The organism is Vibrio sp. 10N.286.48.C11, from assembly GCF_041469805.1.
In the GTDB taxonomy this organism is placed as follows: Bacteria; Pseudomonadota; Gammaproteobacteria; order Enterobacterales; family Vibrionaceae; genus Vibrio; species Vibrio crassostreae_C.
The window spans coordinates 1-56486 of sequence record NZ_JBFRLK010000003.1; the positions used below are offsets into that span (position 1 = coordinate 1).

Annotated in this window: 58 protein-coding genes and 1 pseudogene (1 of these 59 running past the window's edge); 32 read left to right on the top strand and 27 right to left on the bottom strand. The window is 45.4% G+C overall.

Annotated elements, in window-relative coordinates; all coding sequences use genetic code 11:
• Positions 1 to 147 precede the first annotated feature (147 nt).
• The 14 genes and pseudogenes from AB4209_RS00865 to rlmJ all read left to right on the top strand — a co-directional run.
• Positions 148 to 312 (top strand): annotated as a pseudogene (locus AB4209_RS00865) (LysR family transcriptional regulator); the annotation flags it as partial.
• Between the two features lie 12 nt (positions 313 to 324).
• Complete coding sequence (locus AB4209_RS00870; protein ID WP_017067010.1) at positions 325 to 1200, top strand: NAD(P)-dependent oxidoreductase; 876 nt, start codon at positions 325 to 327, stop codon at positions 1198 to 1200.
• A gap of 460 nt (positions 1201 to 1660) precedes the next feature.
• A complete protein-coding gene (locus tag AB4209_RS00875) occupies positions 1661 to 2341 on the top strand; it encodes a hypothetical protein (protein ID WP_017065104.1) in 681 nt (226 codons plus the stop codon).
• 46 nt (positions 2342 to 2387) lie between these two features.
• Positions 2388 to 3086 (top strand): ABC transporter ATP-binding protein, encoded by a 699-nt coding sequence (locus tag AB4209_RS00880; protein ID WP_372054483.1) that lies wholly within the window; start codon positions 2388 to 2390, stop codon positions 3084 to 3086.
• Positions 3074 to 4372 carry an ABC transporter permease gene (locus AB4209_RS00885; RefSeq protein ID WP_372054485.1) on the top strand — a complete coding sequence of 433 codons (1299 nt, stop codon included), beginning with the start codon at positions 3074 to 3076 and terminating at the stop codon, positions 4370 to 4372. The genes AB4209_RS00880 and AB4209_RS00885 overlap by 13 nt, the downstream gene beginning before the upstream one ends.
• Entirely contained in the window at positions 4365 to 5141 is a 777-nt protein-coding gene (locus AB4209_RS00890) for an outer membrane lipoprotein-sorting protein (protein WP_372054487.1), read from the top strand. The genes AB4209_RS00885 and AB4209_RS00890 overlap by 8 nt, the downstream gene beginning before the upstream one ends.
• Positions 5142 to 5150: 9 nt before the next feature.
• Positions 5151 to 6443: a hypothetical protein gene (locus AB4209_RS00895; protein WP_372054489.1), complete on the top strand. Its 1293-nt coding sequence runs from the start codon at positions 5151 to 5153 to the stop codon at positions 6441 to 6443.
• Positions 6443 to 7477: a sensor histidine kinase gene (locus tag AB4209_RS00900; protein ID WP_229647565.1), complete on the top strand. Its 1035-nt coding sequence runs from the start codon at positions 6443 to 6445 to the stop codon at positions 7475 to 7477. Before AB4209_RS00895 ends, AB4209_RS00900 begins: the two co-directional genes overlap by 1 nt.
• Before the next feature lie 72 nt (positions 7478 to 7549).
• Positions 7550 to 8398 carry a LytTR family DNA-binding domain-containing protein gene (locus tag AB4209_RS00905; protein ID WP_102397969.1) on the top strand — a complete coding sequence of 283 codons (849 nt, stop codon included), beginning with the start codon at positions 7550 to 7552 and terminating at the stop codon, positions 8396 to 8398.
• A 239-nt stretch (positions 8399 to 8637) separates the two neighbouring features.
• Entirely contained in the window at positions 8638 to 11412 is a 2775-nt protein-coding gene (locus AB4209_RS00910) for a M16 family metallopeptidase (RefSeq protein WP_372054491.1), read from the top strand.
• A 306-nt stretch (positions 11413 to 11718) separates the two neighbouring features.
• Positions 11719 to 12183 (top strand): hypothetical protein, encoded by a 465-nt coding sequence (locus AB4209_RS00915; RefSeq protein WP_017072340.1) that lies wholly within the window; start codon positions 11719 to 11721, stop codon positions 12181 to 12183.
• 276 nt (positions 12184 to 12459) lie between these two features.
• A complete protein-coding gene (gene secD, locus AB4209_RS00920; protein WP_372054493.1) occupies positions 12460 to 14259 on the top strand; it encodes a protein translocase subunit SecD in 1800 nt (599 codons plus the stop codon).
• Positions 14260 to 14261: 2 nt separating this feature from the next.
• On the top strand, positions 14262 to 15200 hold the full coding sequence (gene secF / locus AB4209_RS00925) for a protein translocase subunit SecF (RefSeq protein WP_372054495.1): 939 nt from the start codon (positions 14262 to 14264) through the stop codon (positions 15198 to 15200).
• Between the two features lie 198 nt (positions 15201 to 15398).
• Positions 15399 to 16265 (top strand): 23S rRNA (adenine(2030)-N(6))-methyltransferase RlmJ, encoded by an 867-nt coding sequence (rlmJ, locus tag AB4209_RS00930; RefSeq protein ID WP_372054497.1) that lies wholly within the window; start codon positions 15399 to 15401, stop codon positions 16263 to 16265.
• 297 nt (positions 16266 to 16562) lie between these two features.
• Here the strand turns inward: rlmJ and AB4209_RS00935 are convergent, their stop codons facing one another.
• The 3 genes from AB4209_RS00935 to AB4209_RS00945 form a co-directional block, all read right to left on the bottom strand.
• On the bottom strand, positions 16563 to 17651 hold the full coding sequence (locus AB4209_RS00935) for an alkene reductase (RefSeq protein WP_372054499.1): 1089 nt from the start codon (positions 17649 to 17651) through the stop codon (positions 16563 to 16565).
• Positions 17652 to 17710: 59 nt separating this feature from the next.
• Complete coding sequence (locus tag AB4209_RS00940; RefSeq protein ID WP_372054501.1) at positions 17711 to 18919, bottom strand: MFS transporter; 1209 nt, start codon at positions 18917 to 18919, stop codon at positions 17711 to 17713.
• 83 nt (positions 18920 to 19002) lie between these two features.
• A complete protein-coding gene (locus tag AB4209_RS00945; RefSeq protein WP_372054503.1) occupies positions 19003 to 19686 on the bottom strand; it encodes an SDR family oxidoreductase in 684 nt (227 codons plus the stop codon).
• 181 nt (positions 19687 to 19867) lie between these two features.
• On the opposite strand from AB4209_RS00945, the gene AB4209_RS00950 reads away from it, so the two are divergent.
• From AB4209_RS00950 to AB4209_RS00965, 4 genes are all read left to right on the top strand, one after another.
• Positions 19868 to 20797: a LysR family transcriptional regulator gene (locus AB4209_RS00950; RefSeq protein ID WP_102320399.1), complete on the top strand. Its 930-nt coding sequence runs from the start codon at positions 19868 to 19870 to the stop codon at positions 20795 to 20797.
• Positions 20798 to 20910: 113 nt separating this feature from the next.
• The gene (locus tag AB4209_RS00955; protein WP_017061270.1) at positions 20911 to 21303 is read left to right on the top strand and encodes a GFA family protein; all 393 of its coding nucleotides are present in this window, start codon (positions 20911 to 20913) and stop codon (positions 21301 to 21303) included.
• Between the two features lie 28 nt (positions 21304 to 21331).
• Positions 21332 to 21799: an OsmC family protein gene (locus AB4209_RS00960; RefSeq protein WP_017065091.1), complete on the top strand. Its 468-nt coding sequence runs from the start codon at positions 21332 to 21334 to the stop codon at positions 21797 to 21799.
• 169 nt (positions 21800 to 21968) lie between these two features.
• Positions 21969 to 22313 (top strand): ribosome recycling factor family protein, encoded by a 345-nt coding sequence (locus AB4209_RS00965; protein ID WP_017061272.1) that lies wholly within the window; start codon positions 21969 to 21971, stop codon positions 22311 to 22313.
• 144 nt (positions 22314 to 22457) lie between these two features.
• Here the strand turns inward: AB4209_RS00965 and AB4209_RS00970 are convergent, their stop codons facing one another.
• From AB4209_RS00970 to AB4209_RS01045, 16 genes are all read right to left on the bottom strand, one after another.
• A complete protein-coding gene (locus tag AB4209_RS00970) occupies positions 22458 to 22697 on the bottom strand; it encodes an RNA-binding protein (RefSeq protein WP_017061273.1) in 240 nt (79 codons plus the stop codon).
• 131 nt (positions 22698 to 22828) lie between these two features.
• Complete coding sequence (locus tag AB4209_RS00975; RefSeq protein ID WP_017065090.1) at positions 22829 to 23497, bottom strand: SDR family NAD(P)-dependent oxidoreductase; 669 nt, start codon at positions 23495 to 23497, stop codon at positions 22829 to 22831.
• A 271-nt stretch (positions 23498 to 23768) separates the two neighbouring features.
• Positions 23769 to 24032: a hypothetical protein gene (locus tag AB4209_RS00980; protein ID WP_017061275.1), complete on the bottom strand. Its 264-nt coding sequence runs from the start codon at positions 24030 to 24032 to the stop codon at positions 23769 to 23771.
• A 246-nt stretch (positions 24033 to 24278) separates the two neighbouring features.
• Positions 24279 to 24821, bottom strand: coding sequence for a DUF3833 domain-containing protein (locus tag AB4209_RS00985; protein WP_017061276.1), 543 nt, complete (start codon positions 24819 to 24821; stop codon positions 24279 to 24281).
• Positions 24818 to 25393, bottom strand: a complete 576-nt coding sequence (locus tag AB4209_RS00990; protein WP_372054505.1) for a chalcone isomerase family protein — start codon at positions 25391 to 25393, stop codon at positions 24818 to 24820. The genes AB4209_RS00985 and AB4209_RS00990 overlap by 4 nt, the downstream gene beginning before the upstream one ends.
• Positions 25394 to 25396: 3 nt before the next feature.
• On the bottom strand, positions 25397 to 25918 hold the full coding sequence (locus AB4209_RS00995; RefSeq protein ID WP_372054507.1) for a DUF2878 domain-containing protein: 522 nt from the start codon (positions 25916 to 25918) through the stop codon (positions 25397 to 25399).
• Positions 25896 to 27176 (bottom strand): cyclopropane-fatty-acyl-phospholipid synthase family protein, encoded by a 1281-nt coding sequence (locus AB4209_RS01000; protein WP_017070213.1) that lies wholly within the window; start codon positions 27174 to 27176, stop codon positions 25896 to 25898. The genes AB4209_RS00995 and AB4209_RS01000 overlap by 23 nt, the downstream gene beginning before the upstream one ends.
• A gap of 105 nt (positions 27177 to 27281) precedes the next feature.
• On the bottom strand, positions 27282 to 28088 hold the full coding sequence (locus AB4209_RS01005) for a DUF1365 domain-containing protein (RefSeq protein WP_372054509.1): 807 nt from the start codon (positions 28086 to 28088) through the stop codon (positions 27282 to 27284).
• On the bottom strand, positions 28085 to 29356 hold the full coding sequence (locus AB4209_RS01010) for an NAD(P)/FAD-dependent oxidoreductase (RefSeq protein WP_102428126.1): 1272 nt from the start codon (positions 29354 to 29356) through the stop codon (positions 28085 to 28087). Before AB4209_RS01010 ends, AB4209_RS01005 begins: the two co-directional genes overlap by 4 nt.
• A 2-nt stretch (positions 29357 to 29358) precedes the next feature.
• Positions 29359 to 30090, bottom strand: coding sequence for an SDR family NAD(P)-dependent oxidoreductase (locus AB4209_RS01015; protein WP_136974016.1), 732 nt, complete (start codon positions 30088 to 30090; stop codon positions 29359 to 29361).
• A complete protein-coding gene (locus AB4209_RS01020; protein WP_050647550.1) occupies positions 30090 to 30521 on the bottom strand; it encodes a nuclear transport factor 2 family protein in 432 nt (143 codons plus the stop codon). Before AB4209_RS01020 ends, AB4209_RS01015 begins: the two co-directional genes overlap by 1 nt.
• A gap of 14 nt (positions 30522 to 30535) precedes the next feature.
• Complete coding sequence (gene phrB, locus AB4209_RS01025; protein WP_372054511.1) at positions 30536 to 31951, bottom strand: deoxyribodipyrimidine photo-lyase; 1416 nt, start codon at positions 31949 to 31951, stop codon at positions 30536 to 30538.
• On the bottom strand, positions 31948 to 32895 hold the full coding sequence (locus AB4209_RS01030) for a YbgA family protein (RefSeq protein WP_372054513.1): 948 nt from the start codon (positions 32893 to 32895) through the stop codon (positions 31948 to 31950). The genes phrB and AB4209_RS01030 overlap by 4 nt, the downstream gene beginning before the upstream one ends.
• A 174-nt stretch (positions 32896 to 33069) precedes the next feature.
• Complete coding sequence (locus AB4209_RS01035) at positions 33070 to 33750, bottom strand: ChrR family anti-sigma-E factor (protein ID WP_017060966.1); 681 nt, start codon at positions 33748 to 33750, stop codon at positions 33070 to 33072.
• Positions 33743 to 34390, bottom strand: coding sequence for a sigma-70 family RNA polymerase sigma factor (locus tag AB4209_RS01040; protein WP_017060967.1), 648 nt, complete (start codon positions 34388 to 34390; stop codon positions 33743 to 33745). The genes AB4209_RS01035 and AB4209_RS01040 overlap by 8 nt, the downstream gene beginning before the upstream one ends.
• A gap of 110 nt (positions 34391 to 34500) precedes the next feature.
• Entirely contained in the window at positions 34501 to 35121 is a 621-nt protein-coding gene (locus tag AB4209_RS01045; RefSeq protein ID WP_017065084.1) for an LON peptidase substrate-binding domain-containing protein, read from the bottom strand.
• A gap of 252 nt (positions 35122 to 35373) precedes the next feature.
• Between AB4209_RS01045 and AB4209_RS01050 the strand changes: the two genes are divergently transcribed.
• Positions 35374 to 35760: a tautomerase family protein gene (locus AB4209_RS01050; protein WP_017072356.1), complete on the top strand. Its 387-nt coding sequence runs from the start codon at positions 35374 to 35376 to the stop codon at positions 35758 to 35760.
• A 134-nt stretch (positions 35761 to 35894) separates the two neighbouring features.
• Here AB4209_RS01050 and AB4209_RS01055 read toward each other — a convergent pair whose 3' ends face one another.
• Positions 35895 to 36692, bottom strand: a complete 798-nt coding sequence (locus AB4209_RS01055; protein ID WP_017060970.1) for a DUF4344 domain-containing metallopeptidase — start codon at positions 36690 to 36692, stop codon at positions 35895 to 35897.
• A gap of 326 nt (positions 36693 to 37018) precedes the next feature.
• Here AB4209_RS01055 and AB4209_RS01060 point away from each other — a divergent pair, with 326 nt between their 5' ends.
• A complete protein-coding gene (locus tag AB4209_RS01060) occupies positions 37019 to 37375 on the top strand; it encodes a YibL family ribosome-associated protein (RefSeq protein ID WP_017060971.1) in 357 nt (118 codons plus the stop codon).
• Between the two features lie 316 nt (positions 37376 to 37691).
• Positions 37692 to 38918 carry a sodium/glutamate symporter gene (gene gltS, locus AB4209_RS01065; RefSeq protein WP_372054515.1) on the top strand — a complete coding sequence of 409 codons (1227 nt, stop codon included), beginning with the start codon at positions 37692 to 37694 and terminating at the stop codon, positions 38916 to 38918.
• A gap of 437 nt (positions 38919 to 39355) precedes the next feature.
• Here the strand turns inward: gltS and AB4209_RS01070 are convergent, their stop codons facing one another.
• Both AB4209_RS01070 and AB4209_RS01075 read right to left on the bottom strand, forming a co-directional pair.
• Complete coding sequence (locus AB4209_RS01070; protein ID WP_102428129.1) at positions 39356 to 40012, bottom strand: NAD(P)H-dependent oxidoreductase; 657 nt, start codon at positions 40010 to 40012, stop codon at positions 39356 to 39358.
• 291 nt (positions 40013 to 40303) lie between these two features.
• The gene (locus AB4209_RS01075) at positions 40304 to 41170 is read right to left on the bottom strand and encodes a glycerol kinase (protein WP_372054517.1); all 867 of its coding nucleotides are present in this window, start codon (positions 41168 to 41170) and stop codon (positions 40304 to 40306) included.
• A 570-nt stretch (positions 41171 to 41740) separates the two neighbouring features.
• On the opposite strand from AB4209_RS01075, the gene AB4209_RS01080 reads away from it, so the two are divergent.
• From AB4209_RS01080 to AB4209_RS01090, 3 genes are all read left to right on the top strand, one after another.
• Positions 41741 to 43633 carry a PTS mannitol transporter subunit IICBA gene (locus AB4209_RS01080; protein ID WP_372054519.1) on the top strand — a complete coding sequence of 631 codons (1893 nt, stop codon included), beginning with the start codon at positions 41741 to 41743 and terminating at the stop codon, positions 43631 to 43633.
• A 183-nt stretch (positions 43634 to 43816) separates the two neighbouring features.
• Positions 43817 to 44965, top strand: coding sequence for a mannitol-1-phosphate 5-dehydrogenase (locus tag AB4209_RS01085; protein ID WP_009846102.1), 1149 nt, complete (start codon positions 43817 to 43819; stop codon positions 44963 to 44965).
• A 50-nt stretch (positions 44966 to 45015) separates the two neighbouring features.
• Complete coding sequence (locus AB4209_RS01090) at positions 45016 to 45552, top strand: MltR family transcriptional regulator (protein ID WP_198592367.1); 537 nt, start codon at positions 45016 to 45018, stop codon at positions 45550 to 45552.
• Positions 45553 to 45813: 261 nt separating this feature from the next.
• Here the strand turns inward: AB4209_RS01090 and nagB are convergent, their stop codons facing one another.
• On the bottom strand, positions 45814 to 46614 hold the full coding sequence (gene nagB / locus AB4209_RS01095; protein ID WP_372054521.1) for a glucosamine-6-phosphate deaminase: 801 nt from the start codon (positions 46612 to 46614) through the stop codon (positions 45814 to 45816).
• Between the two features lie 606 nt (positions 46615 to 47220).
• Positions 47221 to 47574: a DUF413 domain-containing protein gene (locus AB4209_RS01100; RefSeq protein ID WP_017061517.1), complete on the bottom strand. Its 354-nt coding sequence runs from the start codon at positions 47572 to 47574 to the stop codon at positions 47221 to 47223.
• A gap of 154 nt (positions 47575 to 47728) precedes the next feature.
• Between AB4209_RS01100 and AB4209_RS01105 the strand changes: the two genes are divergently transcribed.
• On the top strand, positions 47729 to 48619 hold the full coding sequence (locus AB4209_RS01105) for a LysR family transcriptional regulator (protein WP_017061518.1): 891 nt from the start codon (positions 47729 to 47731) through the stop codon (positions 48617 to 48619).
• A 183-nt stretch (positions 48620 to 48802) separates the two neighbouring features.
• Here the strand turns inward: AB4209_RS01105 and AB4209_RS01110 are convergent, their stop codons facing one another.
• Complete coding sequence (locus AB4209_RS01110) at positions 48803 to 49006, bottom strand: hypothetical protein (protein ID WP_372054523.1); 204 nt, start codon at positions 49004 to 49006, stop codon at positions 48803 to 48805.
• Positions 49007 to 49242: 236 nt separating this feature from the next.
• Here AB4209_RS01110 and AB4209_RS01115 point away from each other — a divergent pair, with 236 nt between their 5' ends.
• From AB4209_RS01115 to AB4209_RS01125, 3 genes are all read left to right on the top strand, one after another.
• Positions 49243 to 50619, top strand: a complete 1377-nt coding sequence (locus AB4209_RS01115) for an AlkA N-terminal domain-containing protein (protein ID WP_017061520.1) — start codon at positions 49243 to 49245, stop codon at positions 50617 to 50619.
• A gap of 25 nt (positions 50620 to 50644) precedes the next feature.
• Entirely contained in the window at positions 50645 to 51127 is a 483-nt protein-coding gene (locus tag AB4209_RS01120) for a methylated-DNA--[protein]-cysteine S-methyltransferase (RefSeq protein WP_017061521.1), read from the top strand.
• Between the two features lie 171 nt (positions 51128 to 51298).
• Complete coding sequence (locus AB4209_RS01125; RefSeq protein WP_017061522.1) at positions 51299 to 51685, top strand: hypothetical protein; 387 nt, start codon at positions 51299 to 51301, stop codon at positions 51683 to 51685.
• 14 nt (positions 51686 to 51699) lie between these two features.
• On the opposite strand, the gene nhaD is transcribed toward AB4209_RS01125, so the two are convergent.
• Both nhaD and AB4209_RS01135 read right to left on the bottom strand, forming a co-directional pair.
• Positions 51700 to 53139, bottom strand: a complete 1440-nt coding sequence (gene nhaD / locus AB4209_RS01130; protein ID WP_017061523.1) for a sodium:proton antiporter NhaD — start codon at positions 53137 to 53139, stop codon at positions 51700 to 51702.
• A 282-nt stretch (positions 53140 to 53421) separates the two neighbouring features.
• Positions 53422 to 53598, bottom strand: a complete 177-nt coding sequence (locus AB4209_RS01135; protein ID WP_017061524.1) for a hypothetical protein — start codon at positions 53596 to 53598, stop codon at positions 53422 to 53424.
• 525 nt (positions 53599 to 54123) lie between these two features.
• On the opposite strand from AB4209_RS01135, the gene AB4209_RS01140 reads away from it, so the two are divergent.
• The 4 genes from AB4209_RS01140 to AB4209_RS01155 form a co-directional block, all read left to right on the top strand.
• A complete protein-coding gene (locus AB4209_RS01140; RefSeq protein WP_017061525.1) occupies positions 54124 to 54861 on the top strand; it encodes a nucleoside recognition domain-containing protein in 738 nt (245 codons plus the stop codon).
• Positions 54861 to 55328 (top strand): YjiG family protein, encoded by a 468-nt coding sequence (locus AB4209_RS01145; protein ID WP_102393339.1) that lies wholly within the window; start codon positions 54861 to 54863, stop codon positions 55326 to 55328. The genes AB4209_RS01140 and AB4209_RS01145 overlap by 1 nt, the downstream gene beginning before the upstream one ends.
• 626 nt (positions 55329 to 55954) lie before the next feature.
• Positions 55955 to 56341 carry an MAPEG family protein gene (locus AB4209_RS01150; protein ID WP_017061526.1) on the top strand — a complete coding sequence of 129 codons (387 nt, stop codon included), beginning with the start codon at positions 55955 to 55957 and terminating at the stop codon, positions 56339 to 56341.
• A gap of 8 nt (positions 56342 to 56349) precedes the next feature.
• Positions 56350 to 56486 carry the beginning of a hypothetical protein gene (locus tag AB4209_RS01155; RefSeq protein WP_017067247.1) on the top strand. It continues 388 nt past the right edge of the window, so only the first 137 of its 525 coding nucleotides appear in the window; the start codon lies at positions 56350 to 56352; its stop codon lies off the right edge, out of view.

A 56486-nucleotide genomic window follows, 5' to 3' on the forward strand; every position in this document is an offset into this window, starting at 1 on the left:
TTAACTGATCGGCATTAGAGCCTAGTGCTCGGTTTTTTTATGCTTTGAGTATTGATCAAGCCTTGATCATCGTTCCATAATGTACGGCTGACAAAGCGTTCTCTGGTCGCGATTTATCGCTGAACTTCATTATATTGTTCGTCTTATCCCGACATGAATCTGATTTAAGTACTCCCTGAGTATCATCGGGGTGATCGCCAAGCGTATTTAGTGTACAAAGAAAGAAAATATCAGCCAAAGGCTTTGACCCTGCTTATTGATGCATTGATTGAGAGTGTTCGATCTTTTCATAGCGATGGTTTGGTCAAATAAAAGGAGAAAGAAATGAAAGTAAGTTTTATCGGGCTAGGCGTTATGGGTTTCCCAATGGCAGGCCATCTAGTCAAAGCCGGTTTTGAAGTAACGGTATTTAACCGCACTCACAGCAAAGCGCTAGGCTGGGCTGATAAACACCAAGGTAAAGCGGCTGAATCTGTGGCTGAGTGTGTAGCGGAAGCTGACGTGGTATTGGTTTGTGTGGGTAACGATGACGACGTACGCAGCATGACAACCAGCGAAACAGGCGTATTGGCAGCGATGAAGCCAAACGCGATTCTTGTCGATCACACTACAACGTCTGCAGTTCTGTCTGAAGAGCTTGAAGTGGCAGCGAAGCAAGCCGGTATTCGCTTTATGGATGCACCTGTATCTGGTGGCCAAGCGGGCGCAGAAAATGGCGTGCTAACCATCATGTGTGGTGGCGAACAAGCGCTTTTTAACGACCTTCAACCTGTGTTCGAAGCTTACGGTAAGTCGTCAGTTCTTATGGGTAAAGTCGGCCAAGGCCAACGCGCGAAAATGGTTAACCAGATCTGCATTGCAGGAGTGTTGAATGGCTTATCTGAAGGCTTAGTGCTTGCTGAAAAATCAGGTTTGGATATCCCAACTCTGGTTGATTGCCTTAAAAACGGCGCTGCTGGCTCATGGCAGATGGAAAACCGTGCTACCACAATGGCACAAGACAAGTTCGATTTTGGCTTTGCAATTGATTGGATGATCAAAGACTTAGGTTTCTGTCTAGATGAAGCTGAGCGCCAAGGCATCCAGCTTCCACTGACTGAAAAGACCAACAACGCCTACAAGGCACTGTCTGCCGAAGGACAAGGCCGCATGGATACATCAGTATTGATGAAAGCCGTGGTTGAAGAGACAAAGAAGTAGAAAGATCGAAGTAATAGGAACTTCGTTTAGATAACTAAAAATAGCCGCGGATTAGCGGCTATTTTTTTGGTTTGAGCTCTGCCGAGTGCGTTAATCCAAAATAAATCCCCTCCTAGCCTCCCCTTGATTCATATGTAGATCCCTTGCTGATCGTGGAGAGGGGAGGAATAGAACATCGATCGTTAAAAGTGTCGATGTATGTTCAGTGCTAAAGAAAGTTCTCCCCCTCTGCTAAAGATCTAGAGATATTGATGAACCCAGATTGAGGGGGAGTTAGAGGGGGAGGTAACTATGGCTAATTATGCGAATAGTGTTCGTCTAGTTCCTATAAGGTTGAGACCCCACTCACGCCCCAACTCAACCATTCACTCCTCATTATTACCATTCGTCGCATTGGTAAAACTGCACGACAAATTCTAGTTAACCTTTCAACGTCAACATTTGAAAGGGATTAGAAATCATGACTACTTCACACTCATTTAATTCAGGCTCTACAACTTCTGTGCTTAAGCGTTCATTGCTGATTGCTCTTGTTTCGTTTGCACCGTCGTTAGCTTTAGCGAACCCGAGTTCAGACGTGCTCGATATCTACAACCAAGCGGCGCAAGGCAATGAAGACTTGGTTGAGGTGGCTTATGAACGCCTTAATGACACGCTGCAACAAGACGGCGCTACGCCACTGACTTTAGTTTATTTAGGAAGCACAGAAACCCTGATGGGGCGTGATGCGTTCTTACCTTGGAACAAGATGAAGTATGTGGAGAGAGGCTTATCAACCATTGATAAATCACTGGTGCTGCTGAAAGACGAAGACCAACCAATTCATGAACAACCCCGTGTTCAAGGGCTGCCAGATTCTTACCTAACTCGCGCAATGGCCGCCGTTACTTACACCTCTCTGCCAGACATGTTTAATCATTTCGATCGTGGTTATGACCTGTTCCTCTCGCTATTGGCTGAAGATGCTTTCCAGCAACAGCATTTCGCTGTGACATCGTGGATTTACCGTTATGCGATTGAGGCATCGATTCGTGCTGAAGACCTAACGCAAGCACAAGCGTGGCTAGAGCAAATGGAAACGGCCGATGCCGACAACATCGAAACGATGACTGCGAAGGCCCTAATAGCGAAAGCGAAATAAAGGGCATGGAAGCTAAACAGTTGGTTAGTAATCAGAGGAAAACGGGATGATTGAATTTAAAGATATCGGCAAAGCATATGTCACAGGCGGTCAACGTGTTGATGCATTAAACGGGGTCGATGGCCATATCCAGCGCGGTGAAATGGTGGCGTTGTGTGGCCCGTCGGGTTCTGGAAAAAGCACACTTTTGAATATTCTTGGTTTGTTGGATATGAGCTATCGAGGACAGATCAATATTGATGGCCAACCGTATCCGACAGAGCAAATCGCCGCTGCACGCTTTCGCCGTCAGTCGTTGGGTTTTGTATTTCAGCGCTTCAATCTGGTTCCAGTGATGACGGCACTTGAGAACGTGGCCTACCCATTGATGTTGAACCAATGTTCGAAACAAGAACAGCAGACCAGAGCACAAGACATGTTAGAACGTGTTGGGCTGGGAGATTACATCCATCACCGACCAGACAATCTTTCAGGTGGCCAGCAACAACGTGTCGCGATAGCCAGAGCGCTGATCCACAACCCAAGCTTAGTGATTGCTGATGAGCCGACTGCAAGCCTAGACAGTCACACCGCCAACCTTGTGATCGACATTATGAAAGAGCTCGGCCATGAAATGGGCACCACCTTTATTGTCGCAACGCATGACCCAAGAATGGCGCAGCGTTGTGACCGAGTCATTGAACTTATCGATGGTCAACTGGCACTACAAGCCACAGCAATGGAGGCAATCTCATGGGCAAGTTAACACAAAGAATGAGCACTTTTTTGCTTCCTACCTCGGTGCGTTTGGCGTGGCTTAATTTATTGAGAAACGCTCGCCGTAGTCTGCTTTCGGTATTGATCATCGCAATTGCCGTATTTGCGCTGACCTCGGCTGGAGGTTGTGGGCTTTATACCTATGAATCTCTGCGTGAATCGACCGCGCGCGATACTGGTCATCTTACTTTGAGTACGCCGGGATATTTTGAGCAAGATGAAGACATGCCGCTGAGCAATGGTCTAGACAATGTTCAAGCCCTAACCAAGAGCATTATTGGCGACAGCGACGTGCGTGGTGTGCAGCCTAGGGTCTATTTTAGCGGCTTGGTTTCTAACGGCAGCAAGTCGACCATCTTTATGGGAACGGGTGTTAATGAGCGTGAGTTAGACATGAAAGGTCCATTCCTTGATGTGCGCAGTGGTCAAACTCTCTCAGATGTGAAATCTCCCAGATACGACAGCCAAGAGCCACAAGTGATGCTGGGAACTGACTTGGCTCGTAACCTCAAAGTTGTAGTTGGCGACTGGGTAACACTGCTCGCGACCACCAGTGACGGTGCTTTGAATGCCTTTGATTTTAAGGTGCAGGGCATCTACTCGACTGGGGTACCTGAGTTGGATAAGCGCCAGCTGTATGTACACATCACCACCGCGCAAGAGCTTTTGGCCTCAGACAAAGTCAGCACCCTATCGGTGTTCCTATTTGAAACAAGTAAGACCTCGACCGTTCAACAGCGTATCCAAACTGCTTTAGATCGAAATAGCGCTAGCCAAAGCGATCAAGGCACAGAGATCGAGATCACCCCGTGGCAAGATCGCGCGTTTTTCTACACCAAGGTGAAAGATCTTTACGACCGTATCTTCGGCATCATGGGCGCGGTGATGGCATTGGTAGTGTTTGTGTCGTTGTTTAACACCATGACCATGTCGGTGACCGAGCGTACTCGTGAAATTGGCACCTTGTCGGCACTAGGCAGTTACCCGTCTGAAATCGTCGCAGGTTTCTTAAAAGAGGCGGGCTTACTGGCGGTAATTGGCAGTGCGATAGGCGCACTAGTGAGCGGTTTAGTGTCGGTGTTATTGCTGGTGATTGATGTGCAAATGCCACCACCTCCGGGAAGAACCGAAGGTTACCCACTCAATATTTACTTCTCATTGGAATTGGTTGGTTACGCCACCTTGGGTGTACTGACGATCTGTTTGCTAGCCGCTTATTTCTCTGCTCGCAAAGGCGTAAATAAGCCAATCACGGAGGCGCTGGTTTATGTATAAATTTACTCGTTCACTCACTATTTTAGGTTCTGCGTTGGCTCTAGCATCGGCACCAAGCTGGGCTATCGATTCACAGCAAGTTACTGAGATGATTGCTAAGGCAGACAGCTACCGTTTGAACAGCGAACAGGCATCAAAAGTGGTATCTCTGGTCGCGCTATATCAAGACGAGCAACTAGACAAAACCCGCGAATACAACGTCTACACAAGACCAAACCGAGAGTCGCTGGTCGTGTTCAAGTCGGCGGTCGAGGCGGGTCAAAAGATGCTGATGATAGAGGACAACTATTGGTTACTGATGCCGAAATCGCGCCGACCTATCCGAATCACACCAATGCAGAAACTCTTGGGTGAAGCTTCGGTAGGGGACATTTCGACGCTCACTTGGAGCGAAGATTACCAAGGTAAGTGGGTTGCCGAGCAACAGGTTGAGAGGTCGACTGGCGAGACACTCGATACTTATCATCTAAAGCTAACGGCGAAAACCAAGGGGGCGAGTTACCAGTCGATTGATCTGTGGTTAACAGCAGACCGTGCATTCCCAGTTAAAGCGGATCTGTATCTGCGTTCTGGAAAACTGGCGAAACAAGCTTGGTTTACTGAAGGCGTGCGTGATGGATTACCAACAGTGGTGTCGATGACCTTGCTCGATAAGATTCAGCCGAGTAAGAAAACCGTGATTGAGTACCGCGAGGTGAGTGAACAAGCCTTGGCTGACAAATACTACAACCCTGCTTACTTATCGCGTAACAGCGTGTCTGGGCTGTAGGTGAGCGTCATGAAAGCTTCCAATTGCCGATTCCACATAAAGCCTTCAATCGCTACTTTGCTTGCTTTGTCTTGTGTGAGTAACACGATTCAAGCGGACGACCTGAGCTTGGCGTGGGATTGGCAACTCAGTGCAGAAGTGATTGAATCGAGAGAGTCACCATTTAGCCCTTTAGCGTCTGATAATCGTCAGTCTTTAAATGGCTTGCTGGATCTAGAGGTTGGATATAACAATTGGCTTGGTCTGTTCGCAGTTAAAGCCAACGATATTTTGAGCAACGATCCACAGGGGAATGAGGCGAGCTTTGAATCGGAATTCATTGTGCGCGAGCTGTTTTGGCAAGGTGGTGTTGAACTGTCTAATTCAGCGTTCGGTGACCACTATCTTGATGTCACGCTTGGCAAGGTTCGTTTGGATTGGGGCGTGGGCTATGGCTATCGACCGTTAGACATCATCAAACCTTATCGACAAAACCCAGTGGGCATTGTCGCAGAAGAGGGCGCAGGTGTTGCCTCGGCGTCACTGTTCGATATGACGGGCGAATGGACACTGCTTTACAGCGATTCGTCATGGACTTCCCAAGACGTAAATGAATTCGAAAAGCAGAATCAGCAACAAGGCTTTGGGATACGTCGTTACAATCTGGTTGGCGACCACGAATATCAATGGATCGCTTATTACGACGATGTACGCCACGGCTTGCTTGGAGCGAGCTTGGTGTCGGTATTAAATCTCGCGTGGGAGTTTCACGGTTCGATGGTTTATCAGCGACAAAGTTTGGGTTACAGCCAGCCTAACTCACTGCATAAACCGGTTTATCTAGAAGAGCAGGGCGAGGCTTACCAAGCCTTACTCGGACTGATATGGGTCAACGAGACGGGCCACAATGTGGTACTGGAATACTGGTTTGATAGCCGCGCTTGGAGTGACTCTGAGTGGCAAAGCGCTTTAGAGAATGCGGAATCTTTGTCTCTTAATCCCATGACAATATCGTTGGCGGGCTCTTACGCTCAAGGCTATCAACACGCCAATTTGGTTCAACACAACCTCATGTTTCACTGGTCTTTGGACTCGACACATGGCTGGCTTGAAGATATCACGCCAACATTTGATGTCATGCTGTCTCCACAAGACGGTGGCTTTATTGCTACGCAGTGGCTCAATTATCAGGCTTTCGATAATGGCGATTCATCGTTGGAATTGGAACTTGCTGCACGCTTTCTAGGCGGTAAAAGTGATTCTGCTTACGCCAACTTACCGGATAGTCATATGATTCTTTTAAATATCAAAGGACGATTTTAATGGACACTTCTTCAAACAGTCGCTTTTCATGGATTAAAAGCTTCGCGTTCACTACGCTATTTTGCGTTCTTATTGCAATTACAACCAATACGATTTGGGGAGGCGGGTTTACGCTTAACTTGGCCATCAGCTTCGGCTTTGGCTACAGCGCAGTTGGCTCTTCGTTTGTGTTGGTTGAACTATTCAAAAGGAAATCAAAGGCATTTGATGTAGGGGTATCAATGGTGATTGCAATGACCCTTGGTACCTTGAATGCACACTATTGGTTGAACGGCTTTTTCGGCTCTAACCTTTCCGATCTTAAGTCTGTGATTCTGCTTGGTGTGATCTTTTGTTCCGTTTGTTATTACTATTTCTACACAAGAGAGCAGCAGCTACGTGCCGATAATGAATTAGAGGTGGCGAAGCGTCGCCAATCTGATCAAGAAAAGGTCGTTGTACTTAGCCAGTTAAAACAGCTGCAAAGCCAAATTGAGCCGCACTTCCTGTTCAACACGCTTGCGACCATCAATGTATTGATTGAGAGTGACAGCGCGAAAGCCAAGTTGATGCTCGAAAAACTGACTGACTTATTGCGTGTAACTCTGAAAAACAGCCGCACTGAACAATCGACCATCGCACAAGAGGTCGACTTGTTAGACGCTTATCTTAATATCCAAAAGATACGCTTGGGTGAGCGCTTAACGTTCTCGATTGAAACACACGAGATTAGCGATTTGCAGGTGATTCCACCGTTCTTGATTCAACCTTTGGTCGAGAATGCACTCACGCACGGCATCGAGCCCAAAGCCGCTGGTGGCCAAGTGAATATTCGTATTACTCAACAAGCACAGCAGCTAAAAATTGAAGTGGCTGATAATGGCGCTGGGTTGAAAACGCCTTCTGCGAATACGGGTCACGGTGTTGGGTTAAGCAATATTCGTCAAAGAATCGAAACCCTGTATGGTGATAAGGCGAGCCTAACGATTACTGAACACGCTGAAGGCGGGGTAGTCTCGACGATCTTGTTACCGTTGACTGAGGCAGCCGCCTAGAATTACAGATCAGAAAACACCGAACAGTGACGCAAAATAGACGATTTACAGTGTGAATTTAAAGGACTAACCATGAACAACCCAACAGTACAGCCGAGCGTAACGGCGATAATCGCAGACGATGAAGCACTGTTAAGGCACCACTTAGACAAGAGCCTTGCTGAGGTTTGGCCGGAGTTAGAAATCGTCAGTAAAGCACAAAACGGTTTGGAGGCGATGCAGAGTATTCAGCAGCTTAAGCCCGACGTGGCTTTTCTCGATATTCGTATGCCGGAACTGGATGGTATCTCTCTGGCGAAACAACTCAACAAGTTAGATTCACCGCCATTGATTGTGTTTATCACGGCTTATGACGAATACGCGGTCAAAGCTTTTGATCACAATGCGATGGACTACCTGCTTAAGCCAATCAATGAAGAGCGTTTACTGGCCACATGTCAGAAAGTGCAAGCGCGTCTGTCGAGCAATCAAACACAAACAGGTACCACGCCAGAACAGCCCGATATCACGGCGTTAATGGCTCAGCTTCAACAACTATCCCAGTCGACGTCACAGCAAACGCAGCCTCCTTATCTATCGGAGAAAAAGTATCTCACATGGCTCAAAGCCAGTGTAGGGGAAGACATTCACCTAATCGCCGTCGATGATGTCGCTTACTTCAAAGCAGAAGACAAGTACGTGTCTATATTTAAGAAGGGTCAAGGGGGATCGCTAGAGGAGTATATTCTTCGCGTGTCACTAAAAGAGTTGATAGCGCAACTCAATCCTGATGAGTTTTGGCAAATCCACCGTTCAGTGGTAGTGAAAGTTTCCGCCATTGATAAGGTGAAGAAAGGGCTCTCAGGTCAGATGTCGGCGTATGTGTCAGGGGAAAAGCTACCGATCAGCCGTGCCTCGCAAGCGTTGTTTAAGGGTATGTAGAGAACTGGCTGAAATTTATGTAGCTTATTGATTTTAAATAGATGTAGTTAGCGAGTCTAAAATCGATTTAATAGGCTCTTATCTAAATGCCTATTTAAATGAGCACAGCGATCTTACATAACGATTGGTGATTTATAAAATAAAGATCCAGATCACAAAGATACTCATCAGGTTCAATATTAAATAATAATCGTTAGCTCAATCTGTATATTGTCGATGAATGACATTAAGAGGTTGTTATGAAAACATATTATTTAGCGATGGCTCTATGCCTCACCTTAGTTGGCTGTAGCTCAACATCAAAAACTACCGAAACGCCAATCCAGCCGGATCCGGCATGGACTTCAGGCCAACTAGAAAATGGCCTTACTTATCATGTTTATCCAGATCATGAAGAATCCGTATCTGTTCGTTTAGTCGTGCACGCCGGTTCGATTCAAGAGACTTCTCAACAAGAAGGCTACGCGCACTTCTTGGAACACATGGCATTCAATGGCAGTAAAAACTTCTCTCAGAACGATGTGATTCGTCTATTCGAAGACGCAGGCGCTAGCTTTGGTGCTGATATTAATGCCTACACCTCTTATGAAGAGACGGTCTACCAGTTAGATTTGCCAGATAACATCCAATTGCAGTCTGCTTTGACGTGGATGCGTGACATTGGTGATGGCCTGGATCTATCAAGTTCAGAAGTCGAAAAAGAAAAAGGCGTGGTTCTTGGTGAGTTCCGTATGGCTCGCCTCGATGATAAGTCATTCGGAGATATATATTATGATTACTTCGTTGAAGGCGGCCCGTACGAATCGCAAGATGCATTAGGGACTAAATCGTCGATCGTGAATGCTACTCCTCAAGGCATCACCAACTTTTATCAGACTTGGTATCAACCTCAAATAGTTGAGCTGGTCGTTTCTGGTGATGTGGACATCAAAACTGTGATTCCACTTATTGAAGAAAAGTTTTCTAGCTGGGAGCGTGGCGATACGCCGAGACCAGAGAAACAGAAAACGACCTCATTCAATGAAGATGATTATGTTGAGTACGCAGGAAGAGAAGCGCCAAGCATCACTCTGACGTTTAACCGCGGTTCAAATATAGTTGAAAATCATGCTCAGCAGAATCAACGCAGGTTAGATGAAACCGCTCAGCAATTGATTCAACGACGATTAGAAGCGGTGTTCAATGATGCCGCGTTCCCGATTCAATGGATTGCATCTGATAGTTATCGAATGGGCGCTTTTTACTATTCGTCAATAAGTGTTGGGTTTCCGGCTGGCGACCGTGAAGTTATCCAACAAGATCTGCTTTCTACATTGGCATCATTGCGTGATTTTGGTGTTTCGGAAACGGATATTGCTGGCGAACTGTACTACTACCAAGACTTGCTGGATAACATCGAGCATAACTGGGATAAAATGGACAGTGTTGAACACGCGAATTACAAAGTGAGTGCGTTAGTCAATGATCGAATAGTCCAATCACAGAAAGATTATCAAGCAAGCTTGGAAGCTTTCATCGCTAACTTGAGCCTTGAAGTGATTAACGACAACATCAAGAATCTACTTTCTGATGATTACTTTATTGTTATTGGGATGGATGACTCCGAAGACAGAACCGCGATCATCAACTCTCTCGATAGTTTAAAAGCCACGTATAGCGAGGCGGGAGTTCCGCCGCTTGCGATTGGAACAGCCAGCGCTTTTGCTGTACCTAGCTCGCAAGGCGAGGTTGTACTTGCTGAACAAATGTCTATTGACCCATACATCCAAAAGTGGACGTTAAGCAATGGCATCGACATGTGGTACCTGCGTGATTATGAGGCAGGTGATGATGTTGGGGTGATGTACATGAGCCTCGGCGGAAAAGCCGCTTTGGATCCGAGCTTGTACCCAGCTGTTGAGGTTGCGTTACCTACCTTCGCTCGAAGTGGTGTCGGTGAGTTTACGGGCTCTGAGCTTTTAGCGTACTTTGATCGTGAAAATATTAGCGCCGATTCTTTCATTGGTAATACTCGTCATGGTATTGAATTTAATATCAATAAAGACGGACTTAAAGATACGTTTGCTGCGCTTTATACCTTCATAACTGCGCCTAAAATTGTTCCCGAGCAGTTAGAGGCAGTGAAACAGGAGTTTGTACAAGGTCAAGAATCTTTCTTGAGCAGCCCTGTCGGTCAGTTTGAGCGCGCAAGAAACCAGAATATCTATCGTCAAGACAGTGGCCACCTCTTTGTTGATAAAGAACGTGTTGAAGCGGTTTCTGTGGAAGACGTCGCTAATCTTCATCAGCAATTGTTTGGTCAAATGAGGCATAACCAATTGGTGATCGTGGGTGACATCGACCCAAGTGAATTAAAGCCTTTGGTTGAGCAATACTTGGCTTCGATTCCATTAGAAAAAGCTGAGGTTCCTGAATTTAAGGTGGCTTACAAGCAGCCATCTGAATCACGCATTGATTTAGCGATCAACAATGTGAATAGTGCAGAGTACATCTTACGAGTCATCTCTGAACCTGAAGCCGAAACCGGCCAAGGCGTAACGGCAAAAGATATCTTCACGGAAAACTTGCTAGAACGACTGCTGGCGGCTCGTTTAGATGCTTATATTCGTGAAGAGTTGAGCTTAGATTACTCGCCATATACGTATTCATCATCCGCAGATAGTGAGCTGAGTGGTGAGTGGGTTATCGGGGCGATGGTAGCGCCGGAGAACGTTGACCAAGTCGAAGTGGCGATCGATAAAGTGATTGCAGACCTTTTACAAGGCGTCTCTGAAAAGGAAATGCACGCAGTCGTGAAACAGTTTGAAGCGGACTTCACGCCTCTCGAGACGAGCTCTATTGACCAAGCATGGTATCTGTCTCGTTATTTACTTCATGGTTACGATATCGAAGCTTTGTCTCAAGTTGAGCGAGTGGCGAGGTCGATTACTGCGGAAGACATGAATCAACTTGTCCAACGCATCTTTGGTGAAGATAGCCGTAAGGTTAAGAACATCATGCGTCCTAAAGCCTAAAGCCTAAAGCCTAAAGCCTAAAGCCTAAAGCTTGAAACCAACAGAAAGAGACAACTCAAAGCCAAGCGAGCACCGCTTGGCTTTCTTGTTTTCCCACCATTCATAACGTCTATGCCTCACCTGTTGTTAAGCCGTTTTAGATCTATGTAAATCTAAATTTTGAGATCGCTTAATCGGTTGCATCGTATCATTTTCTAAAAAAATGTTTTAAATCAAGACAGCGTTTCATTTGTATTGTAGATTGACGATCTACGAGAATGTTGTTTGGATATTAGATTGCTTAAACTGGGTACCCGATTAGTCTTAATGTTGTTTTTACTGAGCTTTGGCTTAGTGAATTCTAACGGCTATTCGTTTCCTTCTAAGCCATTTCAAATATACTCGGCTCAAGAGCAATCTTCACAGAATGATCTTTGTAAACAAGCTGATACGGATAATCCGTCGAGCTACTTAGAGTGCGATAAGGCTCAGTTTGGCACCGTGCCTTCTGGTGACAGTTCTAACTATCACGACACCGAATCAAGCCTTCAAGCAGCAAACTTCAGACGTATGCTCAGTAACGAGCAAGAAAGCGTGGCCGATCTTGAGCCTGCTTATCATCTACTGATTGACTTCTCTCCCCCCTCAATACTGGCTTCCCTGCTCTTCAACACGCCGTTGTTGGATTCCAAGCTGCACTGGACCAGTATTGTGAGTTCTCCGTCTTCCCGGCTTTCGGGGTGGAAAGAGGGCAACATCCAATACTCGCATTTCCGAGAACTTCTTAGCTAATCGTTTGACCCTAAATTGGTCGTATCGATGGTCGCCTAGTGCCCATTGAACTCGCCAGTTAACCAAGACAAACATAGCGACATCAGCTTTAGCATCACTATCTTTCAATCAGCTTGTTCTGGTCGTGATTAGCCATCGCTCGTGTTCGCAAAATATTAGACATACCAATCGTAGTAAATAACTGGTCACCCTAGCTGGTTAAAATGCTCGATCACTGCTTTTTTCTGGTGCTATTTTTGAGCACGTATTTACGGTGATTGGTAGAAAGAAGAGATCTTGACTGTGAAAAAACGCATTCAAAGAAAACAAATTAACCACTACTCAAAGTGGAAATACGCGGTGCTTATCGCCACCATTATCATCATGGTTCTGAGTGCTTTACCTTCTTGGTATGGCGAGAATGCATCGGTTCAAATCAGCAATCGCTCTGAACAGACAATCGATGCGACTCAAATTACTCAATACCTTGCGAGCGAAGGCATCCAAGCCAAATCTGCATTTCAAAAAGACCAACGTTTAGTCGTGATCTTAGAAGATGCTGAACAACAAGGGAAAGCCAAAGAGGTGCTGAATGAGCGCCTATTGGATAACGCGACAGTTGCGCTAGCGATGGAGCCAGCAGCACCAAAATGGTTGACTGACATGGGTTTTGCGCCGATTCAGTTAGGCCTTGATTTACGTGGTGGTGTGCAGTTCTTATTAGAAGTGGATATGGAGCCGGTTTATCACGCGCAAGCTCAAGCGATGGTCGACGAGATCACCAGCGAAGTGCGTTATGCACGCGGTAAAGTGGTCAACAACCAAGTTCAGTTTGATTTCCGTACCGACGCCGATTTCGAAAAAGCACAGAAGCTGATTCGTCAAGAATTCCCACAATGGCTACGTAACCGCTCAGACAAGTCGCTAACGTTAACTCAGTCTGAAGAAGAGCAAAGAACGCTACGTAACCTAACCGTTCAACAAAACCTGCAAATCATGCGTAGCCGTATTGAAGAATTAGGCATCACGGAAGCATCGATTCAACGTCAAGGTGAAAGCCGTATTCGTATTGAACTGCCGGGTGTACAAGACCCTGCAGCCGCGAAAGATGTGATTGGTGCTACGGCTTCATTAGCGTTCTACTCTGTGTACGACAACGCAACGCGCAATACTCAAACTCTGAAAGATTCAGATGGTAATCGTGTCGTGGTTGCTCGCAAAGCAGTGCTGAGCGGTGAACACATTATCGATGCACGCAGTGGCATTGGTGAGATGGGCAGTGCAGAAGTAAACATCACGTTGGATTCTTCTGGTGGTAAGAAAATGTCTGAGTTTTCTCGCCATAACATCGGCAAGCCAATGGCGACCGTTTACAGCGAATACAGCCGTGACAGAGCCGGTAACAGCGAAAAAACCAGCGAAGTAATCAGTGTGGCGAACATCCAATCTCAACTGGGTAGCCGTTTCAGAATCACAGGTGCAGGCAGCATGGCAGAAGCACAAGAGCTTGCTCTACTGCTACGTGCAGGTTCATTAACTGCGCCTGTTACCATCATTGAAGAGCGTACTATTGGCCCATCTCTGGGTGCTGAAAACGTAACGAATGGCTTTGCTGCTTTGGCTCTTGGCCTTGGTCTGACTCTCACGTTTATGGCGCTATGGTACCGCCGCCTTGGTTGGGTCGCGAACTGTGCATTGGTGGTTAACATGACCACGTTGTTTGGTTTGATTGCCTTGCTACCGGGTGCGGTGTTAACTCTGCCGGGTATTGCGGGCTTGGTACTGACCGTCGGTATGGCGGTAGACACTAACGTGCTTATCTTCGAGCGTATTCGAGACAAGATGAAAGAAGGGCGCAGCTTTGCTAGCTCTATCGATCGTGGTTTCGATAGCGCATTCTCGTCAATTTTCGATGCTAACGTCACTACCATGATCGTTGCTGTGGCTCTATACACCATTGGTAATGGACCGATTCAGGGCTTCGCTCTGACACTGGGCTTAGGTCTTCTAACCAGTATGTTTACGGGCATTTTTGCTTCACGAGCGATCATCAATTTGGTTTGGGGGCGTGACCAACGCCACGATGTAAGGATTTAAGGATGAGTACTTCAAAAATGACTATTTCAGACCGCTATTTTTCAAATAGCAACATGACTCGCCTTCGTAAGGTGATGTCTGTGATTTCTATTGCGCTGTTCATGAGCTCTGTGATGCTGGTGGCAGTGAAAGGTTTTAACTGGGGTTTGGACTTTACTGGCGGTGTGGTTGCCGAGGTTCAACTCTCTGATCAAGTAACCAAAGATGCGTTAAAAACCAAGCTCGACACGGCTTTCCAACAAGACGTTCAAGTGGTCGGTATGGCAGAACAGGATCGCTGGACTATTCGTTACAGCCAACTGACAGACGCCCCACAGCCAAACTTAGTGGATGCTTTGTCATCGGTAAGTGACCAAGTAAAAGTGCTTAACAGCAGCGTGGTTGGGCCTCAAGTGGGTCAAGACATGGTTGACCAAGGTGGCTTGGCGGTATTGGTGTGTTTCCTAATGATCATGCTGTACCTGAGTGTACGGTTTGAATGGCGTTTGGCACTCGGTGCGCTTGCCGCGATCATCTATGACGTGACGCTTATCTTGGGTCTATTCGCTTTTACTCAGTTTGAGTTCAACCTGACCGTATTGGCGGCCGTGCTAGCGATTCTCGGTTACTCATTGAATGACTCGATCATCATCGCCGACCGTGTACGCGAAATGCTGCGCGGCAACCCAAACGGTGATACTGATAACCTGCTTAACGAATCGGTTAAAGCGACCTTCTCACGCACCATGGTGACCTCAGGTACAACCCTAATCACCGTATCTGCGCTTTGGCTACTTGGTGGCGCTGCGCTGCAAGGTTTCGCGATTGCACTGGTTGTAGGTATTGTCAGTGGTACGTGGTCTTCAGTTTCAGTAGGTATCACACTGCCTAAGTTACTTGGCCTACAGCCTTGTCACTACCAAGTGAAAGCGCCGGTAGAAGTTGAGGGTGAGTACCCTTAGGCTCTCTATTGGTTAACAGTACGACTTAGTCAGTAACGTCAACAAAGCCCTTCGTTTATAACAAAACGAGGGGCTTTTTTTATAAGAGTCAAACAGTTACAGAAAAGAGAGTCTATTTCAAAAAACGATGGATTGAGCAGGCAAGCCCTCATGATATGAAGTATGTTTAGATGACGTTCGTAGAAATGAGGCAAGGGAATGGAATATCGACATCAATGTCACGTAGGCGACCACGGTGATGCACTGAAGCACCCTGTATTAAGTGCTCTGGTTCAGTCATTAATGCAGCAGCATTCGCGCCTCAATGTTATCGACACTCATTCAGGTACAGGGTGTTATGACCTCACTACCGCACCAAGTAATCACGCCGGTGAGTTTGCTGAAGGGGTCGGGTACTTGTGGCGCAATAAGGCTTATCTTCCTCCGGCATTCGCTTCTTTTATGTCGGTGCTGGAATACTACAATCCGAATCAGCTTATCTCTTTGTATCCCGGTTCTGCTGCCATTACCTATCAACAAGGCCGCAGCCAAGACAGTTTCTATTTTTCAGACATCCAGCAAGACGAAGCCGACCTATTACAAACCAACATTGAGAAGCTGCAACGCGATCTTGATGTCTCAAGTAAGCTAACTATCACCGCAGGCGACGGGCTCAAAGCGCTGCCTGATGATGTGGCCAAGCATGATAACCACCACCTGATCGTGATTGACCCACCTTACGAAACTGATTCTGAATATCTCGCAGTGATTGATGCCTTGGTTAAGGCTTATCAACAGTCTGAGAAAGTATCTGCCTTGATTTGGTATCCACTTTATACGGATGATAAGAGCTCACTGATTTTGAACCACTGCGTGACAGCGGTGAAAGATGGTTTGCTACCAAGTCCGATCAAGTCGGAACTTCGCCTTCGAGATCCCAAGGGTGATGATCGCCTGATCGGCAGTGGTTTGCTGTTGTTCAATCCACCACAAGGCATTGCGGGAACGGTCGCAGATACGCTCGATTATTTACACAGCCAACTCGCCACTAATGGTGAAGGCTACTGGCAAATGAGAAGCTTATAGATCTGATTTTTATGGGTTTTATGATGGTTTTCTAGACATCACTCACTAAACCACTGTTATCTATGTGGTTTAAATTGACCAAACGCTAACTTTTATCGATTGATTAATTGCAGTGAATCATTTAAAAATAGAATATCAATGCGCACAAGTGCATAATGGCTCATAAGTTAAATAATTACCCCTAATTAATATCAGATTGTGGTTTACCCCCTAAACTGCATAAGGCTCGCACTAGTCACGCGAGCCTTTCTTTTGCCTGAAGGAAAATCTAAGGCAGTTCTATCAATTTAAGATTCACTACAACACTGGATAATCGATGTAGCCTTTTTCGTTGCCGCCGAACAGAGTGGCGCCATCAAGTTCTGATAGTTCGCTGCCGTTTTGTAGGCGTGATACGAGATCTGGGTTGGCTACGAATGGGCGACCAAATGCCACGAGATCAGCATAGCCTTTGCTTAACACTTCTTCGGCGCGTTGTGGTGTGTAGTTGCCTGCGACGATGATAGTGTTGGAGAATTGCTCCCTTAGCTCTATTCGGAAGCTTTCAGGGATAACCGGTGCATCATCCCAGTCGGCTTCTGATAGGTGCAGGTAAGCGATGTCTCGATCTTGAAGTGCCTTCGATGCCTCTAAAATCGTTGGTACGATATCTGGGCAGTTCATGTCTTTGAAGGTGATGAACGGCGCCAAGCGCACACCTACTTTATCGGCACCTATCTCTTCAATCACAGCATCAACCACTTCAATCAGGAAGCGAAGGCGGTTCTCACGGCTTCCACCGTAGTTGTCGGTGCGTTTGTTTGAATTGGTTCTTAGGAACTGATCAATCAGGTAGCCATTGCCACCGTGTATTTCCACTCCGTTGAACCCTGCCTCGACTGCTTTTTTCGCTGAGTTAGCAAAATCTTGAACAACACGATCGATGTCTGCTTGGGTCATCTCTCTTGGTTGGATGCAATCCACCATGTTGCCGTTACCATTCTCATCAGAGATCCAAACCTGCGTTTCTATTGGAGCTAATGCAGAAGGTGCAATCGGTAACTCGCCTTTTTGAAAGGTAGGGTGTGATACTCGGCCTACATGCCATAGCTGGCAGAATATCGCGGCACCTTGTGCTTTTGCTGCTGTTGTTACTGACTTCCAACCTTCGATTTGTGCATCGGTATAAACGCCGGGTGTGAATGAGTAACCTTGAGAGTCATCAGAGATCTGCGTTGCTTCCGTGATGATCAGCCCTGCACTTGCGCGTTGTTGGTAATAGGTTGCCATCATGTCGTTTGGCACGTTTCCAGGTTGGCTAGTACGAGCGCGTGTCATGGGTGCCATAACCACGCGGTTTTGTAGTGCTAGGCCTTTCAGTTCTGATGCTTCGAATAATTTGTTCATGGTTTCTACCTTGTTTTAATGCTGTGATCTTTCTTTTTGTATTGGGGCTATAAGTCGCGTTATTTGCTTTCTGCTGGGCTGAAAATAGAGTTGCTCTGTGGCTTTTCAGCTCGGTTAGCTTTGGCGATAAGTAGCAAGCCAATGACAGGGACAACAACGGCTGCGAATGGAATCATTCCAGCGCCTAACTGGCTGTCGAGTACCATGCCACCAAGGAATCCACCGAAGGCATTCGCTAGGTTAAACGCTGAGATATTGGCGGTTGCTGCTAACTCTTGGCCTTCGCCACCGTGGTTCATCACTCGAAGTTGCATAGCGGGAACGTTCGCAAATGATGCAATACCAAAGACAAATGCAGCTGCAACGAATAGGATTTTGTTGTCTACCACTAGGCCTACCACAATCAGTGAAGCGATCATCGCGACTGCCCAATACATTGAAGCTTTGCCTAGATTTTTATCTGAAGAGCGACCGCCCAAGGTGTTACCGATAATTAAGCCGACACCCACAATCACTAAGATCCAAGTAACAGACTCTTGACCGTAGCCGGTGATGTGCATAGCGATTGGCGCAAGGTATCCGTAAAGCGTCATGAAGCCAGACCAAGCAAAAGCGGTGATTGCCAAGCTGATCAGCAGCATTGGGTTTTTGAACGCTAACAGCTGCGTTTTGATGTCTTTTGCTTCACTGTGGCCGGTCGATTTAATTGATGTCAGGATTGAAATCATTGCGATGGTGCCAAGCGCAGCAACAGTGAAGAAGGTGGTGTGCCAGCCGAATTGTAAGCTAACCCAAGTACCAGCTGGAACGCCAAGAACGTTAGCGAGCGTTAAGCCTGCGAACATTTGGCCAACGGCACGACCTGCCATTTTTTCAGACACTAAGTTGGTCGCAACAACCGCACCGATCCCATAGAAAGGACCTTGAACTAAGCCTGCGATAATACGACTTGCCAGCAGTAATGGGTAGCTTGGCGCTAAGGCCGACAACGCGTTACCGATGATGAACAGTGCCATTAGCCCAATCAGCACCATCTTCTTATTAAAGCGAGCAAGGTAGATGGTTAAGATTGGTCCACCGATAACGATAGCCAACGCGTAAGCACTGATAAGGTAGCCAGCTTGACCTTCTGTGATTGAAAGTGATGTGGCGATTTGTGGAAGAATGCCTGCGATAACAAACTCAGCGGTGCCAATTGCAAATGCTGCGAGTGTCAGTATCCAAACTTGGAATGGCATCTTTTCTTGTGTCATGGCTTCTGATTTCATGATGAGTTACCTATGTAAATTCTTATTTGTTAGGACGTTGAGATAAACACCCTCACGATTGTTCTTTATGTCTTTGCGGGGTGTTAGCCGAGTAGAGCGCCGCCGTCGATGTCGATGATTGACCCTGTTACGTATGGGTTGTTAATCGCGAATAGGTAACCCATAGCCACCTCTGAAGGCTCGCCAACCTTGCCTGCGGGTAGGTTATTTTTGGCGTTGTCGTACATGCTTGTACGAGCGGAATCGTCCATGTTTTTGTAGGCTTCCGTCATGGTTAAACCCGGGCTAACGGCATTGACTCGAATGGGTGATAGCTCTTTCGCCAGTATTTTAGTCACGCTTTCTAGCGCGGCGTTGATGGCGGTTTTTACGTAAGTGCCAGCCACTACTTTGCGAGACAACATGCCTGTCGTGAGCGTGATAGAGCCGTTTGGCGTCATGTAGCGTGAGGCATGTTTTGCTACGTTTAAGCTGCCCCAAAACTTAGTGTCAAAAGCTGTCTTAGCGTCTGCGGTTGCTACGTCTGTTACTTTTCCTGCGGGAGCGGATGAGCCAGCCGTTACGACTAAGTGGTCAAACACGCCAATCGATTCGAAGTATTCACAAATTGACTTTTCATTGCTGATATTAAGGCCTGTATGTCGGCTAGCGACGTGCACTGTGTTGTTTTCGTTTCTCAATTTCATCGCGAGTGCTTTACCGATGCCTGATGTGCCACCAATGATGACGAAAGTGCGTTGCTCTTGATTAGTCGATTCGTTAGTCATGCTCTGAATTCCTGCGTTGTTCTGTTGATGTTTGTCATTATATTTATTCGACTAAATTTGATAATTGGTTAAAATATAAATTCATTATTCGGTTAATCTGAATAGTGTCGCTGAATATTCAGATCGAGCATTAAGATCGAGAAGTAAGACGAAGAGACGAAGAGACGGAAGCGAGAATCGTATGGATAAGTTTTCAGATATGGCGATGTTCGTCAGTATTGTTAAGCATCACGGGTTAGCGGCGGCTGGGCGCGAACTGGGTTTATCACCTGCGACCATGACAGCAAGGCTTCAAGCGCTGGAAGAGCGATATGGTGTGAAGTTGTTGAATCGAAGTACGCGCCATGTGTCTTTAACCGACTCTGGCGAGCTGTATCACAAGGCGTGTCTGGAGATATTGGATAATGTCAGTGAGGCCGAAAACCTGATCCAAAATGGCGTCAAAGAGGTCAAAGGTCCACTCAAAATCGCCGCGCCGAAAGACATCGGAAAGCAGTACATTCTTCCGATTCTCTCTGAGTTCTGTCAGCAATATCCCGACGTGATCCCTTACCTCTACTTGAACGATAACCTCTCGAACATTGCTGAATCTGGCATGGATATCGTGGTCCGTTATGGTGAATTGGTCGACAGCAGTTTGATATCCAGACGCTTGTCACCAAGCCGACGTGTGCTGTGTGCTTCTCCTGAATATCTTGCCAAGCATGGAACACCGTTAACACCACAAGATTTGGTTGATCACGATTGTTTAGCCATGCTGCGCAGCAATGAAGAGCTCAAGACATGGCACTTCCAAGATCATGATATGAAGAAGTCGATTACTGTTGTTCCAAAGCGATTTTCAGACGATGGCGAAGTGATTCGCTACTGGGCATTAAAAGGCGAGGGCATTGCTCTTAAATCGGTACTGGATGTGCAAGGCGACATCAATAACCAGCGCCTTGTGACGCTGCTTAATGGCTACATGAAGAACTTCAACACCGCGATGTCGGTGTCGAGTGCCGATTTGAATGTGGTGTACATCAGCAAGAAATATCAGCCCAAGCGTATCCGGTTGTTTCTTGATTTCTTGTTTGAGCGGTTTGGCGATTTGGTTGAAAAGTCTAGTTAGATTAGCCGAGAAGCAGCGCATGACAGATCTCTCGAACTCAACACCCGGGTACGGACAGAGAACATTGAACTGGTTATGATACGACCAACATAAGGATGTGATTGGAGAGAAAAATGAAAGTCGTCGGAGATACGGTTATCCAACCTTTTCACAAGGCAACCTGCCATTGCGGTGCGGTTGAACTAGAGTTCAGCTTACCTAACGGGATAGAAAAACCACGCCGCTGTGATTGCTCTATCTGTCGTCGCAGGGGAGCGATTGTGGGCTCTGTTGCACTGGACGGCATCAAGATCCTCAAAGGTGCGGAGCATCTCAAGCTTTATCAATTCAATACCAACACCGCAAAGCATTATTTCTGCTCAAACTGCGGCATCTATACCCATCATCAACGCCGTTCTAGCCCAAATGAATACGGTTTTAACATCGGCTGTTTGGAAGGGGTAAACCCTTTTGATATTGGTGATGTGGTGACCAACGATGGTGTCAATCATCCAGCTGATCGTTAATTTATTGAGCATAAAAAAGGAAGGAATTATGTCTGAATACGGAGCGATCATTCGCTGGAAAAAAGCAGAAGATGAAGTCTTTAGCGACAATCAATACAGTCGAGGTCATACGTGGGAGTTCGATGGTGGTGTCACTGTGCCTGCTTCGTCCTCTCCACATGTTGTGCCACTGCCGTTTTCGGTGGAAGCGAATGTTGATCCAGAAGAAGCGTTTATCGCGGCACTTTCTAGCTGCCATATGCTGACGTTTTTGGGCATTGCCGCAAAGCAGAAGTACGTGATCGACTCCTATGTCGATGATGCGATTGGTGTGCTGGAAGAAGATGAATCTGGCCGCTCATCGGTCACTAAGGTGACTCTGCGCCCTAAAATTGTGTTTTTAGGTACCAAAAAGCCCACCGCCAAGCAGCTCGACAAACTGCACCACTTGGCGCACAAAAACTGCTTTATCGCGAACTCGGTAAAAACGGACATTGTGGTAGAAACTAAAGCGTAAACCACACACGTTAACATCCAAAAACCGCGAGGTTGCTTAGTGCATCACTGGCGGTTTTTTTGTGTCTGTGTAATCCTACGTACGGTTTTAATTGAGTGACAGTTAGAAAGTTTTGAGAGATAGGTAGAGAGCTCTTGAATGGTAGGAATAGATTGATTAGCAGAGAGTTATGTTTAGCGTCCCATTGAATAGTTTTGTACATCGTGTGAGTGATAAAAGCCAAGTGATGGTGAATGCTGCGGAATGTGGATGTCAGTTGAAACGAGTTCGTCGTTCGCGTAATTGGCTGTTGGTCGCTCAAGAGTATCAACTCGTTGAATTTAAAACGATGTTAACCCATGAAAAAGACGGTTGGATAGCAATTGCAATCGACAAAGTGCTGCCTAAACCCGTGGTGTGTTTGGCATCTCTGTTGGCCGCTACACCTTCAATGACTGTGGCTCAGCTGGTGATGGAATCTGGATGTTCAATGGCCGAAGCAAGACGTGCTATTGATGAACATGAAGGTCTGTAGGCGTATTCAAATCGTGTGAAAAGAGAATTGCGAGCAGCAAAAAGCCCGTAACGATATTGCGCTGGAAAACGTCATATCGTTACGGGCTTTATCATCTGTGCTGCTGTTAAGCTAAGCCATGCGGCTTATGAAGCATTGAATCGATTAAGAGTTCGCTACTTTTACACGAATCGTGTTTTTGCCAAGCTTTGACAAGTTCAGCTTGTTTAGTGCCGCTTTAGCTTCTTCTTGCTCTGGCATTTCAACAAAAGCGAAGCCTTTTGAGTCGCCAGTTTCTTGGTCTAAAACTAGGCTGCACTCTTTTACTGAGCCAAACTCAGAAAATAGCACACGGATGTCTTGCTCAGAGGTAGAGCGCGATAGGTTACGAACTAGAAGTTTCATAATAAACCTTGAATATGAATTTACGCCGAGCATTGTCGCACACTTTCATGCTCACCCTCACAAATAATTACTCTAATCATTTCTTTGGTAATGTGTCGCTCTATTTACCGATTAAGCGAGCTGTTTACCTGCTAGCCGCGGTTTATCGTGATATCTGACACGAATCCATGCTCTGTGCTGGTCAACGCCTGTTGTAGCATCTGAGCGGCTTCTTGCGCGGTCATAAAGCTCGAGGTATCCATGCCTTTACCGCTTGTATTCCAAAACTCGGTCGCCATTCCTCCAGGGTAAACCGCCACGATTTTCATCGGGTGACCTTTTAGCTCCAACCTCACCGATTCGATAAAGCCTTTCACGGCCCATTTTGCCGCGCAGTAGGTGGACTCTTCCGCTTTAGCACCTTGTGCCGCCGTCGACATCACCACAGCGATGGTGACCGATTGATCTTTGTAGCGCTGTACAAGCTCGCGAATCAAAAAGATCGAAGACTCAATATTGTTCTTCAGCATGTCGCTGATGATGGTTGGATCTTGCTGTTCTATCTTACCGAAGTACCCACTGCCAGCGCTGTGGATCACCAGCTTCGGCATTTCAGGTAACGCATCCAATAACTCGCTCACTGAGTGCGGGTCACAGAGATCACACGCTTGGCTAATGGTATTCGCAGGTAGGCCTTGCGCCACTTCTGCTAAACGTTGTGCATTGCGACCTGTAATGGCTACGCGCTGAGCGTCGGCGTTAGCATATTGTTTCGCGAGAGCTGCGCCTAAACCGCTGCTTGATCCGGTAATTAAAATCATACTGTCTTCAATTTGTAGAGTTGATTCGAGATAGTAAGGGGCTAGGCTAAGATTTTCTGAGATCTATGGCTAAAGTTGATCGATAGCCTGGTTGATAGGTTGATAGGTTAATAGCTTGGGTGATCGGTCGAGCGGTAAGGCTGAGCTAAGAGAGTGGGGGAAAGCCGTTAAGAATCGACGGGTTTAGCAAGAAATAACAGCGTTAAAAAACAACGAACTAACAAGTAAAAGCGCCGGCATAGAGCCAGCGCTTTTGAGTAATCATAAGTGATTATTCGTCGTCGAACTGTTTGATCGTGAACGCGTCTTCGATTCGGTTAAGCTCTTCTTGTTCTTTCACTCGCTTCTCTTCTTGCAGAGTCGCTCTCGTTTCGTTGAAACGTTTTTTCTCTGACTTAGTCAGGAATTTTACAGCTTTTTTGTTGGTCAGTGCGTAAGCAACTACGTCTTCACCTTTTTCTCTGCGGTCGTTTACGCGTTGTGAGAAACGTTCATTGTCGCGAGCTTTACGCTCCGCTGAGGTCAACTTGCTCATGCTTTAAAGCCTTTTCAATTATTCATGGTAGGGAATCTACGCTTAGCGAAACAAATGGGGACTGCTTAGTGTCAGTCTAGTCCATTTGTATGCTGGTGGCGCATCTTAGCACAATGGCTTGAGCATGCAGGTATGCTATTCGAGGGATCAAACAAAACAGCCCACAATTTTCGTTGTGGGCTGTTTTGTTACGTACTGTAGATGTAGTCATCGTTTTAAAACTAAGAATCAGAAACGGCAGTTACATCAAATCTTCTCGATGTATAAGATGACCTCTCCGACTTTAAAGCCAAACTTAGACATCTCAGTCTTGTTGAACAAGCGTTTATCGTCCATTAAGAACATCCAATCATCGAGCACCACTTCATAGGTGCTGCCGTCTACTTCAATCTCTAAGTCATATTTCCAATACAGCGCAGAACCTTGGGTTTCACCATAAGCGGTTCCAACGACATCGTTGGCAGTCCCAGAATAGGTGTTTTCGCCCGTTTTGATTAGATTCCAAACGCGAGTTGAGCGCTCGCCATCAGCAAAAGAGAACCACTCTTTTATTTCTCCGTTGTCACCGTCCCAAGTCGCGATCAGTTTGGCATCAAAGCGGCGCAGTAAGTTACCAGAGCGGTCTAGCACCATGCCGTAGGCCATTAGCTCTCCATTAAAAAAGGTTTCAAGCTTGAGCTCTGGCGTAGTGTCGACATGGTCTTCTAAACTTGCAGAGCCACAGCCCACTAGCCAAGTGAGTGAAAAAAATGCCAGAGCAAATTTTATTATTGTTGTTTTTGGATTCATTTGTTCAAACCTAAAAGTTGTTTACGAAGACCGGGTTCAGAGGTGTTTTCAGACAACCAAATCGCTAGAAAGGCTTCACCAAATTGCTTGTCTTGGATGGTGCCGATCGGTTGTTCATCGAAATAAAAACGACTTACGTTATCTTCAGCGACACGAATCGTGAGTGTGCTTCCTTCTTCCACGCTCGGCCACATCGCGTACAAGGGTTTCAACCAACGTTGAATGTTGCTGTCAGAGTAGCCAAGCTTGTTCCACTGATCTTCGGTAGCGTCTACGAGGTCTTTGCTATCGATAGAGCGGTAATACTCAAGCTTCAAAGCTCGTTCGGAGTTGGTTGGAGTCGCGTAGAATTCTGCCGAGTAGAGAGTCCAAAACAGGTAACTCATTTCACCCTCACCACGTTTGTTCAGATCATCGACAGCAGAGGCTCTAGCGTGTCCGGCAAATAACAGCGCAGCAAAGATTAACGGGAGAGTAATAAAGCTTAGAAGTGTGTTTTTTTCTTGCTGATGAGCGCGAACAATACCTCGCTCAGGTTTGAACGTTTGTGTCGGGTTGCGTGGATAAGCCATAAGTCACCTCGTTATTGCCATTTTAGGTTGTATTAAGTTGGAGTAGGCGGCCACCAGTAAGGGCAACAAAATCCCCCAACTTATTGCAAGGGCAGCAACTACCGATGCATCTGGCCAAGTAGTAAGAAGAGCACCTGCTTTGATGCCTCCCCAATAACTACTAGTACCTGCTACGAACCCTATGACAAACAAGATCACTTTCGAGCATTTTAAAAGCCAATTTAGGCTGTGGTTAAAACTGATTAAGAACATGATCCACAGGCAGACAAGCCACACCGGGAACCACGATTGATTCGCAATTTCAGAGTCGACGGCAAACACGCCGAACTGGAGTAAGAGGCTATCAAGCAATAGCCCCAATGGTAATAAAATGAGTATCTTCAAATCGCTACTGCGAGTCGGTGATAGAAGGAAGTGAACCACTACAATCAGTGGTGTGACGAACGGGGCTTGCGCGGTAAAGAAAGCACTGCAAACCCAGGTCGCTTGAAACAGTACGAGATTAATAATCCAAAACCGCTTCATCTTTTTCTCCAAAGTAACGAGGTTTTCTTGCGACTACATGGTGAGTGCTGATCACGCGCTCTTTGAATGCGCCTTCACAGTAGCAGAAGTAGAAGGTCCATAAGCGTTTAAACTCTTCTGAATAGCCGAGAGACTCTAGCTCTTCCCAACTATTTTCAAAGGCGATGTTCCAATCATTCAGCGTTCGAGCGTAGTGCAGGCCAATGTCATCAATTTCTTGAACCACAAGGTCGGTGCTGGTCGCAAGGTGTTGGGTCATCACTGAAACAGAAGGTAGGCAACCGCCGGGGAAGATGTACTTCTGAATAAAGTCGACACCTTTACGGTATTTGTCGTAACGGCTGTCAGCAATAGTAATTGCTTGAATCAGCATCTTGCCTGAGGGCTTAAGTAGCGAGGAACATTTTTCAAAGAAGGTTTGTAGATACTCATGTCCGACCGCCTCTATCATCTCGATCGAAACCAACTTGTCATACTCACCAGTGAGATTGCGATAATCCTCTTTGAGCAGGGTGATTTTGTCGGTTAAACCAAGCGCTTTTACTCTCTGTTCAGCAAGTGCATGTTGGGCATCTGAGATCGTGGTAGTGGTGACGTGGCAACCGTAGTGTTGCGCCATGAAGATGGCTAAGCCGCCCCACCCTGTGCCTATCTCGACCACGCTATCTTTCTCAGACAGTTCTAGTCGCTCACAGATGGTTTTCATTTTGTTTTGTTGAGCCTTCGACAAGGTTTCTGCGTCTTCGCTGTAGATTGCGGAAGAGTACTGCATCGAGCTATCTAAGAAGCGCTCATACAGTTCGTTGCCAATGTCGTAGTGGGCGAGAATATTTCGCTTAGAGCCTTGCTCGGTGTTGGCATTCTTACGGCGCAGCAATAGGTTTTTGATGCGAGAAATCCATTGTGTCTTGTCATCAAGCTCATCCAATTGGGCTTGGTTACGAGCCATGATTTGAATCACACGCGTGAGGTTTGGGCTGGTCCATTTACCATCGATATAGGCTTCAGATGCCCCAATGCTGCCATTGATGACCACATCTCTAAAAAAGGTCGCATCATGAATCACGATTCGACCTTTCAATTCAGCTTCTCGATCACCAAATACTGAATGCTGGTCGCGCTCAATGATTTCAAGCGTTGCGAATTGCAGGCTTTCTAACACCTTGAAGATTAAAGCTCGATATTTACAGTTGCTTGAAACAGCAACGGCTTTAGCTTGTTGTTCAATATTGTTGTTTTGTTTGGCAAGCTGTTCCATGTAAACCTCGCTGATAACTCATTCTAATATTTTGTGCCAACTAAGCTGAGTTCAGCTCCTTGATTGGAGCGAACCCAAGCTAGAAATGATTTCTGTTTTAAGCGCTTAAGATGTTGAGTCTGGATGCGCCACAAACGGTACTTTTTTCAGGAATAATTTGAGAGCCTGATAATAAATTCCCATCACGACTTTTATCGTCATCGCCGGAATCTTGAATACCGTTCGTCTAATGTTTGTCTTGGTTACTGACTGCTTCGTCAGGGCTAGTGTCGCATCGAAAAGCTTGTCGTCTCGGCGGCTTTCGATGTGAACTAACGTGCGTTTCGCTGGTGGCTTAATCTTCCAAAAATAAGTCATGTTCAAATCCATGAACGGCGAAACGTGAAACTCTTTTTTTACCTTCAATTCTTGGTGCATGTCGATGAGGTAGTAGTGTCTTTCTCGCCAAGGCGTGTTACTCACTTCCGCCAACATGTACTTACAATCTCCAGTCTCGTCATAACAGAAGAAACAGTTGATTGGACTGAAATAGATACCTAAACAGCGGCACTGAGCCAGCATCGTCACACGGTTTGAATCAGACCAAACCCCACCAAGTTGTTGCACTTTGCAAGCTATACGTTGCTTAAGTGATTTTGGTTCATCCGTGGTGACATTTTCTTTTTTTTCAGCGAGATAATCCGATTCGACAAAGCGAATCGGGTTGTACCAACGAGTTCCGAACAGCGCACTGCGCGCTGTGGTTTGGGGCAGCTCATCAAGATCTAACCCCATCATATACAGCTGATAGCTGAACTCATGAGTGATGTCGCCAAAGCGGCGATGTCTGATGTTACCCCAATAGATACCGCTGAGCTCTTCACTCTTTTCGGATGCGATCCCCATCTCGGGTGTCAGGGTTTGACTGTTCATAGCGCGGAACTCGTACTCAAATCTAAACCGAAGCGTTTGGTCACATCGAGTGCACTGTGGACACCGTCTTCATGGAAGCCGTTATACCAATAAGCGCCAGCAAAGTGCGTCTGGTTTTTGCCACAGATTTGCTCACGCTTGTGCTGAGCTTCGACCGTGTTCGAATTAAGTACCGGGTGATGATAAACAAAGCTGCGAATAATTTTTTCTGGGTCGATGGCTTCGCTTTGATTCAAGGTGACACAGAAGGTGTCTTGGCTTTCGATGCCTTGCAGAATGTTCATGTTGTACGTGACACAGGCAGGTCGTTTACTGTCGCCATCCAACATGTAGTTCCAGCTTGCCCAAGCCAGTTTTCTGTCTGGTAACAAGCGAGTATCGGTGTGCAGAACCACTTCATTGCGGCTGTATGGGATCTCGCCCAGTACCTGTTGCTCTTGTTCTGTTGCATCACCAAGCAAGCGTAAGGCTTGGTCTGAGTGGCAAGCAAAGATTACTTCGTCGAAACCTTGTGCGCTGCCATCTTCAAATTCAATCGTGACGCCTGTTTCTTGGCGAGTCACTTGTTTAATCGATGTATTCAGTGCAACAGTCTTACTTAGGCGTGAAAGGATGATTTCAACATAAGAACGCGATCCCTTTGGTATCACATACCACTGAGGACGGTTCGCGATATCGAGCAATCCATGGTTGTAGAAAAACTGAATGAAGAACTTGAGCTCAAACTCTTCCATTTCTTCCAAGCTTGTCGACCAAATCGCCGCGCCCATCGGTAAGATGTAGTGCTGGCTGAAAAAGTCGGAAAATTGATTATCTCGTAGGAAACTGCCAAGGGTAACGTCTGGTGTGAATTCATTGCTTTCAAACTGAGCCTTACACAGCTTGTTGAACTTGAGAATGTCAGACACTAAAGACCAGAACTGAGGTTTGAAGATGTTGCTCCTCTGCGCGAATAACGAATTAATGCTGTGGCCGTTGTATTCAAACTTGGTCGTCGTGTTGTGGACGCTGAAGCTCATCTCAGTCGGTTGCCTTTCGACATCGAGTTGTTCTAGAAGCTGATTGAAATTCGGGTAGGTTCGATCGTTGAATACGATGAAACCTGTATCTATCGAAAACGCCGAGCCTTGATGTTCAATATCAACGGTCGCGGTGTGCCCCCCAACGTAATCATTCTTTTCGAATACTGTTACGTCGTGGTGCTTATCTAATATATGCGCGCAAGTGAGTCCAGAGATACCTGAACCAATAATGGCGATTTTCTTCATTGTTATACCATCCTTGAAGCGAGTTTTTGCCAAACTGGAGTTGGAAGCATTCTTAGTAGCTTCATCAACATGATGAATCGTCTTGGGAAATCAATTTCACTCTTTCCTTGAGCGATACCATTTACGATTCGCTGAGTTGCGGCCTCACTACTAATAATCATAGGCATAGAGAACGTATTTCGCTCGGTTAATGGCGTTTCAACAAAGCCAGGGTGCACAATTGAGACATGAATGTTGTGCGTTGCCAGATCAACCGAAAGTGTTCTGCCTAAGTAGGTGAGGGCTGCCTTTGAAGCGCCATAAGCCTCGGCTCTTGGCAAAGGTAAAAAGCTGGCGCTGGAGCTGACTAAAACCAAACGGCCGCCGGGCTTGATGTTTTTTAACCAAGCTTTAAGGGCGTAGCCAATTGAAATTAGGTTTATGTTGATGACGCGCTCGAATAGCTCGGCATCAAAGTTCACTGGGTCGTCGATGTACTCACAATCACCTGCATTTAAAATCAGCAGGTCGAGCGGCTTGTCTTGGTCGAGTTCTGGAAAGTTGTGGTAATCAGTCAGATCGAAACAGAGCGGTGTAATTGATGAATGCGCGATGTCTGTATCGTGAGAATCAACTAAGGCTTGCAGTTTGTCTGGATTGCGGCCACAAGCAATCACCTGATGCCCTTGCTGAGCGTAATCTTTAGCTAGGGATTGGCCGATACCTGAGGTCGCGCCTGTAATCATAATATGCATTATCGACTCGCTCTCTTTTTGATGGATTTTATCGCGCAGCCCAGTACTGGAATGTGTTCATACAACATAGAACCGACGTCGAGGTAGTCTCTGTGGTAAATCACTTGACCGTCGAGCATCTTGAGATGGCTGTGTCCTTGTACTTCGATTGGCTTCTGCCCATTTAATTGCTTGTGAGCAAACTGCATCGTCCAGTAAACGGAAGCTTCGTCGTTCGCTTCGAAAGTGTGTTCGATATGAAAGTAACAGCTGGTTACTTGGGTGTAGAGGTTCTCGAAGTAGTGCGTAAGCGCCGAAATACCGCTGACATGATGCAGCGGATCTTGGAATTCAATATCAGGGTGATAAACCGTCTTAAGCACGTCGAAATTGTCGGTTCCGAGTTCTCGATACATGTTGAGAAAGTTATCAAGCCATAGAGAGTTATCCATAATATTCACTCTAATTATTTGAAGAAGGCTAAGGCTCTCAATCGTGCTTCTTTATGCTCAACGATGGGTTGCCAGTATTCGCTGTCTATTCCGTTTTTAGCGATAAAGTCATGTGGGAAATGTACATGCTTATCTGGGATATTTTGCAGCTCTGGTATGTACTTACGAATAAAAATTCCTTTTGGATCAAACTTTTCACTCTGAGTGATTGGATTGAAAATTCGGAAGTAAGGTTGAGCATCACAGCCAGTACTTGAAGCCCACTGCCAGCCACCGTTGTTGGCGCTAAAGTCTCCGTCGATAAGGTGCGACATAAAGAAACGCTCGCCCCAACGCCAGTCAATAAGCAGGTGCTTGGTTAGGAAGCTTGCCACCACCATTCTTAGTCTGTTGTGCATCCAGCCCGTTTCAACCAGTTGACGCATTGCGGCATCAACCAATGGATATCCTGTTTTTCCTTCGCACCAAGCTTTGAAGCTAGGATGATCGTGATACCAATCTAAACCATTGTATTTTTGCTGAAAGTTAGCACCTTTGACCAGTTTAGGGTGGTGGAACATCAAATGCTTATAAAAATCTCGCCAAATCAATTCATTGAGCCAACAAAAGGCCGGTAATTGCGTATCAAATAACAGATCGGGTTGCTGCTGAATCAATTGAATCGCTAACCAACGTGGGCTCACGGCGCCAATCGCTAAATAAGGTGATAGCCCCGATGTTCCTTTAACTGAGGGAATATCTCTCAGACGTGCGTAGTCGTTGACTTTATTGCCTAAGAAATTGGGGATCACATTGCCCAATACATCTTGGCTTAATGGCCAGCGACTCGAATCAACACGCGGAAAATCGAAATCATAGTCAGCAGAGATGGTTAAGGCTTGTAAGTCGTCAGGAAGCTGTGTTTGTGAACGTTCAGCTGACTCGACAGGAGCTGGACTGCAGATGATGCCTTTCACCTGAACTTCTTTTAACCAAGCGTTCTTAAAGGGCGTAAAGACTTTGAACATCTCGCCTTGTTTGTTGAGAACGCTACCGAGTGGCAGCATAACGTCACAATCGCTGATCTTCAGGTTTAGGCCGCTTGAAATCAGCTTTTTATCGCGAGCTTGTTCATCGACCTCTGGTTCAGAGTTAGCGTAGACGCACTTGGCATCAAGCTGCTGGCATAGATCGATGAGTTGATTGGATTGGTCGTCAAAATCGGTCGCTTTTAGGTGAAGCAACGTTATCCCGAATTCAGCGAGCTGGGAATCGAGTTGTTTTAGATGACGATAGATGAAATCAGCTTTGATTGGCGCAAGGTGGTGCTGCTGCCACGTTTGAGGAGTTGAAATGAAAACGGCGATTGTTACGCCGTTTTCAACTGCCGAGACGAGCGCTGGGTTATCGTTAATCCGCAGGTCTCGTCGTATCCATAGTATGTCGCTCAATATCCGTATCTCAGTTTAAGTTCTTGAGGGTGCGGGTTTAGGTAAACCTGTGATTCTAGGTATTCGTTCGGGTATTCCATCAGGTAGTGATTTATCAGTGTCAGCGGCACTAACAGTGGGATAACACCTTCTCGAAAAGCTGCAATTTGGTTGGTCAACTCTTGTTTGTGGGAGCTACTCAGTTGTTTCTTAAAGTAACCCTGCAAATGATGCAGCGTATTGGCGTGACTCCCTCGATTCGCGTGATGTGACAATGCTGTCATCAAGCCCTCGATGTATTGAGCCGCCAATTCGTCGATTTCTAAGTCATTACCCGCTAGCAGTTTGCCTAAGCTTTTGTAACCCTCAACGTGGTGACACATGACGAGGTACTTGTGGGCGCTGTGGAACTGAATCAGTTTGTGTTTGGTCACACCTTCATCCACAAGATCGAGCCATTTTTGGTATGTGAATACTCGAGTCATGAAGTTTTCACGCAAAATGGGATCGTTAAGGCGGCCGTTTTCTTCAACGGGGAGTAACGGGTTACCGTCCATAATTTGTTGGGTGAACATGCCTACGCCTGTCGATTCAGAGCCGCGACCATGGTGGTGGTACACCTTCACGCGCTCCATACCGCAGGTTGGGCTTTTTTGACACACAATAAAGCCAGCAATGTGTTGGTTTTTCTTTGAGTAGTTTTGACCGAACTCGATCAGTTCGTTGGTCACATCACCTGAGCCATCAGGGCGAGAAACATGGATGATGTCATCTAGCATTCTTGTTTGACGAATAGTTGGACGAGGGGTTGGAAGACCAACAGCCATCTCTGGGCAAACAGGTTCCAATTCCACGTAGTCTGCTAGGTCGTCTGTACAAAAACGAGAGCGTTTATGACCTGTGTCGAAACGTACTTTGTGTCCAGCAACACATGCACTGATACCGATTTTGATTTTCTTTTCCATTGGCCAACTCCTTTGCTCTTGCTCTGAGCTTTTTCTTATAGTTCAACATTGCTAATCGTACTTACAGAGCTGGGTGTGTTTTTACTTTGACACCGTAGTTGTTTTTATTCAGATGTATTGACGATATACAGGATAGCTTCATGCCATCCTGTATATTTATAGCCTGCAACTGGGTTAATAGATATATTTTCCAAGTGGATTGAATAGTTGGCTCACACCTTTTGTGAAGTAAAGCGCATCACTTGAAACGGTTAAACAGACACAACCTTCTTTTGTTGCAGGTTGATGAGTGTGATTGCCATCCAACCAGATGAAGTCACCTTTGTTGTAAACGCCCATTTCGTCTTCGAAACTACCTTCTAGAAGAAGCGTGATCTCGAAGCCTTTGTGGGTGTGGCAAGGCACTTGTCCATCTTTGTCGATGTGCAACAAGCTGGTGTGGTGTGCTTCGTCAGCAAAATCGAGTCTTGCTCGTGAAATTTTGCCTAGGTTCATCCAGTCCTTTCTCGCTACTGAGTTTAGAGCGCGAGGGATTGTGAATGTCGTGTCAGCAACAGTTACTTTCTGAACCTCTGGAGTCACTTCAACAGACTGAGAAGTATCAGCTGTGATTTGCTCTATCGCGTCAAAATCAAAGTCCATGTCGTCCATTGAGAAGCTGTCTAGATCTTCATTTGAGAATACTGGCTCTGCGTCAAAAGCATTATTCGCTGCTACAGCTGTAAGCTGCTTGACTTGTTGTTGGCAGTGTTCACACAGCTCTACATGGCTAGAAACAATCAAAGAAACTGAATCAGCCAACGTGCCATCGACGAAGTCTTTCAAGATTGCCGCGTTTGGGTGATGTTTAATCATGGTCTTGTTCCCCCATGTGAACTTTTAATTTGGCTAAAGCGAGTCTCAGACGTGATTTCACTGTTCCAAGTGGGACGCCAAGTTGCTGAGCGAGTTGCTCTTGAGAGAGCTCTTGAAAGTAAACGCCTTTGACGATGGTTTTCTGAGCGAGAGGCAACTTTTCTATTTGAGTCATTACGTGTCGGCTCATCAAATGGTCACCGAATGGCAAATCTTCGCTTTGAGACTCGGCTACCATCGCATCGATTGGCCAGATATCGTCGGCTATCGTTTGTTCGGCTTTCGCTTTCACTTTGCGCAACATGTCGAATGCTGCATTACGCATTACCGTGTAGACCCAAGTGGTCGCAGCGCCTTTATCTACATTGTAGAGATGTGCTTTCTTCCAAACATTAGTCATCGTGTCTTGAACTAGCTCGTTTGCAGCAGCTTCGCCACCCAACTTACTGATACCAAAACGCTTGATCTTAGGAGCGAAGAACTTGAACAAACAGGTGAACGCCTGCTTGTCTCGGTCTGTACCAACCAACACCAGCCAGCTCGAGAGCTCTGTCGGTACTTTGTTGTCTGTAGGTACTTTGTTATCGGGAATAATGACATGCTCCTTGCCGTTCCCTGAACTTCTGCTTTCCACTTGCATAGTAACTAACCATCATGCGAATTTGATGGGCACTACGTGAAAGGAGAAAGTCGGGATCACTTTAATTTAAATTAATTTCTACTATACAAAATTATAGTGAAGAAAAGTGCTTATTGCCCCGTAATGATTTGATTCAAAAAAGGAACTAGAGACGGAAAACTGGCTGGCTCAGTAAATTCTGTTTTCTTTTCCAGTGGGATAGGCATCATTTCGAGCAATCGCGCACAGATCCATTGTGGGCTCTCAAAATCAGGAGTGGGATAGAGTGTTCTTATCGAATCGTGGTCGCGAAACAACTGAACCAAAAAAGCGGTAAACACGTTAGGCACTTTATATTCATCGGTAGGCCAGTGAGGCAACAAGCTGAACTTACTTTTAATCAGGTCATCATCGTCTCGAAACGACCCATGCAATTGCACCAACTTTTCGCCTTCGACATCAATTTCTAATATCTGGTCGTCCGACATATTGAAGTCGACGATGGTCACCTTTGTTCCCCAAGAGCTGAGATGATCAGAGTTAGATTTGTCTTGAGTGGCGATAATGAAACCATCGCCCTGCGCTGCGTGAGCGACCATCGCGAGATACTTTGGCTCAAAAATGCGCAGTCTTTGTCTGCCTCCCGGTAAAAGGAAGATGGGGAGGGGAAACACAGCGAGCTCCAGAGAAGACTCTACGGGTGTTTCTGGTTCGGCGTCTGTCCGCGTGGTCTTCCTAGGTGAATTCGGCACATAGTACTCCTTAGTTCAGATGTGATTCGAGAAGATATACGCGGGGAGGGTGGTGTTCGATCAATTCGCTTCGGCTTATGTTCGCAAAGGGATAGATATTTTGTTGCACCTGTTCATAAATTCATTGTTTTTACCTTTTCTCATACGCGTCATTAGGTAATATATGAACAAATAGTAAGCGAATGGGTAGTTGCCAGACGATGCTTCTATCTGACGTTCTTCTATACCTAACATCGCATCAAAGGAATGGTCATGATTGTTATTTATGGTATCAAAGAGTGCTTAAATCCAATTAAGTTGCAGCTCTCTAATGTGTTGCAGCAGTGCTTGAACAGTGAAATGGGTTTACCCGATGACAAGCGAGCACATCGGTTTGTGCCATTGGAACGAGATGACTTCTTTTACCCGGAAGGAAGAACAGAAGCCTATACCGTCATTGAGATAAATATGATGGAAGGTCGAGCGGTAAACACCAAAAAGCGCTTAATTAAGAAGATATTTTCTGAGATAGAGAAGCAGTTAGCTATCTCTCCAATTGATATTGAAATTTCCATTAAGGAACAGCCATCGCATTGCTGGGGATTTCGAGGGATGACCGGCGATGAAGCTCAAGATCTGAAGTACAAAGTGAACGTCTAGGGTTTAAGCTCTTAACTCTTAACTCTTAACTCTTAACTCTTAACACGTAAGACTTAAGCCAATCTATCGAGTGACGGCTTTGGAATTTGATGCCAAAGCCGTTTTCCTAGTTCTCGACACTAACCTTTAAGCATCTAAGCATCGTCACTCTTTTTTAAATACTGATGCCAATTTTCATTGATCACGTCAAAGTGCTCAACGCAGAACTCTTTTCTGTCTTTCAAATAGTCGTTTTCCACTTCATCGAGCAAGTTCTTATAGGCATCGGGATCGCTGCCATACACCAAGCATAACGTGGAGAAGTAACGCTGCAGGTCGAAACTGTGCTCGTCGATGTATTCCCCCAAGTCGTAATACTCTGGGCGGTCTTCTGACTCGAAAGCGAACATGTCTGCAGCGCTGATAGCAGCGTCGGCCCCATGCTCTACGTAGTTAAGCAGTAGCACGGTTGCTAGGTTATCAACCGCATCTTCTTCTTTACCCAATATGGCAATGTTCTGATCTTCGATATACGCATGCCCAGTCTCGTGTAGCAGGGTGTGCAGCAAGGTATCAATAGCGCCGGTTTGCGCAGATTTCCCATACTCTTTTTCGTATTGGTTCTTCTCAAAGTAATTGAGTGACTCAGCGTAAAAACTGTAAGGGATCAGTACTTGATGGGTTTGTGGATCGTAGAGTGGTCCTTCTTCCCCGCCATATTGAATGGTTAATGGCTTCTCAAACATGAAGAGTTGGTTTGATAGGTCGACCACGGTGTCATTAACGCCACTGCTTTGAATCTCTCGTTTGAGCTGCTCTTCTTCGGTATTTTGCGGTGTAGAGTACTCGACGATTAGGTTACTTTGGGTGGCTTGTTCACTAGATGCATAAGTTGTGGCAAACATTGCACTCAGGGCTAGGCTGCAGGTCAATGTTCGTTTCAATAATGTCATCGGCTATCCTTGTGATTACGTTGCGATTCAGAGTCGTGCTGGGGGTAACAACTCCAAGCTGTGTACCCTGATTTAGTTATTGCGTTAGAGTATAAGTTTAGACGGAATTTTGATGCATCGAGGACTGCAATTTTTGAAGTAGGCGCTATCCTATCAATGAATAATCCGCTTAGAGATTCGCCACAAAGAATAAGTAAGCTGAATGAGCGGTGTCGATGTGATTCGTTTCTATTGGTAATTAACAGATAAATTTCGGTTCAACACAACCCTTGTGCTATACTCCGCGCCCCAATCCGAATTGGCTTGTTTAATCTTAGGAAATTATTATGAGTGTTAAAAACGAACTTCAACAAATTAACAACCGTCTAGACAAGTGTCGCCACAAGTTAGATGCTGCTAAAACTCGTAATGATCGTCCTGTTGTTCGTCAGTTCGAGGAAGAGATTAAGAAGCTAACTAAGAAAATTGCCCAGCTTAAACACAAAGAAAGCTATGATGTGAACCAAGAGCGTAAGTCTCTGGTTGATATGCCATTTAGCCGTGAGATCACTAAGGCTGAGCAAGCGGATATGGGTAAACTTAAAAAGTCTGTTAAAGGACTCGTAATTGTTCACCCAATGACGAAGATCGGTAAAGAACTTCGCATTGAGGTTATGACTGGTTACGCACCGAAAAAATTCTAATTACCAGCGATGGTGATGAAAGAGGAGCTAGAAATAGCTCCTTTTTGCTTTTTTAGGTATTAAGAAAGCAGAGTCAGCGGCATAGATACTCACGCCGTTTTCAACTTTTAGGAGGTGATTGTTGTCACAAATCCTTTTATCTCCTATAAAAGTTAACGTGCTACTAACATGGTACTAAGCGATCGCAGTAATGTGTTCGCTTTTCGAATCCACACTTTCTCTCCAGTTTGTATAAATATAGGTAGAGCAGCACAAATAATTACAGATAAAACTAGACTCATTAGGGAAGATGAGAACGTAAAAAAATAGAGGTTATATGAATCAATTAATTTCAATTGGACCACTAGAATCCTTCCTAATCGCGATTAGTGTTTTGTTTCTAGGTCATTTCGTCAATGCAAAGCTTCCGATTCTCAAAAAGTACAACATTCCAGAGCCCATTGTCGGCGGCTTGATTGTCGCTTTTGCTATTACAGCCCTGCACTTTAACGGCCTTGATCTTGAGTTTTCCTTGCCCCTGCAGAACACGTTTATGTTGATGTTCTTTGCAACGGTCGGTCTTGCGGCGAACTACACGCAGCTGATAAAAGGTGGTGCTAAGGTATTCCTATTCTTAGGGGTAGCGTCGGTTTACATCATTATCCAAAACGGTGTAGGCGTAACCTTAGCTACGGCACTAGGCCTTGAACCCTTGATGGGTTTGATTGCTGGCTCTATCACCCTTTCGGGCGGTCACGGCACAGGCGCGGCTTGGTCTCAAACTTTTGCAGACACGTTTGGCATTGCAAATACGCTAGAAATCGCGATGGCTTCAGCGACCTTTGGTTTGATCATCGGTGGTATTATCGGTAGCCCAGTGGCGCAAAAGCTGATTGATAAAAACCAGCTTGAATCTGAGTACGGCACTGGCACGCAAACACATGAACGCTTCCCTGAACTTGTTACTTACAACGAGTATGAAGAAGACAAAGTGACGGCGAAGAAGGTGATTGAAGTGTTGTTCATCCTTCTTATCTGTATCACGGGTGCGAAGTACCTAGAGCAGTGGGTGGCGACTTTTGAAATTTCTTGGTTGATGATTCCTGACTTCGTTTACGCGTTGTTTGTCGGTGTGTTCATCACTAACGTGTTTGAAGTGACTAAGCTGCATAAGACTGACAGCGAAACGGTCGATATTCTTGGTACGGTGTCATTGTCACTGTTCCTAGCAATGGCGCTAATGAGCCTTAAGCTTTGGAACATATTTGACCTTGCGATTCCGTTCTTGGTTATCCTGGCGGTTCAGGCGGTTGTGTTAGGTATCTTCTCTTACTTTGTGACGTTCAAAGTAATGGGTTCTAACTACGACGCAGCGGTTATGGCAGGTGGTCACTGTGGTTTCGGCCTAGGTGCAACACCAACAGCGGTAATGAACATGGGCTCTTTGGTGAACCGTTTTGGTCCTTCACCACAGGCGTTCATGGTGGTGCCAATTGTTGGTGCCTTCTTTATCGATATCGTTAACCTGATTATCCTTCAGGGTTACATCTCGTTTATCGGTTAATGTTCGCCTTTACTTAAACGCAATGTGCTTATCGCACTAAGATGAATACAAGAAAGCCAGTCTGTTGACTGGCTTTTTTTGTTCTTGTTTATCGAGGTTTTCTTGCCTGATACCCCTGCGGTTAGGGCTCTGTCACATCAATAACTAGGGCGTGTTGATCTTTCGAGCTGATTTTTGCAGTGAGTTGCTGGGTATTTATACAAGGCAGAGGCATCGATGTGTAGCTAGCCTACATGAGAAGCCGATAACGCAGTAGAAATGACCAGCAAACGCTGCCCGAAGGGTTCGAGCTGGGCGCCCCCGCAAAAAGCGTTTTACTCTTTTTTGAGGGAGGTTTGCTTAGAATGACTAGGCTACTTCTCCCTCACCGCGATTAAAACGCTTTTGACTAGGCGTCCCCATCCGAACAAAATTTAACCACGAAAGGTCAACACGCCCTAAAGTGTTGTAACGACTTCATCAAGAGTTAGGCGCGCTTTTGGTTTGCCGTAGTTGTAGTCTTCGCCGTCTTTGTGGTAGCCGATAGCTAGAGCTACATCAACAACGTGACCTTCTAGTTCGTCAGCAAACTCTTCGCTGATCATAGCTGCATCTACACCTTCCATAGGTGTTGAAGCGATACCTAGACGAGCTAGTGTGTGCAGTGTGTTACCTAGTGCGATGTAAACTTGAGACTTAGTCCAGTTACCGTTGAAACCTGTTTCGTCTGTGTTCATTTCTGCGAATGCGTAAGCACCTAAGAATTGCTCGTACATTTCAGCTGGTAAGTGACCAGAGCTTACTTCTGTATCAGCACGCTTCGCGAATTTCTCTTTAGTGTACTTAGGATCGTGAGCAAACAGGATCGTGTGTGACGCTTCTTTCGCATGTGGTTGGTTAAACTGGAACATGTTTTCGAAAGTATTGTGGAAGCGTTGTTTTGCTGCGTCACTCTCAATGATGATGAATTTCCAAGGCTGAGAGTTGATAGAAGAAGCTGACAAGCGAAGTGCTTCTTTGATTACTTCCATGTCTTCCGCAGAGATGCGCTTTTCTGCATCGTATTTTTTAGCTGTGTAACGAGTGTTTAGATCAGTAATGATTGGATGAGTCATGTTGAATCCTAATATCTATCAATAATAAATGTTGTAGGGTTTTATGTTCAGTTACGTCAACAATAAACGGATAACCAATTTAAACGAATCTCAATAGATTGAACGTCTAAATAGTTATCGAACATGCCCCAATAAATCGAGTATCTGCGGTAGCTCAAGTCGATGGGTGTAAGATAATAGAAGAATGACTCGGGAAAAATAGCGAACATATCAAATCACTATGGTTAATAATGTCCATAATGATTCAATAAGTGTGATCTTAATGGAGGTGGAATCTCTAGATTCAGTAGCTTAGTACGCTTTGATACCATATTGGCGCAATAATGGCGGAAGTACGCTGTCTAGGTTGGGGATATCTTCTGGCGTGATTTCGATTAAACCAAAACCATGCTCTTCATAGATTTTTCTCGTAGCTTCACGTTTATTTTCGGCGATTGGCGCAGAATCAGTTCCCCAGAACTGGATGTATACTTTGCCACTTGGTAGATAAAAATCGCTGATCACTTCTTTTGATATCGGAAGCGGACGCTCGTACGCATGGACCACTCCTGCCATATAAAGCCAGTTATCAATGATCAGCTCTCCCTTTGATCGAACATAATGCCCGTCTAAGCTTCGGTGCTTCGCCTCAAATTTCTGACGAAAACTGGAGAATGACACATCGGTCGAGTGGCTTTCAGCATCATGCCCTAGGAATTCAACAACAGACTGCTTTAAACGTTTATTGCGAACCAATGAGTCGTGCCATACCACGAATAAGTTTTGAGTCGCTTTGTCTTCTCTTTGTTCACCTCCGGCTTTTAAGCCTGTAGAGGTGACATGCCAACCGTCTTCTTCTTTTGTTATCCAACCAAGCTCATTGAGCAATAAGTTGATTTTCTTTGCGCTGAGTTGAAAGGCACCGCCGAGCTGAGTGGCGGTCAATGTATTTCCTGAGAATGAATCCAAATCGATAAGAAGTTTCTCTGGCCAGACAATAAAGACACCGAACTTCTTATGTTCGACATATTCCCCACCAAAGCTTTCTCCTCGTTCTGTAAGAACCCAGCGCTCTTGTGAGCGCACGATATAACCCGCTGTTTTTAGATCGCTAAATAAAGTTTTAGCTTCTATGCCTTTTTGTTTAGCGAGTGCGGATGTGGAAATTTTGTCTGACATAGTCTTTTCTCAAATAGCAGAGTGATCCGCTGATGGGTTTTGGTGAGATACATGATGTGATAGCACAGGCGAGTACCATATCACATCTACTAATGCCAACTGCTGCTCACTGGTCTATGTTTTTAGTAGAAAGTCATGTCTGATTTTGATTTTGTGGGAAATGTGGTTCTTTCTGTAATTAAATTACATGATTAGCGATTCTGCTCATCTGGGTGCATATTTTCTATACGTGACACGATGTTCTTTTATACGGTTTATATAGATCTTAGATGCTATATTTTATTAAGTGTGATTTTGATCACTATTTATTTTTAAGTATTACAAGATAAAGCGTGATCTAGATCTTGCGGTAATGATATTTATTCTCATTAATTTGGCTTTGTAATTTTAATTCATGGTATTTTTGTGATCTAAAGTGCTCTTGTTAACCCTAAAGTGTTTTTCGTGTGTGATGGTTGTCACGAAAGTTGGGCTAAGGTGCATTTTAGAAATGTTGTGATACATTTTAATCGACTTTTGAGTACACACTTTCGGTCATTTGACCAACCAATACATTACGGGGTTCTACCTATGTTATCACCAGAAGCAAAGATTAAGGTTCAAAACTTTGGTCGTTTCTTATCCAATATGGTAATGCCAAACATCGGCGCATTTATTGCGTGGGGTTTCATTACTGCACTATTCATCCCAACCGGTTGGTGGCCTAACGAAACGTTAGCATCAATGGTTGGCCCTATGATTACATACCTATTGCCACTATTGATTGGTTACACCGGTGGTAAAATGGTTGGTGGTGACCGCGGTGCGGTAGTAGGTGCCATCACGACAATGGGTGTTATCGTTGGTACTGATATCCCAATGTTCATGGGTGCAATGATTGTGGGTCCACTAGGTGGTATCGCAATTAAAAAATTCGATGAAGCTGTTCACGGTAAAGTGAAGAGTGGTTTCGAAATGCTAGTGAATAACTTCTCTGCGGGTATCATCGGCATGATCTGTGCGATCATCGCGTTCATCGTGATTGGTCCTGCGGTTAAGATTCTATCTGGCGGACTTGCTGCTGGCGTAAACGCAATGGTAGAAGCAGGTGCATTACCTCTAGCATCTATTTTTGTTGAACCTGCGAAAATTCTATTCCTAAATAACGCAATCAACCACGGTATCTTCTCTCCACTAGGTATCCAGCAATCTGAAGAGATTGGTCGTTCAATCTTCTTCTTAATCGAAGCAAACCCAGGTCCTGGTTTTGGTCTTCTACTTGCTTACATGGTGTTTGGTAAAGGTAGCGCGAAGCAATCTGCTGCTGGTGCATCTATCATCCACTTCCTAGGTGGTATCCACGAAATTTACTTCCCTTACGTTCTAATGAACCCACGTCTAATTCTTGCGGTAATCGCAGGTGGTATGGCGGGTGTATTCACTAACGTAGTGTTCGATTCTGGCCTTATCTCTCCAGCATCTCCAGGTTCTATCTTCGCAGTCTTACTGATGACGCCAAAAGGCTCTTACATCGGCGTGATTCTATCGGTTATCGCAGCAACGGCAGTATCGTTTGTTGTAGCGTCAATCCTCCTTAAAACATCAGCGCAAGATGATGAGGAAGATTCACTAGAGAAAGCTTCTGCACAAATGAAAGACATGAAAGCGTCTTCTAAAGGTGCAGCATCAGAAGCAAACGTAAACCTAGCGGATGTAAAAGCAGTTTATGTAGCGTGTGATGCGGGTATGGGTTCAAGTGCAATGGGTGCGGGTCTACTACGTAAGAAAGTAGCAACAGCTGGCCTAGACATTGAAGTGACCAACTACGCAATCAACAATCTACCGGCTGATTCGCAAATCGTTATTACGCATAAAGACCTAACAGACCGTGCTCGTAGCACTGTGCCAGGTGCGATGCATATGTCTCTAAGCAACTTCCTAGACGGCGGTGTATACGACCAACTAGTTGCTGAACTTGTCGATGCTCAAAGTGGTGAAGCGAAAGTAGAAGCTCCGGCGTCTGCTGCAGCTCCAGCACAAGAAGGCAACAAGCTTGCACTGACAGACGACAGCATCTTCCTTGGCCTTAAAGCGACTCAAAAAGAAGACGCAATCAAGTTTGCTGGCGAACAATTAGTAAAACTTGGCAACGTATCACCAGAATATGTAGATGGCATGTTTGCTCGTGAAGAGCTTGTGTCTACTTACCTAGGTGAGTCTATCGCTGTGCCACACGGCACAATCGAAGCGAAACAATATGTACAAAAAACCGGCATTGTTTTCTGTCAGTACCCTGAAGGTATTCAGTGGGGCGAAGATGAAGATGATATCGCGAAGATGGTTATCGGTATTGCCGCACAAGGCGATGAGCACAACATGGTGCTGATGGCTATTACCAATTCACTCGATGATGAAGAAGCTGTGGAATGCCTACAGAACACAACAAACCCTGCTGATGTTCTACGTATTCTCAACGGAAACTAAAAAGCTCTAGTCAAGCTCCTGAGTGAAGGAGGCCGGTATCCCCCTACTGGCCTCATTTTCGGTCTTAATCTTTCTAACAAGATTCAGTCTGAATAGCTTACTGCTTAATGCCTAGGGCACATCGTCAAGGCATGTTGTTGAGCAGTTAGCTATCTAGATTCAAATATTTATAAGGTCAAAATTATGAAAGCGTTACATTTTGGTGCAGGTAATATCGGTCGTGGTTTCATTGGTAAGCTTCTTTCTGATGCTGGTATGAAGGTTACGTTTGCTGACGTAAATGAAACGGTTGTAAATGCGTTAATTGAACGCCAAGAATACCCAGTTAAGATTGTTGGCGAAGAGTGTGTTGTCGAAGTTGTTAAGAACGTGACAGCAGTAAACTCAGCGACAAGCGCAGTAGTAGATTGCATTGCTGAGTCTGATCTTGTGACGACTGCAGTGGGCCCTACGGTTCTTAAAATCATCTCTAAGTCTATCGCTCAAGGCATTGAAAAGCGTGCAGCAGCAAACAACACTGCACCAATGAACATCATCGCGGCAGAGAACATGGTTCGCGGTACTAGCCAATTAAAAGCAGCCGTGTTAGAGCACCTTTCTGATGAAATGAAAGCGTTCACTGAAGAGCACATTGGCTTTGTTGATTCTGCGGTTGACCGTATTGTTCCACCGGCAGAAGCGGGCGAAACAGATCCTCTAGCGGTAACGGTTGAAACGTTCAGCGAGTGGATCGTAGATCAAACACAATTCAAAGGTGAGATTCCAAACATCCCAGGAATGGAATGCACTGATAACCTAATGGCTTTCGTTGAGCGTAAACTGTTCACGCTAAACACAGGTCACTTGGTAACGGCATACCTTGGTGTGCTTGCAGGTCATGAGACTATTAAAGACTCTATCGAAGATGACGTAATCCGCGCTGAAGTAACAGCGACGATGGAAGAGAGTGGTGCGGTTCTGATTAAGCGTTACGGCTTTGATCCAGAAGCACACGCTGCCTACATCCAAAAGATTCTAGGTCGTTTTGCTAACCCGTTCCTACGTGATGAAGTAGACCGCGTTGGTCGTCAGCCAATTCGTAAACTGAGCCCGCAAGACCGCCTAGTTAAGCCTCTAAACGGTACATTAGAGTACGGCCTACCGAATGCTCACCTAGTAAAAGCAATCGCTGCTGCGTTCCATTACAAGAACGAAGACGACCCACAAGCGGTTGAACTTCAAGCAATGTTCGCAGAAAAAGGCTTTGCTGAGACATTAGCGCATTATTCTGAGCTGAATAGTGACTCAGAAGTTGTTAAACTAGCGGAAGAAGCTTATCTAGCATTGAAATGATAAACCATCAAAGTGCCACACCAGTGGCACTTTCTTATTGTCGAGCCGTTATGCCAATACAAACAAGCCATGAAACTGAATTACTCGAAGCCCTTTCGGAAGCTGAGAGTGCTAGCGCCTGCCTAATGGCTGCTTATGATGCATTGGACGACACGGTAGATGCCGTATTAAAAAACATCTTTAAGAAAGACGACACTGCAATTAAGTTCGTTGTCGAGCCACTTCTCAACAGTGGTGGGCCGTTAGGCGAGATCATGATTCGTGCTAAGTTGCTACTCGGACTTGGCGTGATCAGTAAAGAACTCTACGACGATCTAGAGGTTTTCGTTACCTTGAAAGAGTGGGCGAAAATACAGGGTGAAGACACCAGCTTTACAGAAGTTGATGTGATATTTGAGCTCAACAAGGTGCACGCGATTCAGCGTATTATGCCTATCGAATATGACGCGGAGATGGTGGAAACGATGTCTGGCCCAATGCTTGAAATGTTCTTGGGGCGACATAATCAAAAGGTGAAGTCGACGATCGTATTAGCTATCACTGACATTATCACTACCCTATGCCGAGATAACGCGCTGAGCTCTTAGCTCTAGTTTGCAGCTCTGCTTATCTTGTTTCACATCCTACATAACTTGTAGCTGTTCGTTCGTTTCAATACAAAGATTAAAATGATGGCGGTTTCTCTCGTTGGAGAAATCGCTTTGTTGTTTTTGTGCTTCTAAAAAATATCCGAAATATCTTCCCATTAAATACAAAAGCAGCAGGCACAAAAAAAGCCACATTCAGTGGCTTTTTCTATTCAAGACGCTCTCTTTATAAAAACGCCCTGCTATTCAAGACTATAGGAATTATAGGTCTTGGATGTTCTCAGCTTCTAGCTCTTGGAAGTAGCGTAGAGTCTTAACTTTTAGCTCTTGTTGAGCTGGCTCATCAGCAACGATGATAGCTTTACTGTGCATCTGTAGAGCTGTAACAGTCCACATGTGGTTTACAGAACCTTCGATAGCCATTTGAAGCGCTTGAGCTTTGTTGTGGCCTAGAGAAAGGATCATCACTTCTTCTGCATCTAGAAGAGTCGCAACACCGATAGTTAGTGCGTATTTAGGAACTTGGTTGATGTCGCCATCGAAGAAACGAGAGTTCGCGATACGAGTGTCTTCAGTCAACGTTTTGATACGAGTGCGTGAAGATAGAGAAGAACCTGGTTCGTTGAATGCGATGTGACCGTCGATGCCTACGCCGCCCATGAACAGGTTGATTTTGCCGTATGAACGGATTTTCTCTTCGTATGCTGCACAGTGAGCATCGATATCTTCAGCTTTGCCGTCTAGCAGGTTGATGTTTTCTGCTTGGATATCAACGTGGTTGAAGAAGTTCTCGTGCATGAATGTGCGGTAAGACTCTGGGTGGTTAGGGTCGATGCCAACGTACTCATCCATGTTGAATGTTACAACGTGCTTGAAGCTAACTTCGCCAGCTTTGTAAAGTTCAATTAGCTCAGCGTAAGTAGTTAGAGGTGTGCTACCAGTAGGAAGACCTAGTACAAATGGACGCTCAGCCGTTGGAGCGAACTTGTTGATTGAATCTGCGATATGACGAGCAGCCCATTTACCTACTTTAGCTTTGTTGCTTAATGGAATAAGTCTCATTGATTTTGCCCCTAGAAATAAAATTTTATAGTGTTCTGAAACATTAATTCGCATTATAAAATAAGTTATCCAGTTCCGCTATTGTTTTAGGTCAAGTTTTTGCTTTTTTCGTCGTAACTGTGACTGGAACTCTCAAAATTGCACAATTATTGTATGGATATTTGGTGGCGTTAAACAAGATTAATACGTTTGTCATATACAGCAATGTTGATCTAATTCAGCACCTGAAAGGGTTGGTGTGTTTCTATGCCTTGATACGATTATTGCAATAATGGCATCGCTCGAACCATTGACGAATTTTGGTGCATTAACGTGTTTCGAGTATAAACAAGCGTTGAGCGTATAGTTGAAACTAGAAAAATAATGATGGCAATGGAGCGCTATCGTGATAAAAGACAGGGGCAGGATGAAGAACGATGAATCTCAGTGGGATGAATACCCATAAGATTGAACGAGAGCTGTGTTTTAGTCACGCTATCGCTATGAATTGTATATAAATATTGGTAAAAATGGATAGGTTGGCTAAACTTACCAATTACAAAGAAGATGTGTGTTTGAAGGCAAAAAAAAGCCCAAAGTGATGAGGTATCACTTTGAGCGATTTTACTAATCTTCTAACACTAACTCACTTTCGTATTCTTCCCTAGATACGTCGCCGCGTTTGCAGCCGTTTAGGGTGTGAAAGCGACGGCGTCCACGAGCCAGTTGAATGTACTTCAACCAAACACGCTCTAACTTGGACTTTGCCTTATGAGGGTGAGACAACACTTTAATGAAGTGTTTTTCTTCTGCATTGATTGGTGCTAGTTCACCAGTTTCAAGTGCAAGCATAGTGTCACCAAACAAGGTTAGGATTTCCTCTTCTGAAAGAGTAAAATCACCCGACTTAGCGAACCCTCTCGGGAATTTAATGGTGTCATAAAAACGTTTTTTTCCGTGTCGGAATTCGGTCTCAGACATATCAGCCTCAGTAATGTGGTTAGATAGAAATTAGTGTTTATTGCTCACGCGAAAATATTGTTAAAAGGCTAAAATAGGAAACAAAATGTTTTTGCCTTTACGATAAACAATCCTAGATCGGCTAGTTAGCAGATTTATTACAGAGATGTATTTGATGGATGTGAAAGTATTTAGAACCTTTCTTGAGGTTGCAAGGGTGCGCCATTTTGGGCGTGCAGCTGAAAACTTGTATTTAACACAAGCGGCGGTGAGTGCGCGGATCAAACAGCTTGAAGGCTATTTTGATACTCAGCTCTTCATTCGTGACCGCAATAACATCAAACTCACATCTTCCGGTGAACGTTTGATTGGTTATGCCGAAGTGATGGTGTCCACCCTACAACAAGCCAAATTTGAGCTGTCGTTAGAGAGTGGTAAAGCCTTGCAGTTAACGCTGGGCGGCACGCCGAATATTTGGGATGCGTATCTGCAAAACTGTTTAAGTGTGGTAACCGACTCTTTTGGTGGTTACGGCTTTATGGCAGAGGTGATGGGGCGCGAGCAACTGAACCGTAATTTGTTAGAACGAACCTTAGATATGGCTTTCGCGTTCGATCAGATCAAAGCAGAAGAGCTGAACTGTAAAAAAGTCGCTGACTTGGTTTTGGTGTTGGTATCAACGCAGCAAGATGATCTGGAATCTGTATTTCAACATAAGTATGTTTATGTGGATTGGGGAACGCGCTTTGGTTCTGAACACGCAGAACGTCACCCTAAAGTGCCAGCACCGTACCTACGTACCTCTACAGCCCGTATCGCCCTCGATTTCATTTTAGAGAAAGGCGGCAGTGCGTATCTTCCGGTGTCTCTAGTCGAACCTTTTATCGATTCGGGTCAGCTGCACAAGGTGAAAGGGGTTGAAGACTGGTATCTCCCAATTTATCTGAGCTACCGTAAAAGCAGTACCTCGGTTGATGCGATCATGCAGGTTGAGAAGTTGGTTAATGAGATTGACCCATCGACGGCTTACACATTGCAGCAAGCCGCTGAACAAGCACCTGAGTAACGGCATTCGCGGTAAGCAGTGGCTTTGCTGATTAGATTCAATAAAAAATGGCTCCCAACTAATTGTATAGTTGGGAGCCATTTTTGTTTTAAACCAGAAATGTACTTCTTTTCGGAACTAGAGATCGTTTCTAATTCCATAAATATCGTTTAAGCCTGGTATGTGTAGCCTTTATTAAAAGCCCTATAGGTTCATTAGATTCTCAATAGACTCTTCAAGAGAGTGTGACTTGTACGAATGGATTTGATTGCCATCCGTTGCGTCAATCTCGATCATAGAAATCCCGTTGTCCGCTTTGTCTTCAAGAAAGCTTAGAGACTGCTCGACTGATTGACTGGTGAGAACCTGTTGATTTGATAAAACAATACGACATGTGTGTAGAACCATAGCCTTTTCCTTTTTATATTCGATAGGTCTCTGCATCTTGGCGTGCTAAGTACCGATCGTTGACGTTGTGAGAAGAATGTCCTCTCTAGGTTAAATTTAGTCGAATTGAATAAAATTAAAACCCTTTTTTGTGATTTATCTGACCTTCGCTTCCGAAAGTGGCTAGCGACAATGGTGGTTCACGGTAAACTTTTAGGTATCGGATCAAACGCTATGGTAAGTGGGAAGAGTACGGCATGTCGAAAAAGATCAATCACAACAGCAGCTTAACCAGTGAGCAGTGCCATTTGGCTCGATATGCACGAGATGCTCGCTTTGATGGGATGTTTTTTACAGCGGTGAAAACGACAGGAATTTTTTGTCGCCCGATTTGCCCAGCCACACCACCCAAAGAAGAAAACGTCGAATATTTTTCCCATCAAGCTCAAGCATTGAAAGCGGGATATCGTCCTTGTTTACGTTGTCGACCAGACAGCGCACCTTTTTCGCCGGCTTGGAAGGGCGTCGAAACCACTTTCTTACGTGCGATGCAGTTGATTGATAATGGCGCTCTGAATTCAGGATCTATCGTCGACCTTGCAACGCGGTTAGGTATTTCAGATCGTTATTTACGAACCTTATTCGACAATTACATCGGCGTGTCACCCAAGCAATATAGTCTGTACAGTCAATTGATGTTTGCCAAGCAGTTGCTGCACACCAGTAGCATGAGCATTACTGATGTCGGCTTTGCTAGTGGCTTCAATAGTACGCGCCGTTTTAATGATGCCTTTCAAAAAGAGCTGCAGCTTTCGCCAAGCCAAATTAGGCGAGCGAAGCCAAGTGACACTCAGAGTAATCATATTCAGCTTGGTTTTCATGGACCCTTAGATTGGAACCACTTGTTGAGGTTTTATCGACGAAGAATGATTGAGGGCTTAGAAGGCGTTGGCGAAGATTATTATAAGCGCACGGTAAATGTGAACGGGTCAAAGGGTTGGTTCAAGGCGACTTTAGCCAAAGATAACCGCTTGGATATTGAATTCGAGTTGGATGATATAAGCCAATTAAGAAGCTTGATTGCGAATATCCGCCGTATGTTTGATCTTGATGTCGATATTGCCAAGGTTGAGACGTTCTTTACGACTATCGATCCTAACTTGGTGGCTAAGAGTGGTATCCGTATTCCTGGCGTGTGGAGTGCTTGGGAGGCAGGCGTGAGAGCGATTCTAGGACAGCAAGTTTCAGTAACCGCGGCGATTGGTCAGCTTAACTTATTGGTCAAAGAGCTTTCTGATGAACATGAGAAAGCCAGCTTCCCAACACCAAAACAGATAGCGGACGCTGATGTTAGCTTCTTGAGAATGCCGGGAAGCCGCAAAGAGACCCTAAAGCGTTTTGCCGAATACATGGTCGACAATGAAGCTGAGCATCCTTCCAAATGGATTGAGCTAAAAGGGATTGGGCCTTGGACTATTCAATATGCACTGCTTCGCGGGTTAAGCGAACCTAATCATCTGTTGGTTGGTGACTTGGTGGTGAAGAAGTTTATTGAGCATCGCCCCGCCATCAACACGGAGAGTGTTTCGCCTTGGGGTAGTTACGCCACGTTCCACTGTTGGAATCAGTCTTAATCGGAATACTAAGCTAGGAGATATCATGGACAACCGTTTTACTTACTATGAGAGCCCATTGGGAACCGTGACGTTACAGGCGAACGATGAAGGCTTGCTCGGCCTTTGGTTCGAGACACATACCACCAAGCCGGAACCGTTGGGTGTTCAAGATGATAGCTTTCCGATCTTTGCATTGGCTATCGAGCAGCTTAATCGCTATTTCTCGGGCGAAGCTATTCAGTTTTCTGTGCCGATTGCAGCCAAGGGCACGCCATTTCAGCAGTCGGTTTGGCAGGCGCTGACGACCATTCCTTATGGAGAGACTTGGAGCTATGCACAACTGGCCGATGCGATAGGCAATCCGAAAGCCGTTCGTGCTGTGGGTTTGGCGAATGGCAAAAATCCGGTTTCAGTGATTGTGCCGTGTCACCGTGTGATTGGTAAAAACGGCAAACTGACGGGTTATGCAGGTGGCGTAGAACGTAAACAGCACTTATTGGTGATAGAGGGAAGAGAGCAAGACTAGCAAGCGATTTAGCCATGAGCCTGTCGAGATGCTGGCTGAATATCTCGTACTACTTAATGGTGAAGGCGAGTGGTTCTTAAAATATGACTTTGCATTAAAATCAACGCTTTCTGGGAAATATCGATTTGGTTGCATATTCTTTGACTATGTTCTCTAGGCAAGGATGCCCAAATGAATAGATTCCCCTTACTAATATCTGGCTGCAGCTCTGCATTATTGCTGACAGGTTGTTTAACTGATACCAGCCGACCTTTCGAGGTTCCACAGCTTGCTCTGTTCAAAGGTATGTATGAGAACGCAGATAATGACAGTTATCTACTTTTTGAATCCGGGCAAGTGACTTATCAAACAACGGATAATTCCGTGACTCGAACCTATCGTGTTGATGATGACTTGATCACCATTGAATTCAATTCTGGAAGCAGCCGAACTGACTCTAGACTAGTGATGCGCATTCAACAGAAGGGCGAGATGCTAACTTGCAACCAATGTCCAGCGATACAATTGAGTAACGTCTGGACACTTGTAGATAAGCCTGTGAAAGACAGTTCGAACTAGAAAAGAACTCCGAATTAGAAAAGATCGCCATTAAGCCATAGGTGTGCAGCGATACTGACGGCATAGCCAATCATGATCACTGGCATCCATTTCAAGTGGCCAAAGAAGGTGTATTTGCCATGCGCCGCACCCATTAACGCCACACCTGCCGCACTACCAATAGATAACAAGCTGCCGCCAACGCCTGCGGTTAAGGTGATCAGTAGCCAGTTACCCATCGACATTTGAGGTTCCATCGATAACACGGCAAACATCACCGGAATGTTATCGACAATCGCAGATAAGATCCCCACCATGATGTTGGCCCAAATTGGATCCCATTGGCTATACATCACGCCAGAGGCAAGCTCCAAGTATCCCAGTAGACTCAAGCCACCGACACACATTACCACGCCGTAGAAGAACAGCAGAGTGTCCCATTCGGCATGGGACACTCTTCGAAATACATCAAAGGGCACGACTGAACCGAGTCGCTTCAATGCCCCCCCATCATTGTTGGCAATCGCCACCGCTTTTTTCTTCGCCAGTGAATTTGGTAAGGTCTTACGCAAGAAATAACCAAAGAACTGTAGATACGCCAGCCCCATCATCATGCCCATTACTGGAGGGAAGTGGAGTACGGCATGGAAAGCAACCGCAGTGCCGATGGTCATGATGAACAACAACACGATGCGTCTTGCACCGCGTTTTAATTCAACGTGCTGATGCACCGTGTCGGGTTGGGTTGTGGGAACAAAGTAAGACATGATCATTGCAGGGACGAGGTAATTCATCACTGAAGGAATAAATAAGGGAATGAATTCACTGAAGCTCACATAACCAGCCTGCCACACCATCAACGTTGTGATGTCACCGAATGGGCTGAACGCGCCGCCAGCGTTAGCGGCTATCACGATATTCACACAGGCTAGGTTAACGAATTTAGGGTTAGATCCTGCGACTTTCAGAACCACGGCGCACATCAATAGAGCTGTGGTGAGGTTGTCGGCGATCGGTGAGATAAAGAAGGCCAGAATACCGGTTAGCCAGAACAGAGAGCGGAAATTAAAGCCTTTGCCCACCATCCACGCTTGCAGCGCATCAAACAGTCTTCTCTCTTCCATGGCGCTGATGTAGGTCATGGCGACGAGTAGGAAAAGTAACAGCTCAGCGTATTCCAGTAAGTTGTGTTCGAGTGCTTGCTTAGCGACTTCAACAAGGTTGTGTTCTTGGTAGATAAAACCAATGATTATCCAGATCAGTCCTGCTGCAAGTAACACTGGCTTAGATTTTCGGAGCTTTAGGTACTCTTCCATCATCACCACGATGTAGGCGACAACGAAAATGGTCAGGGATAGGTAGCCAGCGAATGAGTTGGTGAGCTTGAGTGGTTCTCCCAACTGAGAAGTGGCAGCACCTGCTACCGAAGAAAAGAGTAACAAAGAGAGAACAGCAGAAAGCTGGATACCTAACATGGATTACGCTCCGAAGTTAATAAGTTATTAACACGGGTAAAAGAGTAGACCTAAATAACCATGTGCAGTGTGATAGATATCTTAATAATTCAATAGATTATAATGAAAGGAATAGACTGTGATGTGAACGAAATACGGTCTTACATACTCAAAATTACTGTCTTCCACACTTAAGTTAAAGACTAAAGACTAAAGACTAAAGACTAAAGACTAAAGACTAAAGACCAAAGAAAAAGCCCTACCGGACTCAGTGCCGATAGAGCTTATTCGAAATTGCCAACATTATGCAGCATTGAGATCAAACGTCAGTGTTTGTTCTGCTGCACATACTTCAACAGGCCAGCCATAGGATTGGTATTCAAGCGCAAGTTTGTCCGCTACTACGCGAGATACTGTTGCAGTGATCCACATGCCTTTGCCCATTACTTGATATTTAAGCGTTCTCATTTCCATAGTCATCACCGTTCTCCTTCTATATTGGCTGCGCGAAGTCTATAGCACCTCTGAGGGCTGAAATTTCGAATTAAGCTCAAATTCTTTATAAAATGGCTCACTGTTTGCGCTTGGCTCAAAACTCAATCAACTAAGGGAAAACGGTTGCGTTCTGGAAGCAAAATCACTTTTTAAGTCTCTGTATTATAATCGAATTAAAATTGACCAGAAAAACAATGTAAGAGATCTCTTACAGCATTATCAGAGATCGCACTAGGTAAAAACTTCTCACTAGAAGCCAGACTTGTGTGGCGATTGTGTGCGTTTTTGGTTGCGCTGTTGAAGCAAGATTTTTTAGTTTTGTATGTGAAATATTCTAATTTATTTAGCGTATGGTCCTGCTTTTAAATCCAAATCACAGTTTTATATGTTGCTGTGCTTCTTTTATTTAAACCGATACGCTATTTGATTTTGGTCATTAACCTTTCGCTCATTAGTTTGCACTATCTATATGTGTTCTGTTCCACATAAACGAGATGTATAGAGGTCCTTATGACTAATCCAACCAAAACCGATCGTAAAGTCACGATCGGCAGCTATATCGCACTCGCGTTCGCGATGGTGTTCTTTTCAGGCTTAATGCAGTCCAATGAATGGTATGGAGTGTTCGATTTTACAACGCTCAACGGTTCATTCGGTAAGGTCGCTTACGATGTGAGTGAAACGGCCGATGGTATTCAAGCGGCAACGACGTCACTGCGTGGTAAAGGCGGTAGTGGTGCTCGCGACGGTTTCATTTTTGCTTTGACACTTATTCCGACCGTGATGTTTGCACTGGGTATGATCAACGTACTTGAGCACTACGGTGCACTGGATGCGGCTCGTAAACTACTGACACCTCTGCTTCGCCCTCTGATGGGTATTCCGGGTAACTCAGGCTTGGCACTGATCGCTTCTTTGCAAAGTACCGATGCTGGCGCAGCGATGACACGTCAGCTGAAAGACGAAGGACATCTGACTAAGCGTGAAACCGATGTGTTCACCATGTTCCAGTTTACGGCGGGTGCGGCGATCGTTAACTTTTTCTCTTCAGGTGCGGTGCTGTTCACTCTAACCGCGATGGACGGCTCTTTAGCGGTGACATCGTCAATTGGTTTGGCTGTCGCTGTGATGTTTATCTTTAAGTTTGTCGGCGCGAATCTGTTCCGTATTTACCTCAACATTACTGAAGGCAAAGAAGACAAACCAAAATCAGACAAAGAACAAAAACTGGAAGAGGAAGTAGCATAATGAGCGAAGTTAAAGCAAAGAAACCAATGGTTACTGATATTTTCGTTGAAGGTGCTAAGAAAGGCTGGGTTATTGCGACTACCTCTACGGTACCGAATGTTCTGATGGCGTTTGTGATCATCAAGGCATTGCAGATAACGGGTGCGCTGGATTTGATGGGCAGTGTATTTGCTCCAATTATGGCGGTATTTGGTTTACCTGGCGAAGCGGCAGCGGTATTGATCGGTGCGTGGATGTCGATGGGTGGCGCGGTGGGCGTGGTTATCACGCTGTTTGACCAAGGTATTCTGAACGGCAACCATATAGCTATCTTGGCGCCAGCTATCTACTTGATGGGCTCTCAGGTGCAATACATGGGCCGTATTATGGGACCAATTGGTACTGAAGGTCGCTACATCCCGGTGATGATCGCGATTTCGGTATTGAATGCGTTAGGTGCAATGTTCTTGATGAACATTATTTTGTAACGTGACTTTGAACGGTTAGCTGCGAACAGCTTTCAGACGTTACAAAAAAGGAAACCCCGTTTGGCTTTCACCAAACGGGGTCTATTCTTTTCGTAGCCATCCTGCTACTGCGCGTTACTTATCTTTCAATAGGTAACTGGTGCTCCCTGCATCGTTCCTTGACGTGGCTAAATCCTTTAACCTATCCAATTCATCGCCGTCCTAGCGGTGTCCTTGCAAACTCATCATCCTGATAAGCGACTCTATCCTAGAGCATAACTTCCTTGCTGATAACTCATCCTAAGCCATCAAATCTTCATCCTGAAGATACCTAATCCGTTAGGCTTTTTCCTGTTCCTGCCAACTCCCTGTCGACATGTGTATTAAACACTGCAGAGGCTTTGCTCACAATCCACCCTAAGAAATAAATGTACCCACTGATCGAAAGAAATATGCGTGGATTCATACAAAACAAGGGCTTGGGTTTGTATTTTAGGAATTTTCTGCGAAGCTTGATTGTGATCTCTTACGTTCGGTGTGAGAGATCTCTTACAAGTACTCGGGTGCGATTTTCATTTTATCTCGGCGGGTGTTGTCGAACAGATAACAAAGAACACTGAGTAAACACAAAATAATAGGGAAATATGATGGTTACAGCACTTTACGCAGCCTTGCTGACGATCGTAATGATTTGGTTAGCAATAGAGGTGATCAAGCAAAGGCGAATCAATCTTGTTGCTCATGCTGATGGCGGTGTCGAGTCGTTACAGATAGCACGTTCGGCACAAAGTAATGCTATGGATTACATCCCAATCACCGTTATTTTGATGGGATTGTTAGAGATGAATGGCGCCGGTGTGTGGCTGATTCATGTCATTGGTGTGGCGTTTATTCTGGGGCGTGTGATTCATGCGAAAGGGATCTTAGCGAAGAACTTCAAAGGTCGAAAAGTGGGTATGGTGTTAACGCTTATCTGCATGATCTCTTTGATTGTCCTAAACTTAGCTTACCTACCTTTTGATAAAATGTTCTAGGGAGCATTATGGCGTTGCGTCTTCCTCCTGCTTGGGCGATTGTCCTCGCAGGCTTGATACTCAACATCATGGCGATTGTCATGTCGAGCTTGGTGCTCGATAAAATTGAAGCTGAGAAAGCGGAGTACAACGATCGCAAATACGG

Excerpts from the sequence above, each read along its gene's own strand:
- AB4209_RS00870 (WP_017067010.1), top strand. The coding sequence starts at position 325 with ATGAAAGTAAGTTTTATCGGGCTAGGCGTTATGGGTTTCCCAATGGCA.
- AB4209_RS00875 (WP_017065104.1), top strand. The coding sequence starts at position 1,661 with ATGACTACTTCACACTCATTTAATTCAGGCTCTACAACTTCTGTGCTT.
- AB4209_RS00880 (WP_372054483.1), top strand. The coding sequence starts at position 2,388 with ATGATTGAATTTAAAGATATCGGCAAAGCATATGTCACAGGCGGTCAA.
- AB4209_RS00885 (WP_372054485.1), top strand. The coding sequence starts at position 3,074 with ATGGGCAAGTTAACACAAAGAATGAGCACTTTTTTGCTTCCTACCTCG.
- AB4209_RS00890 (WP_372054487.1), top strand. The coding sequence starts at position 4,365 with ATGTATAAATTTACTCGTTCACTCACTATTTTAGGTTCTGCGTTGGCT.
- AB4209_RS00895 (WP_372054489.1), top strand. The coding sequence starts at position 5,151 with ATGAAAGCTTCCAATTGCCGATTCCACATAAAGCCTTCAATCGCTACT.
- AB4209_RS00900 (WP_229647565.1), top strand. The coding sequence starts at position 6,443 with ATGGACACTTCTTCAAACAGTCGCTTTTCATGGATTAAAAGCTTCGCG.
- AB4209_RS00905 (WP_102397969.1), top strand. The coding sequence starts at position 7,550 with ATGAACAACCCAACAGTACAGCCGAGCGTAACGGCGATAATCGCAGAC.
- AB4209_RS00910 (WP_372054491.1), top strand. The coding sequence starts at position 8,638 with ATGAAAACATATTATTTAGCGATGGCTCTATGCCTCACCTTAGTTGGC.
- AB4209_RS00915 (WP_017072340.1), top strand. The coding sequence starts at position 11,719 with ATGTTGTTTTTACTGAGCTTTGGCTTAGTGAATTCTAACGGCTATTCG.
- secF (WP_372054495.1), top strand. The coding sequence starts at position 14,262 with ATGAGTACTTCAAAAATGACTATTTCAGACCGCTATTTTTCAAATAGC.
- rlmJ (WP_372054497.1), top strand. The coding sequence starts at position 15,399 with ATGGAATATCGACATCAATGTCACGTAGGCGACCACGGTGATGCACTG.
- AB4209_RS00935 (WP_372054499.1), bottom strand. The coding sequence starts at position 17,651 with ATGAACAAATTATTCGAAGCATCAGAACTGAAAGGCCTAGCACTACAA.
- AB4209_RS00940 (WP_372054501.1), bottom strand. The coding sequence starts at position 18,919 with ATGAAATCAGAAGCCATGACACAAGAAAAGATGCCATTCCAAGTTTGG.
- AB4209_RS00945 (WP_372054503.1), bottom strand. The coding sequence starts at position 19,686 with ATGACTAACGAATCGACTAATCAAGAGCAACGCACTTTCGTCATCATT.
- AB4209_RS00950 (WP_102320399.1), top strand. The coding sequence starts at position 19,868 with ATGGATAAGTTTTCAGATATGGCGATGTTCGTCAGTATTGTTAAGCAT.
- AB4209_RS00955 (WP_017061270.1), top strand. The coding sequence starts at position 20,911 with ATGAAAGTCGTCGGAGATACGGTTATCCAACCTTTTCACAAGGCAACC.
- AB4209_RS00960 (WP_017065091.1), top strand. The coding sequence starts at position 21,332 with ATGTCTGAATACGGAGCGATCATTCGCTGGAAAAAAGCAGAAGATGAA.
- AB4209_RS00965 (WP_017061272.1), top strand. The coding sequence starts at position 21,969 with ATGTTTAGCGTCCCATTGAATAGTTTTGTACATCGTGTGAGTGATAAA.
- AB4209_RS00970 (WP_017061273.1), bottom strand. The coding sequence starts at position 22,697 with ATGAAACTTCTAGTTCGTAACCTATCGCGCTCTACCTCTGAGCAAGAC.
- AB4209_RS00975 (WP_017065090.1), bottom strand. The coding sequence starts at position 23,497 with ATGATTTTAATTACCGGATCAAGCAGCGGTTTAGGCGCAGCTCTCGCG.
- AB4209_RS00980 (WP_017061275.1), bottom strand. The coding sequence starts at position 24,032 with ATGAGCAAGTTGACCTCAGCGGAGCGTAAAGCTCGCGACAATGAACGT.
- AB4209_RS00985 (WP_017061276.1), bottom strand. The coding sequence starts at position 24,821 with ATGAATCCAAAAACAACAATAATAAAATTTGCTCTGGCATTTTTTTCA.
- AB4209_RS00990 (WP_372054505.1), bottom strand. The coding sequence starts at position 25,393 with ATGGCTTATCCACGCAACCCGACACAAACGTTCAAACCTGAGCGAGGT.
- AB4209_RS00995 (WP_372054507.1), bottom strand. The coding sequence starts at position 25,918 with ATGAAGCGGTTTTGGATTATTAATCTCGTACTGTTTCAAGCGACCTGG.
- AB4209_RS01000 (WP_017070213.1), bottom strand. The coding sequence starts at position 27,176 with ATGGAACAGCTTGCCAAACAAAACAACAATATTGAACAACAAGCTAAA.
- AB4209_RS01005 (WP_372054509.1), bottom strand. The coding sequence starts at position 28,088 with ATGAACAGTCAAACCCTGACACCCGAGATGGGGATCGCATCCGAAAAG.
- AB4209_RS01010 (WP_102428126.1), bottom strand. The coding sequence starts at position 29,356 with ATGAAGAAAATCGCCATTATTGGTTCAGGTATCTCTGGACTCACTTGC.
- AB4209_RS01015 (WP_136974016.1), bottom strand. The coding sequence starts at position 30,090 with ATGCATATTATGATTACAGGCGCGACCTCAGGTATCGGCCAATCCCTA.
- AB4209_RS01020 (WP_050647550.1), bottom strand. The coding sequence starts at position 30,521 with ATGGATAACTCTCTATGGCTTGATAACTTTCTCAACATGTATCGAGAA.
- AB4209_RS01030 (WP_372054513.1), bottom strand. The coding sequence starts at position 32,895 with ATGGAAAAGAAAATCAAAATCGGTATCAGTGCATGTGTTGCTGGACAC.
- AB4209_RS01035 (WP_017060966.1), bottom strand. The coding sequence starts at position 33,750 with ATGATTAAACATCACCCAAACGCGGCAATCTTGAAAGACTTCGTCGAT.
- AB4209_RS01040 (WP_017060967.1), bottom strand. The coding sequence starts at position 34,390 with ATGCAAGTGGAAAGCAGAAGTTCAGGGAACGGCAAGGAGCATGTCATT.
- AB4209_RS01050 (WP_017072356.1), top strand. The coding sequence starts at position 35,374 with ATGATTGTTATTTATGGTATCAAAGAGTGCTTAAATCCAATTAAGTTG.
- AB4209_RS01055 (WP_017060970.1), bottom strand. The coding sequence starts at position 36,692 with ATGACATTATTGAAACGAACATTGACCTGCAGCCTAGCCCTGAGTGCA.
- AB4209_RS01060 (WP_017060971.1), top strand. The coding sequence starts at position 37,019 with ATGAGTGTTAAAAACGAACTTCAACAAATTAACAACCGTCTAGACAAG.
- gltS (WP_372054515.1), top strand. The coding sequence starts at position 37,692 with ATGAATCAATTAATTTCAATTGGACCACTAGAATCCTTCCTAATCGCG.
- AB4209_RS01070 (WP_102428129.1), bottom strand. The coding sequence starts at position 40,012 with ATGACTCATCCAATCATTACTGATCTAAACACTCGTTACACAGCTAAA.
- AB4209_RS01075 (WP_372054517.1), bottom strand. The coding sequence starts at position 41,170 with ATGTCAGACAAAATTTCCACATCCGCACTCGCTAAACAAAAAGGCATA.
- AB4209_RS01080 (WP_372054519.1), top strand. The coding sequence starts at position 41,741 with ATGTTATCACCAGAAGCAAAGATTAAGGTTCAAAACTTTGGTCGTTTC.
- AB4209_RS01085 (WP_009846102.1), top strand. The coding sequence starts at position 43,817 with ATGAAAGCGTTACATTTTGGTGCAGGTAATATCGGTCGTGGTTTCATT.
- AB4209_RS01090 (WP_198592367.1), top strand. The coding sequence starts at position 45,016 with ATGCCAATACAAACAAGCCATGAAACTGAATTACTCGAAGCCCTTTCG.
- nagB (WP_372054521.1), bottom strand. The coding sequence starts at position 46,614 with ATGAGACTTATTCCATTAAGCAACAAAGCTAAAGTAGGTAAATGGGCT.
- AB4209_RS01100 (WP_017061517.1), bottom strand. The coding sequence starts at position 47,574 with ATGTCTGAGACCGAATTCCGACACGGAAAAAAACGTTTTTATGACACC.
- AB4209_RS01105 (WP_017061518.1), top strand. The coding sequence starts at position 47,729 with ATGGATGTGAAAGTATTTAGAACCTTTCTTGAGGTTGCAAGGGTGCGC.
- AB4209_RS01110 (WP_372054523.1), bottom strand. The coding sequence starts at position 49,006 with ATGGTTCTACACACATGTCGTATTGTTTTATCAAATCAACAGGTTCTC.
- AB4209_RS01115 (WP_017061520.1), top strand. The coding sequence starts at position 49,243 with ATGTCGAAAAAGATCAATCACAACAGCAGCTTAACCAGTGAGCAGTGC.
- AB4209_RS01120 (WP_017061521.1), top strand. The coding sequence starts at position 50,645 with ATGGACAACCGTTTTACTTACTATGAGAGCCCATTGGGAACCGTGACG.
- AB4209_RS01125 (WP_017061522.1), top strand. The coding sequence starts at position 51,299 with ATGAATAGATTCCCCTTACTAATATCTGGCTGCAGCTCTGCATTATTG.
- nhaD (WP_017061523.1), bottom strand. The coding sequence starts at position 53,139 with ATGTTAGGTATCCAGCTTTCTGCTGTTCTCTCTTTGTTACTCTTTTCT.
- AB4209_RS01135 (WP_017061524.1), bottom strand. The coding sequence starts at position 53,598 with ATGACTATGGAAATGAGAACGCTTAAATATCAAGTAATGGGCAAAGGC.
- AB4209_RS01140 (WP_017061525.1), top strand. The coding sequence starts at position 54,124 with ATGACTAATCCAACCAAAACCGATCGTAAAGTCACGATCGGCAGCTAT.
- AB4209_RS01145 (WP_102393339.1), top strand. The coding sequence starts at position 54,861 with ATGAGCGAAGTTAAAGCAAAGAAACCAATGGTTACTGATATTTTCGTT.
- AB4209_RS01150 (WP_017061526.1), top strand. The coding sequence starts at position 55,955 with ATGGTTACAGCACTTTACGCAGCCTTGCTGACGATCGTAATGATTTGG.